Below are 54,713 nucleotides of genomic sequence, written 5' to 3'. Positions count from 1 at the left end.
GCACCGTGCCTGTTCTGCAAGGTCAGCACGTACATGTGCGATCCCTGGCGCTGAGTGTTCTGCATGGCAAACCTCCAGGTCAGGCAGCGATGTGGGGAGCGTCCGCACACGGGACGCACATGCCGAGCGAGGACGGGATCCGGTATCCGGCGTCCCGCCCACACTCCGGGCAGACCCGCCGCGCCGCGTTCGCCCGCTCCAGCGCCGCCCACCGCGCGGGCGTCATCGGCCGGACCGGAAGCGCCAGGTCGACCCGGTACAGGAACGCGACCAGAGGGTCGCGCCGACGGCGGGGGCGTTCGAGCTGGGCCACGACCGGCTGACCGGCCGGCCGCAGCCCGAGCGCACGGAGCTGCCGGAACGTCGCCAGCCCCTCCGGCGCCAGACGCCAGCGGTAGACGGGCAGGCCCGCCATCAGGAAAGCCGGTGGTAGGACGCCCGGCAGGCCACGGCGTGCTCGTTCGCCGCGCTGCGGGTGTACTTCACGTAGTCGCCGCCGGACTTCTCGCCGCAGCCGTGGCAGTACCACCGGCAGGAGTAGGAGCTGTGGTTGCCGGTGACGTCGACGGCGGCCCCGGTCTGGTTGTGGAACCGGATCAGCAGGTTGGCGGGCTCGGGCGGGGCGGTGTTCGGGGAGAGCTTCACTGCGCGGCTCCTTCCAGGGACCGGGCGGGGGCGTTGTCGCGGAGTTCCTGGTAGCGGGTGGAGACCCAGCCGACGGACCAGCCGCACAGCTCGGCGGCCTGCCGCACCGGCACCCCTGCGTGGAAGGCGGCGACCACGGTCTTGCGGGCCAGCTCCTCCGACTGCTTCCCGCTCGCGGCGCCGGCGGCGAGGAGTTCAGCGCGTTCACGCTCGGCGCGCTCGGCCTGCTCGCGCTGTTCACGCAGCCGGGCCGCCTCCCGCTCCCGGCGCTCCCGCTCGGCGCGTGCGGCGGCCTCGCGTTCAAGGCGTTCACGCTCGATCTGCTGCTGTTCACGCTCGCGCTCACGGCGTTCACGCTCGGCCTGCTCCGCCCTCTCGACGGCCTCGACCCGCTCGCGCTCCTCACGCCGTGCGCGCTCTTCCCGATCGGACTGTTCACGGGCAAGGGCGGCTTCGTGCTCACGCTGTTCACGCGCCATCCGAGCCTCGAACTCCCGCGCCTCACGGGCCCGCTTCTCGACGGCCTCGGCCCGCTCGACAGCCGCCCTCTCGCGCGCCTCACGCTCGGCCCGTTCACGCTCCTGTACGGCTGTGAGCGCGTTCGTGATGGCCCGGCGGTAGGCGAGGCCGGTCTCAGCCGTAACGATCAGCAGCAGTGGCGCCACCGCGTGCACTGCCACCCCGACCAGGTCTTTCTTCAGGGCGGAGTCTGCGACGTTCAGCGCCAGGGTCATGCAGCCGGTCATCCAGCGAAGCGCGATGGGCCACCTGCCGCCGTGCCCGTCGAGGCGGGCGAGGACGGAGTCGAGGCGGACCACGATCACGACCGCCGCGTCCACCACGAGCGGCAGAATCGGCGATGTCCAGTCCCACTCGTCAGCGGTGTGGGCGGCCATCAGCGGCGTGACCGTGAGGACCGAGTAGAGCATCGCTCCGGACACGATCAGCCACGTGCCCACCGACAGGGCCCGCTCCGCTGAACGGATCTGAACACCGTTCACGACACGGCCCCCGCCCCCGAAAGCACCGGCTCCAGGGCCGGGACCTTCGCGTAGCCGGTCAGCTCCAGCTCGGCCCCGGCGAACGTCGCGCGAACGCGCAGCACGCCGGTCTGACCGCCGACCTGAACACGATGAACGACGCTCTCGGGAGCGATGTTCAAGGCCTCGCGCCACGCCTCGAAACCGGCGAAGTCATCGTGGAACGACAGCTCCAACCGCTCCGGGTAGACCGTCGAGACGGTCACGCACGGCGCCGGCAGGTGCGGGAACTCCGCTCCCAGCATCCGCAGGGTCATCAGCGGGGCGGACAGATCCGCCAGCGTCAGCGGGCTCACGCGGCACCGCCCGTCCGCACCATGCCCGCGCGGTTGGTGAGGTCCCGCCGGGCCGCCACGACCCGGTGACGGGCCCGGCGGATCCGCCGCTCGTCCAGCTTGGTGGCCGGACGGTCCAGCGTCTTGATCACCGCGTCGAGCAGCTCGACGTCCGCCAGGATCAGCGGCATCTCGGTCTCGATCGCGTCCAGCTCCGCGTCTGACGGCTCACCGTCGAACGGAGTGGCCGTAACAGCGGCCTGAAGTGCAGCGATGGACAGCATTGGGTGTGTTCCTCTCAGACAGGAACGGCCCGAAACGACCCCCCGGTGCTCGAACACCGGGGGGTCTCGCCGTTAGAGCCAGGAATCTCCGGCTCCCCTCGACCCCGTCCGTACGGCGCCCCGCGTTCGGGGTCCGGACGGGCGGAGGAGGCAACCGGCCGCAGCAACCGCTGCGCGGGTGGCATGACGTCCGCGAATCACCGGATAGCCCGGTGCGCCGAAGCGGCGGCGGATCAGGAGGACGCGGTGTGGGCGTGGCCGTCGTGCCGGTCCAGCACGGTCGGCGCCCAGAGCGTTCGTCGGTACATCGAGGCCCCCTCGGGTTGGGTCGGACGGGATGAAGCACTGCAAGGGGGACCTGTGTCCCCACTCTCCGGCCGTTGCTCGCGGTCGCCGGGCCACCTCGCCAGTCGGGCCGAAGCCCATTGCGTCCTACCTGGCCTTTAGCGGGATTGCAGCGTCCCCGCCCTGAACTCGTGGGCAGCACACCTCACCGGACCGAAGCCCCATGAGGTACATGTACTACCTGTTCCTCATCATGCTGAGAAGGATTCGCATCGTCAAGTCCCTTGGTTCTTCGGGGTTTGCGAGTCCGTCCCGTTCGATGTGTCCAGCTTGGCTTGATCAGGGCAGACGCTGGACTCCGCGCATGTACGGCTCCGAGACGACTCGCTACGGTGAAAGTCGTCCCAAGTCGTCCCGTCGGGGGGAGAGCACGACATGGCCAATGAGCGACTACGCGGCGCGATCATCGAGAGCGGTATGACGCTCGATCAAGTCGCAGAGCGACTGGGGGTCTCGGCGAAGACTGTCGAGCGCTGGATCAATGAGCCCAAGCGTCAGCCGTACCGTCGCTTCAAGTACGCCGCGGCCTCGCTCCTGCAGTGCGAGATGTCCTACCTGTGGCCGGAGGAGCGGACGTCTGCTGAGGTCACCGAAGCGGGCAACGCGGAGTTGGTGCAGCTGTACCCGCACCGCTCCGTCGTGCCGAACCGGCTCTGGCCGCAGCTCTACGCCAGGGCCACGCGGCACTTCGACGTGCTGGTCTACTCGGGCTTCTGGCTCACGGAGGACGCTGCCTTTCACCAGGTCGTCAAGGAGAAGTCGGCGGCCGGCGTCCCGGTGCGGTTCATGCTCGGAGACCCCGACTCGGCCGCGGTCGCGGTACGAGGCGGCGACGAGGGGATCGGGGGCGCGATGGCGAGCAAGATTCGCAACGCGCTGGTCAACTACGCGCCGTTGTTCGGGCTCCCCGGCGTGGAGTTCCGGCTCCACTCCACGACGCTCTACAACTCCATCTACCGGGCCGACGACGAGATGCTGGCCAACGGGCACCTGTACGGCGTGGGCGCGTACATGGCTCCGGTCCTGCACATTCAGCGCATCCCCGGGGGCGAACTGTTCGATGCCTACGCTGAGAGCATCGAGCGGGTCTGGGAGACCGCGCGGCCCATCTCCTCGCCCACCGACCTGGGAGGTTCAAGCGCATGAGCCGGATCGACTACTTCCGTGACCCCAAGGCCCCGAAGGCCAACTCGGTGGTGCCTTCGGTGACGGTGGTCGTCCGTGACGGCGCTGGGCGACTCCTGGTCATCCACAAGACCGACAACGACCTGTGGGCGCTTCCTGGCGGCGGCCACGACATCGGCGAACGGATCTCCGACACAGCCGTGCGCGAGGTGGAGGAAGAGACCGGGGTCAAGGTGGTGGTGGACGGCATCGTCGGGCTCTACACCGACCCTGAGCACGTGCTCGCGTACGACGACGGCGAGGTGCGGCAGCAGTTCTCGATCTGTTTCCGGGCCCACCCGGTTGGTGGCTCTCTCCGTACGAGCAGCGAGTCGAAAGAGGTCCGCTGGGTGGACCCGGCGGACCTCGATGACCTGGACATCCACCCGTCCATGCGGCTGCGCATGCGGCACGGCCTGGACCGGGCACACCGGGAGCCCTACATCGGCTGAGCGTTCGCCGCGGCTGCGGCCATCCGCCCTTCCACCCGCTCGTTGGCGGCGTGGATCTCCGGAGCCGCCCGCTGAATGAACCGGCCGACGATCGTGTCCGGGCCGTACCGCTGCACGATCTCGTCCAGCCGGGCTGCCGGCGTCGTGTGCTCGCCGTCTGGCGTCGTCGTCATGTCGGACACGATGAGCGCGTCCACCAGCTCGGGCCGCTCCAGCGCGAACTCTGTCTCCAGCTCCTGCCGGAGCCCTCGCTCTTCGGCTTCCAGGAGCGCGCAGGAGTGATGGGCGACAAGCCGGACGACCCGTTCGTCGGCGCCCTCCTGGTCCCGGAGGAACCGGGCCCCGTCGAGCGGGTGAAAGCCGGTGGCGGCGATGGAGGGGGAGTAGCCGATGTCATGCAGTACGGCAGCGGCCTCCAGCAGCTCAGCGTCCCGCCCCAGGATCGGACTCAGGGACCGGGCCCGCTTGGCGACGCCGAGGGAATGCGCCCAGCGGCGCGGCAACGGCTCGGACAGCAGCGATTCGGAGAGTGAGTACGCCCACGCAGTAGACCCCATGGTCGCCAAGGCTACGGCTGCTCAGGCGAGGTTGGGAGACCGCGTACCTTGCGTCCCTTTCCATGAGTGGTCTCAAGCAGACCGCTCCCCTCCAACTGGCCTAGGGCACGGCGAACGGCAGTCCGGGACACCTGGAATCGTTCGCACAGCTTTGACTCCGATGGGTAGGCGTCACCGATCGCCAGAGAGTCTTCGGTGATGAGATCGATCAGGCGTTCAGCAAGCGGCCGCTGCTCGTTGCCTCCCCCCACCTGCCAGCCGACGCCGGGCGTGGACCTGATCACGCGATCGTCTGCCAGGACCTTGAGAGCGCGGCGGATCGTGTTCCTGGACACGGAGTGCTCTGCCATAAGTTGAGTCTCGGATGGCAGGGCAGAGCGCACCTCACCGTCTTCGATCCTCTTACGCAGCGCTGCCGCGATGAGCAGGTAGGTTCCGCGCGGGCTGGAATTTGCCACGTGGGTCTCCTCTTGAGTTCCGCACCCGCAGGCGCTGGACGGCAGCGTTCAAGGTGGCCGGCAACCGCTGTATGCGTGCCTAATAGATTTTAGGGTCAGGTAGCCTGCCGACTCCTACCCGGGGTCTGCGCGTAGCGGGTGGCGGCTAGCACCCTGCCGGGGCAGGGGTGGGCGGGGGCGTTGAAAACGCACCATGAGTTTCGCGCCAAGTGCGACAGAACGATCGCCGAGCAATTACCCATGGATCCCTTTCGAGCTCTTCGGGTAGCTTGGTTGCTTCATCTATTACTGCGCCTGAGAGCTGTGCCGCTGTTAGCCCCGAAACATCTCTCAGGTCGGCCAAGCAGAAATCAGCTCCGAGAATGTCGGCGCCACCTAGTCTCGCACCACATAGTCTGGCTGAAGAAAATTGCACGCCCGCAAGTTGGGCGCGATCTAGCCACGCAGCGCTCAAGTCGGATGTGTTGAGGATTGAACCCCTCAGGTCGACCCCCCGCATGTCGGCGCGGCGCAGGTCGCACCAGGTCAAGAACATTCGGGTGAGCCGGGGCCGCGACTCGAACTCGAACTCTCGCATCATCAGTCCGGAAAGGTTCGTGTGCCGTAGATCAATGCGGCGAGGTTCGGTTCTTTCCGGTCGGCGGGCGAGTACTTCCATGGCTGCCTGAATGTCTGATGGGAGCTCGGTGCCCCATTCTGGAAGCAGGCTTTCCCAGTCCTCAGTGGTATCGGGGGGTGACGGATATGAGCGACCGCTGCGGCGTGTGTGCTCCCGAACGTAAGTTGCAAGTGTGGTGATGACTGTGAGGTGCTCTTGTGGCGACTCTGCTGCGATGTGCTCCAGAGCGAAAACCCCTCCCAGTCGTTCTTCGAGCTTTTCGGAAGAAAGTTGAGTGACCCCTGTGCTGAATCTCTGGGTCACTTGTCCCCTTTGGGAGAGGTGATAAGTCTGGGCAGTGTATGCCAAGCCAAGTGCAAGAACTATTCCTCCTGTGGCTGCTAGCACCGTTTGGCGTGTGGCGTTCAACGCGTCGACTTGCTCTTTACCGTCAAGATTCCTGACGGAATCGCCAGCTATTACCCAAGTGAGAGGGCCCAGTAGTAGAAGGACTAGGCCGAGTGCTGCTGGAACTCCTAGAACTACGGCCATGGTCACTGGCGAGCGGTGGGACTGGCGAGGCCGTCTCTGCAAGCGCCCCCGGAGGCGTGTGCGTAGTCTCATGACGCGCCATCTCAGCGCATTGCGCCGTCGAAAGGTAGTGGGCGCGTAGGGACGCCTCGACCAGAGTCTGGGGGCTGCCTGGACGGTGCATGGACGACAGCTTCTCGGCAGGAGTGCCTGAGTCGTTCAAGTGCAGGTCAGCCACTATGCACTTGACGCAACGTCAGTAGTCTGTAAATCCGTCGGCTTAGCCTACCCAGGTTCGAATCCTGGCGTCGCCACGCGAAGAAGGTCCCCGGTGCTTGCACCGGGGACCTTCACTCGTTTCCGGATCAGTTTCCGGCCACGTCCTTCACCGCGACCGAGAGCGGCGTCGAGCCGCTGATCAGCTCCAGGGTCAGACCGGCCGTCGCCGGGGTGTCGAGGAGTTCAGCGAGGACCGCCGCCACGTCGTCGCGCGGCACCGGGCCCCGGCCCGTGTGGGCCTCCAGGCGGATCAGGCCCGTCCCCGCGTCGTTCGTCAGGGAGCCCGGGCGCAGGATCGTCCAGTCCAGGGCCGTGCGGGCGCGGACCGAGTCGTCGGCGGCGCCCTTGGCGCGGAGGTAGGCGTCGAAGACCTCGTCGCCCGGGTGGGACGCGTCCGCGCCCATCGAGGAGACGACGACATGGCGCCGTACGCCCGCCCGTTCCGCCGCGTCCGCGAAGAGCACGGCCGCCGCGCGGTCCACCGTGTCCTTGCGGTCCACCGAGCTGCCCGGGCCCGCGCCCGCCGCGAAGACCGCCGCGTCGGCGCCCTGGAGCACCGCGGCGACCATCTCCACCGACGCCGACTCCAGGTCCAGGACGACCGGCTCGGCGCCCGCCGCGCGTAGGTCGTCGCCCTGCTCGGGCCGGCGGATGATCCCCGCCACCTCGTGTCCGCCCGCCGAGAGCAGCCTCTCCAGGCGCAGGGCGATCTGTCCGTGTCCTCCAGCGATGACGATGCGCATACTCACGACCGTACGACGGGACCGGCCGGAGGGCTCCCCGGCTCGGGCGGCCGCTCCGGCCGCACCTGCCTGGGCAGATCGAGGGCCGCCGCCGAGTCGCAGTACTCCCGCACCGCGCTCGTCCTTGCAACCACCCGCCCCCGGTGCACCACGATCCGGCTGTACGCGAGGGACAGCACGCCCGCGAGCCGCTCGCCGCGCACCGCGAGCAGCTCCGCAGGGAAGCCCGCCTCCACCCGCACCTCAGGCAGCCCCATCGCGGCCCGCGCCCCCGCGCTCACCGCCGCGTACGCCTCCTGGGGCGGCAGCCCGCCGAGCGAGGCGAGCAGATACGCCGCCTCCAGCGGGTCCCCGCGCCCCACCGGGTTCGACAGGTCCCGCAGCGCCCCGCTGCCCGCCGCGACCCGCACCCCGGCCGCCCGCAGCAGCCGGACCGGCGCCGCGCCGCGCAGCTCCGTGCCCCCGCAGCCGCCCTGCGGCAGGCACATCACCGTCACCCCGGCCGCCGCCAGCTGGTCCGCCGCCCGCCGTGCCGCGTCGGCGGGGAGCCGGCCGAGCCCGGCGCACGGCCCGATCGTCACCCCGGGCCGCAGCCCGCCGGCCATCGCCGCGAGCCGGGCGAGCCGGGCCGGGTCGTCCCCGTCGGTGTGCAGGTCGACCGGGCAGCCGTGCTCGGCCGCGACCTCCAGGACCGCCTCCACGTAGCCGGCCGGGTCCGGGTCGAGGTCCGGGCAGCCGCCGACGACGCCGGCGCCCATCTTCACGGCGTCCCGCAGCATGGCGAGCCCGTCCGCGCCCGCCACCCCGGTGAGGAGCCGGGGGACGGCGACGGCCGTCAGGTCGGCGAGGCCGCGCAGCGAGCGCCGCGCCTGGAGGACCGCCTCCAGGGGGCCGATCCCCTGGACGTCGCCGATCCGCACGTGCGCGCGCAGCGCGGTCGCGCCGTGGCCCAGCTGGAGGAGGGCGGCCTCGGTGGCCCGCCGCTGCACCTCGTCCGGGGCGTACGAGACGGGGCCCGGCGTGTCGGCGGAGAGCGCGGTGTCGGCGTGGGCGTGGGGTTCGGCGGCGGCGGGCAGCAGCAGATAGCCGGCGAGGTCGACACGGGAACCGGCGCCTGCGCTGAGGCTGCCAGCCGTGCCCACGGCCTCGATCCGCCCGCCGACGAGCCGGACGTCCACGGTCCGGCCGTCGGTGAGGCGCGCGTGGGAGAGCAGGAGCGAGGTCGAGTCGGCCGTGGTGGCGGCCCCGTCCTCGGGTGGCTGGGGCTGCTTGCTGTCGGCTGACATCGGGCTCCTCAAAGCTCCTCAAGATCAAGATCGCGCAAGGTGGGGCAGAGCCTAGGGCGGCTCGGACCGACCTTCGAGGAGGAGCGCAATAGTCGTACCGATGAGTCCACGAGTGGCGTACGTGACGCCTGGTGACGGGCCTGGTCAGGGCCGTCGCAAGGGCACGAGGAAACGGATTTGGGTGATGGCCCGGAGACCGTGTAATGTCTTCCTCGCTCGCCCCAATAGCTCAGTCGGTAGAGCGTCTCCATGGTAAGGAGAAGGTCTACGGTTCGATTCCGTATTGGGGCTCTGGTGAGAAGGAACCCGCCTTCGGGCGGGATCCGGATCATCAAAGCGGTGTAGCTCAGTCGGTAGAGCAAGCGGCTCATAATCGCTGTGTCACCGGTTCAAGTCCGGTCACCGCTACACACGGTAGCCGATTGTGGGGTCGGTCCTGCGATCGGCTACTCTTTTATGCGTTCATCCATCCCATCCGTCCGTCAAGGAGCACTCACGTGGCTGCCACCGACGTCCGCCCGAAGATCACGCTGGCCTGCGTGGAGTGCAAGGAGCGGAACTACATCACCAAGAAGAACCGGCGTAACAACCCGGACCGTCTTGAGATGAAGAAGCACTGCCCTCGCTGCAACTCGCACACTGCGCACCGCGAGACGCGTTAATCAGGCTCGTACACGAGGCCGTCCCCACCAGGGGGCGGCCTCGTGTCGTTTGTCCGCACGGCAATGAATCCAGGAGGTATCGAGTCCATGGCGCTCGACCAGTCCTTCGTGGGCCGGACCTATCCGCCCACCGCGGCCTACGAGGTCGGCCGCGAGAAGATCCGCGAGTTCGCCGAGGCGATCGGTGACGCCAATCCCGCGTACACCGACACCGAGGCGGCCAAGGCGCTCGGCCACTCCGACGTGATCGCCCCGCCCACCTTTGTGTTCGCCATCACGTTCAAGGCCGCGGGCGCCGTCATCGAGGACCCGCAGCTCGGCCTCGACTACAGCCGCGTGGTCCACGGCGACCAGAAGTTCGCCTACACCCGGCCCGTACGCGCCGGGGACCGGCTCTCGGTCACCTCCACCATCGAGGCGATCAAGTCCCTCGCGGGCAACGACATCCTGGACATCCGCGGCGAGGTCCACGACGCCTCCGGCGAGCACGTCGTGACCGCCTGGACGAAACTCGTCTCCCGCGCACCCGAGGGGGCCTGACCATGACCGCCAAGATCGCCTACGACGAGGTCGAGGTCGGCACCGAGCTGCCCGCGCAGAGCTTCCCGGTGACGCGCGCCACACTCGTGCGGTACGCCGGCGCCTCCGGGGACTTCAACCCCATCCACTGGAACGAGAAGTTCGCGGTGGAGGTCGGCCTCCCGGACGTCATCGCCCACGGCATGTTCACCATGGCCGAGGCGATCCGCGTCGTCACCGACTGGGCCGGCGACCCCGCCGCCGTCGTCGAGTACGGCGTCCGCTTCACCAAGCCCGTCGTCGTCCCCAACGACGACCAGGGCGCCCTCATCGAGGTCAGCGCCAAGGTCGCCGCGAAGCTGGACGACCGGAAGGTGCGGGTCGACATCACCGCCATGAGCGCGGGCCAGAAGGTCCTGGGCATGTCGCGGGCCGTGGTCGAGCTCGCCTGACGCCCGTGAGCCATGACCCCTTGCGCGCGCGATGGGTCATGGCTCTTTCTCGTACGCTTGAGCCCGTGCAGCCACTCCACGACGCCACCCTCGCCCCCCTGACCACCTTCCGGCTCGGCGGACCCGCCACCCGGCTCGTCACCGCCACCACCGACGACGAGGTGGTCGCGGCCGTCCGCGAGGCCGACGCCACGGGCACCCCGCTGCTCGTCATCGGCGGCGGCTCCAACCTGGTCATCGGGGACAAGGGCTTCGACGGCACGGCGCTGCGCATCGCCACCGCCGGCTTCGCCCTGGAGGGCACGCGCCTGGAGCTCGCCGCGGGCGAGGTCTGGACGGACGCCGTCGCGCGGACCGTCGAGGCAGGGCTCGCCGGGATCGAGTGCCTCGCCGGCATCCCCGGCTCGGCCGGAGCGACCCCGATCCAGAACGTCGGCGCGTACGGGCAGGACGTCTCCGCCACCGTCACCGAGGTCGTCGCCTACGACCGGCTCACCGAGGAGACCGTCACCCTCACCAACGCCGAGTGTGCCTTCTCGTACCGCCACAGCCTCTTCAAGGACCAGCCCGAGCGGTACGTGGTGCTGCGGGTCCGCTTCGAGCTCGAGGACGCGGACGGGATGTCGGCGCCGATCAAGTACCCGGAGACCGCCCGCGCCCTCGGCGTCGAGGCCGGCGACCGCGTCCCGCTCGCGACCGCCCGTGAGACCGTCCTGAAGCTCCGCGCCGGCAAGGGCATGGTCCTGGACCCGGCGGACCACGACACCTGGTCCGCCGGCTCGTTCTTCACGAACCCGATCCTCACGGCGGGGGAGTACGAGACCTTCCTCGCGCGCGTGGCCGGACGGCTCGGCCCCGACGTCACCCCGCCGGCCTTCCCCACGGGCGAGGACGGCGCCGTGAAGACCTCCGCGGCCTGGCTGATCGACCGGGCCGGGTTCACCAAGGGGTACGGAACAGGGCCCGCCCGGATCTCCACCAAGCACACGCTCGCCCTCACCAACCGCGGCGAGGCGACCACCGAGGACCTCCTGGCCCTCGCCCGCGAGGTCGTCGCCGGGGTGCGGGACGCCTTCGGGATCACCCTCGTCAACGAGCCCGTCACGGTGGGCGTGGAGCTGTAGCCGCTCCCAGGGCCGGTCCGGCCCCGATCCGCCGGACGGACACCCCCTAGTACGCGACTCCGACGCCCTGACCGACCGTCGCCGGGGCGTCGATCATCGCCAGCATCGCGTGGGCCACGTCCGCGCGGGCCAGCGTGCGGCCCCGGGGCGGGTTGCCGCCGACGACCGTGCGGTACCGGCCGGTGAAGGGCTTGTCCGTCAGCTTCGGAGGGCGGACCGAGGTCCAGTCCGTGGCGCTCGCCGCCAGCGCGGACTCCATCACCCGCAGATCGGCGTAGATGTCCTTCAGGACACGGTTGATCACCGCGAGGGCGGCTTTGTCGAGCATTCCGTCGCCCTCCGCGGCCGGGCCCAGCGGCGCCGCGCTGACCACCACGAGCCGCCGCACCCGCTCCGCCTCCATGGCCGCGAGCACCGAGCCGGTCAGCCGCGCCGCCACGCCCGCGTTCGCCCGACCGCGCGCGCCGAGACCCGAGAGCACGGCGTCCCTGCCGGCGACGGCCGGGCGCAGGGCCTCCGGGTCGGTGAGGTCCGCCCGGTGGACCACGAGCCGCTCGCCGGTGACCGCCAGCCGCGCGGGGTCCCGTACCACCGCCGTCACCTCGTGGCCCGAGGCCAGTGCCTGGCGGACGATCTCCCGGCCGATACCGCCGGTCGCGCCGAAGACTGTGAGCTTCATGTCGCACCCTCCCGGGGTGGGTAAGTGTTCACTCACCCCCAGGGTGGGTGGATACTCACTCACGCGTCAAGCGCGAGTGGAGGATGCATGGAACAGAAGCCGACCCGCGTACGGATCATCGACGCCGCGCGCGACCTCATGCGGACGGCGGGGCTCGCCCGCACCACGACCAAGGAGATCGCCAAGGCCGCCGGATGCTCGGAGGCGGCGCTCTACAAGTACTTCGCGAGCAAGGAAGAGCTCTTCCTGACCGTCCTCGACGAACGGCTGCCCCGCCTCGGCGGACTGCTCGGCGCCCTCGCCGCCGACCCCGGCAGCCGCACCGTCGAGGAGAACCTCACGGACATCGCCCGGCAGGCCGCCCTCTTCTACGAGGAGAGCTTCCCGATGGCCGCCTCGCTCTACGCGGAGCCACAGCTCAAGGCCCGCCACGACGAGGGCATGCGCAGACTGGGCGCCGGCCCGCACAAGCCCGTCGAGGGGCTCACCGCCTACCTCCGCACCGAGCAGCGCCTCGGCCGCGTCGCCGCCGGAGCCGACCCCAGGGCGGCCGCCGCGCTCCTCCTCGGCGCCTGCGTCCAGCGGGCCTTCGCGTACGAGATGACCGAGGCCGGCGGCCCGCCCGAGCCGCTCGACGAGTTCGCCCGCTCGATCGCACGCACGCTGATGCACGGGCTCGGCCGGTGACCCCGACGACGGATCAGTCGGCGATCCAGTCGTCGATCCCCGCCAGCAGCTTCGCCCGGACGCCCTCCGGGGCCGCCGAGCCGCGCACCGACTGACGGGCCAGCTCCGCCAGCTCCGCGTCCGTGAACCCGTGGTGCCGACGGGCGATCTCGTACTGCGCGGCGAGCCGCGAGCCGAAGAGCAGCGGGTCGTCCGCGCCCAGCGCCATCGGCACCCCGGCCTCGAAGAGCGTCCGCAGCGGTACGTCCTCGTGCCGCTCGTACACGCCGAGTGCCACGTTCGACGCGGGGCAGACCTCGCAGGTCACCCCCCGCTCCGCGAGCTTCCGCAGCAGCCGGGGGTCCTCGGCCGCCCGCACCCCGTGGCCGACGCGCGAGGCCCGCAGATCGTCCAGGCAGTCCCGTACCGAAGCCGGGCCCGTCAGCTCGCCGCCGTGCGGGGCCGCGAGCAGACCGCCGTCACGGGCGATCGAGAACGCGCGGTCGAAGTCGCGCGCCATGCCCCGCCGCTCGTCGTTGGAGAGCCCGAAGCCGACCACGCCCCGGTCCGCGTACCGCACCGCGAGCCGGGCGAGCGTCCGCGCCTCCAGGGGATGCTTCATCCGGTTCGCGGCGACGAGCACCCGCATCCCGAGCCCGGTCTCCCGGGACGCCGAGTCGACCGCGTCCAGGATGATCTCCATGGCCGCGATGAGTCCGCCGAGCAGCGGCGCGTACGAGGTGGGGTCGACCTGGATCTCCAGCCAGCCCGAGCCGTCCCTGACGTCTTCCTCGGCCGCCTCGCGGACGAGCCGCCGGATGTCCTCGGGCTCGCGCAGGCAGGAGCGGGCGATGTCGTACAGACGCTGGAAGCGGAACCAGCCGCGCTCGTCGGTCGCCCGCAGTTTCGGGGGCGTACCGCTGCTCAGAGCATCGGGGAGATGGACGCCGTACTTGTCGGCCAGCTCGATGAGCGTCGTGGGCCGCATCGAACCGGTGAAGTGCAGGTGCAGATGGGCCTTGGGCAGCAGGGTGATGTCGCGTGAAACGTGCTCCATCGACTGATACTGCCGCACCCGAATGGACGAAGGCACCCCGTTTCCCCGATCGGGACCTTGCTAGAACGCAAAAACGGGCCCCCGGTTCCGAAGAACCGGGGGCCCGGTCAGTGATGTCACCGGGCGGTACCGACTACGCGGTCGCCTCGGCCAGCAGCTTCTGCATCCGGGACACACCCTCGACCAGGTCCTCGTCGCCGAGCGCGTACGACAGGCGCAGGTAGCCGGGCGTGCCGAAGGCCTCGCCGGGGACGACCGCGACCTCGGCCTCGTCGAGGATCAGGGCCGCGAGCTCGACCGAGGTCTCGGGGCGCTTGCCGCGGATCTCCTTGCCGAGCAGACCCTTCACCGAGGGGTACACGTAGAACGCGCCCTCGGGGGTCGGGCAGTAGACGCCCTCGATCTCGTTGAGCATCCGCACGATCGTCTGGCGGCGCCGGTCGAAGGCGCGCCCCATCTCCTCGACGGCGTCCAGGTCGCCGGACACGGCGGCCAGCGCGGCCACCTGCGCCACGTTGCTCACGTTCGACGTGGCGTGCGACTGGAGGTTGGTCGCGGCCTTCACGACGTCCTTCGGGCCGATGATCCAGCCCACGCGCCAGCCCGTCATCGCGTACGTCTTGGCGACACCGTTGACGACGATGCACTTGTCGCGCAGCTCCGGCATGACGGCCGGCAGGGAGACCGCCGAGGCGCCGCCGTAGACCAGGTGCTCGTAGATCTCGTCCGTCAGGACCCACAGACCGTGCTCGACGGCCCAGCGGCCGATCGCCTCGGTCTCGGCCTCGGAGTACACCGCGCCGGTCGGGTTGGACGGCGAGACGAAGAGGACGACCTTCGTCTTCTCCGTGCGCGCGGCCTCCAGCTGCTCGACGGAGACCCGGTAGCCGGTGGTCTCGTCGGCCACGACCTCCACCGGGACACCGCCCGCGAGGCGGATCGACTCGGGGTACGTCGTCCAGTAGGGCGCCGGGACGATGACCTCGTCGCCCGGGTCGAGGATCGCGGCGAAGGCCTCGTAGATCGCCTGCTTGCCGCCGTTGGTCACGAGGACCTGGGAGGCGTCGACCTCGTAGCCCGAGTCGCGCAGCGTCTTGGCGGCGATCGCGGCCTTCAGCTCGGGCAGGCCGCCGGCCGGCGTGTAGCGGTGGAACTTCGGGTTCCTGCAGGCCTCGACGGCCGCCTCGACGATGTAGTCGGGGGTCGGGAAGTCGGGCTCACCGGCACCGAAGCCGATCACCGGGCGCCCGGCGGCCTTGAGGGCCTTGGCCTTGGCGTCGACGGCGAGGGTGGCGGACTCGGAGATCGCACCGATGCGGGCGGAGACCCGACGCTCGGTGGGAGGGGTAGCAGCGCTCATACGGCCCATGGTCCCAGACCGGATCAGGGCCCGGCACACAGGTTTCAAGGACCGGACAGGAACGGTCATTACCGGTCGTACGCCCGTCCGAGAGCAGGTCGGCGTGGTTTCTGTTCGACGCGGACCCCCATGACCACGTATGCTCACTCCTCGTTGGCCCGCACCGACCACATCTCACGATGCGGTACGTTGAGGGGCACCAACAAAGGGTCGTAGCTCAATTGGTAGAGCACCGGTCTCCAAAACCGGCGGTTGGGGGTTCAAGTCCCTCCGGCCCTGCTACACACACCGCCAGGTGTTGTGCGCATGTACGTACTTCATTGCACCGCCGTGCGGCTCCATCCCGGGCGCGGCACGGCCGACCCGGAATCAGGTGAGAGATCGTGACGGACGCCGTAGGCTCCATCGACATGCCTGATGCCGATGACGAGGCCTCCGAGTCGAAGAAGAAGACTCGCAAGGGCGGCAAGCGCGGCAAGAAGGGCCCTCTGGGCCGTCTCGCGCTCTTCTACCGCCAGATCGTCGCGGAGCTCCGCAAGGTCGTCTGGCCCACTCGCAGCCAGCTGACGTCGTACACCACTGTGGTGATTATCTTCGTCGTCATCATGATCGGCCTTGTCACCGTGATTGACTATGGCTTCCAGGAAGCAGTCAAGTACGTCTTCGGCTGACTTTTTGTTCCACCCCATCTGTATCGCAGGAAGAAGCAGCCACCGTGTCTGACGCGAACCTGAACGACGCCTTCGAGTCCGAGTCCGTCGAGGACGAGCTGGACATCGTCGAGGCCGCCGACGAGGACCAGGCCGACGCTGCTGACGACGCTGCGGGCGACGCCGCCGAGGAAGCCGCTCTCCACGCCGAGGCCGACGAGGACGAGGCTGACGCCGAGGAGTCCGACGAGGACGCCGAGGAAGAGGAGTCGGACGAGTCCGACGCCGAGGAGTCCGACGAGGCCGAGGACGCCGAGGACGAGACCGAGGAGGAGGCCGAGCCGGCCGCCCCGGTCGACCCGGTCGCCGCGCTTCGCGAGGAGCTCCGCACCCTCCCCGGCGAGTGGTACGTCATCCACACCTACGCGGGCTACGAGAAGCGCGTGAAGGCCAACCTCGAGCAGCGTGCCGTCTCGCTCAACGTCGAGGACTTCATCTACCAGGCCGAGGTCCCCGAGGAAGAGATCGTCCAGATCAAGGGCGGCGAGCGGAAGAACGTCAAGCAGAACAAGCTTCCCGGTTACGTTCTCGTCCGCATGGACCTGACGAACGAGTCCTGGGGCGTCGTCCGCAACACCCCCGGCGTCACCGGCTTCGTGGGCAACGCCTACGACCCGTACCCGCTGACCCTGGACGAGATCGTCAAGATGCTCGCCCCGGAGGCCGAGGAGAAGGCCGCCCGCGAGGCCGCCGAGGCCGAGGGCAAGCCCGCCCCCGCCCGCAAGCTGGAGGTCCAGGTTCTGGACTTCGAGGTCGGCGACTCGGTCACGGTCACGGACGGTCCCTTCGCGACCCTCCAGGCCACGATCAACGAGATCAACCCGGACTCGAAGAAGGTCAAGGGCCTCGTCGAGATCTTCGGTCGCGAGACCCCGGTCGAGCTGAGCTTCGACCAGATCCAGAAGAACTGATCTCACCGTCTTCCGACCAGGTCAGAGTGGCTCTCACAGCCGCTCTGACCTGCTCGGTTTTTAGCCGCGCGTCTATACCCGTTATCGTTGTGCGGTATGCCTGCATCCGGATGACCGGAAGGCGGGCTGAACACTCTCACTAGGACCCGGAGAGAGCAATGCCTCCCAAGAAGAAGAAGGTCACGGGGCTTATCAAGCTCCAGATCAACGCCGGCGCGGCCAACCCGGCCCCGCCGGTCGGCCCCGCGCTGGGTCAGCACGGCGTCAACATCATGGAGTTCTGCAAGGCCTACAACGCCGCGACCGAGTCGCAGCGTGGCATGGTCGTGCCGGTGGAGATCACGGTCTACGAGGACCGCACCTTCACCTTCATCACGAAGACTCCGCCGGCCGCGAAGCTGATCCTCAAGGCCGCTGGTGTGGACAAGGGCTCCGGCGAGCCGCACAAGACCAAGGTCGCCAAGCTCACGGCCGCCCAGGTCCGCGAGATCGCCACGGTCAAGCTCCCCGACCTGAACGCCAACGACCTGGACGCCGCGTCCAAGATCATCGCTGGCACCGCCCGCTCCATGGGCATCACGGTCGAGGGCTGATCACCCCCCCTCGTGACCTCAGTGGTAGGGCCGGCGCGGCCCGCACCACGACTCCATACCTGAACCAACAGGAGAAGCAGTGAAGCGCAGCAAGGCTCTCCGCACCGCGGACGCCAAGGTCGACCGCGAGCGGAACTACGCGCCCCTCGAGGCCGTCCGTCTCGCCAAGGACACCGCCACCACGAAGTTCGACGGCACCGTCGAGGTCGCCTTCCGCCTGGGTGTCGACCCGCGCAAGGCCGACCAGATGGTCCGTGGCACCGTGAACCTTCCGCACGGCACCGGCAAGACCGCCCGGGTCCTGGTCTTCGCGACCGGTGACCGTGCCGAGGCCGCGATCGCCGCGGGCGCCGACATCGTCGGCTCCGACGAGCTCATCGACGAGATCTCCAAGGGCAACCGCCTGAACGAGTTCGACGCCGTTGTGGCCACCCCGGACCTCATGGGCAAGGTCGGCCGCCTCGGCCGCGTCCTCGGCCCGCGTGGTCTCATGCCGAACCCCAAGGTCGGCACCGTCACCCCCGATGTCGCGAAGGCTGTCAACGACATCAAGGGCGGCAAGATCGAGTTCCGCGTCGACAAGCACTCGAACCTGCACTTCATCATCGGCAAGGTCTCCTTCGACGAGACGAAGCTGGTCGAGAACTACGCCGCGGCCCTGGACGAGATCCTTCGTCTGAAGCCGTCCGCCGCCAAGGGCCGCTACATCAAGAAGGCGACCCTGACGACGACGATGGGCCCCGGCATCCCGCTGGACTCCAACCGCACCCGTAACCTCCTCGTCGAGGAGGACCCGGCCGCGGTCTGAACCTCACCGGTTCACTGAGTGGTCAACAGGCCCTCGCCTCTCCCTCGGAGAGGCGAGGGCCTGTTTTTTGTTACGGTTCAAGGGACCGTAAAGAAAATCAAGGGGTGGGGAACGCTCATGAACATGTCCGCATGGAAGCGCGCGGGCGTCGCCCTGACGGCCACGGCCGTCGTGGCGGGTGTCGCGGGATGTCAGGACGGCGGGGACGCCAAGTCGGGTGCCGGGGTGAAGAGCCACGGGGACGTCACGAAGGTCATCCAGGCCGCGTACGAGAAGACCTCCGCGGCCAAGGCGGCCAAGGTCAAGATGACGATGACCATGTCCGGTGTCGGCGCGGACTCGGGCACCGCCGAGCTGACCGGTGTCCAGGGCTGGGACCCCGCGGTCATGGACATCACGGTGAAGGGCTCCATGCTCGCCGCGGGCGACCCCGACGCCCCCGAGCAGGTCCGCATGATCATGGCCGACAACGTCATGTACCTGGACATGGGCGCGAAGCAGGCCGCCGAGATGGACGGCAAGCGCTGGATGAAGCTGGACATGAAGGCGGCCGCCGAGGCCTCCGGCGACAAGGCGCTCCAGAAGCAGATGACCGGTGGCCTGGAGAGCATGAACCAGGACCCGGCCCAGCAGCTCGCGCTGCTCCTCGACTCCCCGAACCTGAAGCACGTCGGCGCCGCGAAGATCAACGGCATGGAGACCCAGCACTACAAGGGCACGCTCACCGTCGAGCAGATGCTCGCCGCCAACGAGTCGTCCAAGCTCCTCTCCAAGAAGGACCACGACGCCCTCATCGCCAACGTCAAGAAGATGGGCATGAAGGGGTACGACACCCAGGTCTGGGTCAACGAGGACGGCCTCCCGGCGCGCATGGACGTCGGCATGACCATGGCCGAGGGCTCGATGAAGATGCGGGCCGACTACAGCGACTACGGCACCCAGGCCACCGTCCAGGCGCCGCCGGCCAAGGACACCGTGGACCTGTTCAAGATGCTCAAGGAGCTCGGCGCCGGCCTCGGCGAAGGCGCCGCGCAGGGCTGATTTGCCCGAACCGGAACGTGTCACGTAAGCTTCCACAGAAGCCAAAGACCGCTGGTCGTTGCTGTGCCCTTACCGGGTGCGGTGGCCGAAGGATCCGCTGACAACGGACGACCCGCGCAGGTGACTGTGGAAGGTTCCCGGACTCGTCCGGTCGAGCTAAGCCCCGTGCGCCTGCGCCGGGGCGTTTTGTTTTGTTCAGCCACCTTCTGAGCGGTCCTCATCACCCGGAAGGAGGCCGAAGCACTATGCCGACGCCCAACAAGGCTGCATCGGTGGCCGAGCTCAAGGACGCGTTCCAGAGCTCCAACGCCGCCGTGCTGACCGAGTACCGGGGTCTCACCGTTGCGCAGCTCAAGACGCTGCGTCGTTCGCTCGGTGAGAACGCCCAGTACGCCGTGGTGAAGAACACGCTGACCAAGATTGCGGCCAACGAGGCCGGGATCACCGCACTGGACGAGCACTTCGCTGGTCCGACCGCGGTCGCCTTCGTCACCGGTGACCCGGTGGAGTCGGCGAAGGCCCTGCGTGACTTCGCCAAGGAGAACCCGAACCTCATCATCAAGGCCGGTGTCCTTGACGGTAAGGCTCTCTCCGCCGACGACATCAAGAAGCTTGCGGACCTCGAGTCCCGCGAGGTTCTGCTCAGCAAGCTGGCCGGCGCGTTCAAGGGCAAGCAGTCTCAGGCTGCCTCGCTCTTCCAGGCGCTGCCGTCGAAGTTCGTCCGCACTGCGGAAGCGCTTCGCGTCAAGCTCGCCGAGCAGGGCGGTGCCGAGTAATTCGGCTCGCGCATTGATCCGCGTCGCCTAGTACGCGGGTCGTAGCGGGCCGTTACGCCCGCCTCTATAGACACATCGGCACCTGCCGAATTAGTGGAAGGATCGCCCATCATGGCGAAGCTCTCTCAGGACGACCTCCTCGCCCAGTTCGAGGAGATGACCCTCATCGAGCTCTCCGAGTTCGTGAAGGCCTTCGAGGAGAAGTTCGACGTCACCGCCGCCGCGGCCGTCGCCGTTGCCGGTCCGGCCGGCCCGGGCGCCGTTGCCGAGGCCGCCGAGGAGCAGGACGAGTTCGACGTCATCCTCGATGGCGCGGGCGACAAGAAGATCCAGGTCATCAAGGTCGTGCGTGAGCTCACCTCCCTGGGCCTCAAGGAGGCCAAGGACCTCGTCGACGGCACCCCGAAGGCCGTCCTCGAGAAGGTCGCGAAGGACGTTGCCGAGAAGGCCGCCGAGTCCCTCAAGGCCGCCGGCGCCTCCGTCACGGTCAAGTAAGACCGTTTCGGCTCGCTGAGCTGACTCCTGCCCCCGTGTAACGCGGGAGCACCGAAAGGCGATCACCCTTGTGGGTGGTCGCCTTTCGGCGTTCCCCGGGAAGGGCGTGGCGGGGGACCCGAGGGCCGCCGGGAGCGGAGTATGGTGATCTTCGCCGTGCGCCCCGCACACCGGGGGGCCTTGACGAACCGCACGCAGCGCGCAATTCTCAGGACGCGTCGTCACAACGATCCGTATCCGAGGCATGGATCGACGGCTGAACGGGCAGTATCGAGGTGCGTCACACGGCGCGAGGTACCGCGGAGTTGAGAGCAACGAGGGTCGCGAATTATTCGCCCTGGACATCAGTGAGCCAAGTGGCTACACTGACCCTTTGCGCTGCCTGTTAGCTGCCCCCTGCCCGTCACCAGGGGCATACCTTCGCATCCGCTACTCGGACCGACCCCGTCTGACCTGGCCTTTTGGTCATCTCAGGAAACGTCTGCCGTGAAGCGTTGCTGGGGACCGGTACGCGCGTAGTGAGTCCGAGCCCTCGGAAGGACCCCCTCTTGGCCGCCTCGCGCAACGCCTCGACCAATACGAACAACGGCGCAAGCACCGCCCCGCTGCGCATCTCCTTTGCAAAGATCAAGGAGCCCCTCGAGGTTCCGAACCTCCTCGCGCTGCAGACCGAGAGCTTTGACTGGCTGCTCGGCAACGCCGCCTGGAAGGCTCGCGTCGAGGCTGCCCTTGAGTCGGGACAGGACGTCCCCACGAAGTCCGGTCTGGAAGAGATCTTCGAGGAGATCTCGCCGATCGAGGACTTCTCCGGGTCGATGTCGCTGACCTTCCGCGACCACCGCTTCGAGCCGCCGAAGAACTCGATCGACGAGTGCAAGGACCGTGACTTCACGTACGGCGCCCCGCTCTTCGTCACCGCCGAGTTCACCAACAACGAGACCGGCGAGATCAAGTCTCAGACGGTCTTCATGGGCGACTTCCCGCTCATGACCAACAAGGGCACCTTCGTCATCAACGGCACCGAGCGTGTCGTCGTGTCGCAGCTTGTCCGCTCGCCGGGCGTCTACTTCGACTCCTCGATCGACAAGACGTCCGACAAGGACATCTTCTCCGCCAAGATCATCCCGTCCCGGGGTGCCTGGCTGGAGATGGAGATCGACAAGCGCGACCTGGTCGGTGTCCGCATCGACCGCAAGCGCAAGCAGTCCGTCACCGTCCTCCTCAAGGCTCTCGGCTGGACCACCGAGCAGATCCTGCAGGAGTTCGGCGAGTACGAGTCCATGCGCGCCACCCTGGAGAAGGACCACACCCAGGGCCAGGACGACGCGCTGCTCGACATCTACCGCAAGCTGCGTCCGGGCGAGCCGCCGACCCGTGAGGCCGCTCAGACGCTGCTCGAGAACCTCTACTTCAACCCGAAGCGCTACGACCTCGCGAAGGTCGGCCGCTACAAGGTGAACAAGAAGCTCGGCGCCGACGAGCCGCTGGACGCCGGCGTGCTCACCACCGACGACGTCATCGCCACGATCAAGTACCTGGTCAAGCTCCACGCGGGCGAGACCGAGACGATCGGCGAGAACGGCAACGAGATCGTCGTCGAGACCGACGACATCGACCACTTCGGCAACCGTCGTCTGCGCAACGTCGGCGAGCTCATCCAGAACCAGGTCCGCACGGGTCTGGCTCGTATGGAGCGCGTCGTGCGTGAGCGCATGACCACCCAGGACGTCGAGGCGATCACGCCGCAGACCCTGATCAACATCCGGCCGGTCGTCGCCTCCATCAAGGAGTTCTTCGGCACCAGCCAGCTGTCCCAGTTCATGGACCAGAACAACCCGCTGTCGGGTCTGACGCACAAGCGTCGTCTCTCGGCGCTGGGCCCTGGTGGTCTGTCCCGTGAGCGGGCCGGCTTCGAGGTCCGAGACGTGCACCCGTCCCACTACGGACGCATGTGCCCGATCGAGACCCCCGAGGGCCCGAACATCGGTCTGATCGGTTCGCTCGCCTCGTACGGCCGCGTCAACGCGTTCGGCTTCATCGAGACGCCGTACCGCAAGGTCGTCGACGGCCGGGTCACCGACGAGGTCGACTACGTCACCGCCGACGAGGAGGACCGCTTCGTCATCGCGCAGGCCAACGCCGCGCTCAACGACGACATGCAGTTCACCGAGCCCCGTGTCCTGGTGCGTAAGCGTGGCGGCGAGGTCGACTACGTCGAGCCGTCGGACGTGGACTACATGGACGTCTCGCCGCGCCAGATGGTGTCGGTCGCGACCGCCATGATCCCGTTCCTCGAGCACGACGACGCCAACCGTGCCCTCATGGGCGCGAACATGATGCGTCAGGCGGTGCCGCTGATTAAGTCGGAGGCCCCGCTCGTCGGCACCGGCATGGAGTACCGCTGCGCCACCGACGCCGGCGACGTGCTCAAGGCCGAGAAGGACGGTGTCGTCCAGGAGCTGTCGGCCGACTACATCACGGTCGCCAACGACGACGGCACGTACATCACGTACCGCCTGCACAAGTTCTCGCGCTCCAACCAGGGCACCTCTGTGAACCAGAAGGTCGTCGTGGACGAGGGCGACCGCGTCATCGAGGGCCAGGTCCTCGCCGACGGTCCCGCCACCGAAGACGGCGAGATGGCGCTCGGCAAGAACCTGCTCGTGGCGTTCATGCCGTGGGAGGGTCACAACTACGAGGACGCGATCATCCTGTCGCAGCGCCTCGTGCAGGACGACGTCCTCTCCTCGATCCACATCGAGGAGCACGAGGTCGACGCCCGTGACACCAAGCTCGGCCCGGAGGAGATCACCCGGGACATCCCGAACGTCTCCGAGGAGGTCCTCGCCGACCTCGACGAGCGCGGCATCATCCGTATCGGTGCCGAGGTCGTCGCCGGCGACATCCTCGTCGGCAAGGTCACGCCCAAGGGTGAGACCGAGCTGACCCCGGAGGAGCGCCTGCTCCGCGCGATCTTCGGTGAGAAGGCCCGTGAGGTCCGTGACACCTCGCTGAAGGTGCCGCACGGCGAGATCGGCAAGATCATCGGCGTCCGCGTCTTCGACCGTGAGGAGGGCGACGAGCTTCCCCCGGGCGTGAACCAGCTGGTCCGCGTCTACGTCGCCCAGAAGCGCAAGATCACCGACGGCGACAAGCTCGCCGGCCGTCACGGCAACAAGGGTGTCATCTCCAAGATCCTTCCGATCGAGGACATGCCCTTCCTCGAGGACGGCACGCCGGTCGACATCATCCTCAACCCGCTGGGTGTCCCGTCCCGAATGAACCCGGGACAGGTCCTGGAGATCCACCTCGGCTGGCTCGCCAGCCGCGGCTGGGACGTCTCCGGCCTCGCGGACGAGTGGGCGCAGCGCCTCCAGGCCATCGGTGCCGACCAGGTCGCCCCGGGCACCAACGTCGCCACCCCGGTCTTCGACGGTGCGCGTGAGGACGAGCTCGCGGGTCTGCTGAACCACACGATCCCGAACCGCGACGGTGAGCGCATGGTGCTCCCGACCGGTAAGGCGAGGCTGTTCGACGGCCGCTCCGGCGAGCCGTTCCCGGACCCGATCTCGGTCGGGTACATGTACATCCTCAAGCTGCACCACCTGGTCGACGACAAGCTGCACGCGCGTTCGACCGGCCCGTACTCGATGATCACCCAGCAGCCGCTGGGTGGTAAGGCCCAGTTCGGTGGCCAGCGCTTCGGCGAGATGGAGGTGTGGGCGCTGGAGGCATACGGCGCCGCGTACGCCCTCCAGGAGCTGCTGACGATCAAGTCCGACGACGTGACCGGCCGCGTGAAGGTCTACGAGGCCATCGTCAAGGGCGAGAACATCCCTGAGCCCGGCATCCCCGAGTCCTTCAAGGTGCTCATCAAGGAGATGCAGTCCCTGTGCCTCAACGTGGAGGTGCTCTCTTCGGACGGCATGTCCATCGAGATGCGCGACACCGACGAGGACGTCTTCCGCGCAGCGGAGGAGCTCGGCATCGACCTGTCCCGGCGCGAGCCGAGCAGCGTCGAAGAGGTCTGACGGGAGTTCCGGCAGGGGGACCAGTGATGGTCCCCCCGCCGGCCCCAGGACCCCCGTTCCAGACCCCAAGACTTACAACCCTGAGAGGGATTGACGCATAGTGCTCGACGTCAACTTCTTCGACGAGCTCCGGATCGGTCTGGCTACCGCTGACGACATCCGTCAGTGGAGCCACGGCGAGGTCAAGAAGCCGGAGACCATCAACTACCGCACGCTCAAGCCCGAGAAGGACGGACTCTTCTGCGAGAAGATCTTCGGTCCGACCCGGGACTGGGAGTGCTACTGCGGCAAGTACAAGCGTGTCCGCTTCAAGGGCATCATCTGTGAGCGGTGTGGCGTCGAGGTCACCCGCGCCAAGGTGCGCCGTGAGCGGATGGGCCACATCGAGCTCGCCGCTCCCGTCACCCACATCTGGTACTTCAAGGGCGTCCCGTCGCGCCTCGGATACCTGCTCGACCTCGCCCCGAAGGACCTCGAGAAGGTCATCTACTTCGCGGCGTACATGATCACGTTCGTCGACGACGAGCGTCGTACGCGTGACCTGCCCTCCCTCGAGGCGCACGTCTCCGTCGAGCGTCAGCAGATCGAGAACCGTCGCGACTCCGACCTGGAGGCCCGCGCCAAGAAGCTCGAGAACGACCTGGCCGAGCTCGAGGCCGAGGGTGCGAAGGCCGACGTGCGCCGCAAGGTGCGCGAGGGTGCCGAGCGCGAGATGAAGCAGCTGCGCGACCGCGCGCAGCGCGAGATCGACCGTCTGGACGAGGTCTGGTCGCGCTTCAAGAACCTCAAGGTCCAGGACCTCGAGGGCGACGAGCTCCTCTACCGCGAGCTGCGTGACCGCTTCGGCACGTACTTCGACGGCTCGATGGGTGCCGCGGCGCTGCAGAAGCGCCTGGAGTCCTTCGACCTGGAGGAGGAGGCCGAGCGCCTCCGCGAGATCATCCGTACCGGCAAGGGCCAGAAGAAGACCCGTGCGCTCAAGCGCCTCAAGGTCGTCTCCGCGTTCCTGCAGACCGCGAACAGCCCCAAGGGCATGGTTCTCGACTGCGTGCCGGTCATCCCGCCGGACCTGCGTCCGATGGTGCAGCTGGACGGTGGCCGCTTCGCGACCTCCGACCTGAACGACCTGTACCGCCGCGTGATCAACCGCAACAACCGTCTGAAGCGACTCCTTGACCTCGGTGCGCCCGAGATCATCGTGAACAACGAGAAGCGCATGCTTCAGGAGGCCGTGGACGCCCTCTTCGACAACGGTCGTCGTGGTCGTCCGGTGACCGGTCCCGGTAACCGTCCCCTGAAGTCCCTCAGCGACATGCTGAAGGGCAAGCAGGGTCGATTCCGTCAGAACCTGCTCGGCAAGCGTGTGGACTACTCCGCGCGTTCCGTCATCGTCGTCGGTCCGCAGCTGAAGCTGCACCAGTGCGGTCTGCCGAAGGCCATGGCGCTGGAGCTCTTCAAGCCGTTCGTGATGAAGCGCCTGGTCGACCTGAACCACGCGCAGAACATCAAGAGCGCCAAGCGGATGGTCGAGCGCGGCCGCACGGTCGTGTACGACGTCCTCGAAGAGGTCATCGCCGAGCACCCGGTTCTGCTGAACCGTGCGCCCACGCTGCACCGCCTCGGCATCCAGGCCTTCGAGCCCCAGCTGGTCGAGGGCAAGGCCATCCAGATCCACCCGCTCGTCTGCACCGCCTTCAACGCGGACTTCGACGGTGACCAGATGGCCGTGCACCTGCCGCTCTCCGCGGAGGCGCAGGCCGAGGCCCGCATCCTGATGCTGTCCTCGAACAACATCCTGAAGCCCGCCGACGGCCGTCCGGTCACGATGCCGACCCAGGACATGGTCCTCGGTCTGTTCTTCCTGACCACCGACGGTGAGCTCCGTGACACCAAGGGCGAGGGCCGCGCGTTCGGCTCCACGGCCGAGGCGATCATGGCGTTCGACGCCGGCGAGCTGGCTCTGCAGTCCGAGATCGACATCCGCTTCCCCGTCGGCACCGTCGCTCCCCGCGGCTGGGTTCCCCCGGTCACGGAGGAGGGTGACGACAGCGTCGCCGCCGGTGAGTGGCAGCAGGGCGACTCGTTCCGTCTGCGGACGACCCTGGGCCGCGCGCTCTTCAACGAGCTGCTGCCCGAGGACTACCCGTTCGTCGACTACTCCGTCGGCAAGAAGCAGCTCTCCGAGATCGTCAACGACCTCGCCGAGCGCTACCCCAAGGTCATCGTGGCGGCGACGCTCGACAACCTGAAGGCGGCGGGCTTCTACTGGGCGACCCGTTCCGGCGTCACCGTGGCCATCTCCGACGTCGTCGTTCCCGAGGCGAAGAAGGAGATCGTCAAGGGCTACGAGGCGCAGGACGAGAAGGTCCAGAAGCAGTACGAGCGCGGTCTGATCACCAAGGAAGAGCGCACGCAGGAGCTCATCGCGATCTGGACCAAGGCGACCAACGAGGTTGCCGAGGCGATGAACGCGAACTTCCCCAAGACGAACCCCATCTTCATGATGGTTGACTCGGGTGCCCGAGGAAACATGATGCAGATGCGTCAGATCGCCGGTATGCGTGGTCTGGTGTCGAACGCCAAGAACGAGACGATCCCGCGTCCCATCAAGGCGTCGTTCCGCGAGGGCCTCACCGTCCTCGAGTACTTCATCTCCACGCACGGTGCCCGTAAGGGTCTCGCCGACACCGCCCTGCGTACCGCCGACTCGGGTTACCTGACCCGTCGTCTGGTGGACGTCTCGCAGGACGTCATCATCCGCGAGGAGGACTGTGGCACCGAGCGCGGTCTGAAGCTGCGGATCGCGGCCAAGGACGAGGCCGGTGTCCTGCGGAAGACGGACGACGTCGAGACCTCCGTGTACGCGCGGATGCTCGCCGAGGACGTCGTCGTCGACGGCAAGGTCATCGCGCCGGCCAACGTCGACCTGGGTGACGTGCTCATCGACGCCCTCGTCAACGCGGGCGTCGAGGAGGTCAAGACCCGCTCGGTCCTGACCTGTGAGTCCGCGGTCGGTACGTGTGCGTTCTGCTACGGCCGTTCGCTCGCCACCGGCAAGCTGGTCGACATCGGTGAGGCGGTCGGCATCATCGCCGCCCAGTCCATCGGTGAGCCCGGTACCCAGCTGACGATGCGTACCTTCCACACCGGTGGTGTGGCCGGTGACGACATCACCCAGGGTCTGCCCCGTGTCGTCGAGCTCTTCGAGGCTCGTCAGCCCAAGGGTGTCGCCCCGATCTCGGAGGCGGCCGGCCGCATCCGTATCGAGGAGACCGAGAAGACCAAGAAGATCGTCGTCACCCCCGACGACGGCACCGACGAGACGGCGTTCCCGATCTCGAAGCGTGCCCGTCTGCTCGTGGGCGAGGGCGACCACGTCGAGGTGGGCCAGAAGCTCACCGTGGGTGCCACCAACCCGCACGACGTGCTGCGCATCCTCGGTCAGCGTGCGGTCCAGGTCCACCTGGTCGCCGAGGTCCAGAAGGTCTACAACTCGCAGGGCGTGTCGATCCACGACAAGCACATCGAGATCATCATCCGGCAGATGCTGCGCCGCGTGACGATCATCGAGTCCGGCGACGCGGAGCTGCTGCCGGGCGAGCTCGTCGAGCGCTCGAAGTTCGAGACCGAGAACCGTCGTGTGGTCACCGAGGGCGGTCACCCCGCCTCCGGCCGTCCGCAGCTGATGGGTATCACCAAGGCCTCGCTCGCCACCGAGTCGTGGCTGTCGGCGGCGTCCTTCCAGGAGACGACCCGGGTTCTGACCGACGCGGCGATCAACGCCAAGTCGGACTCCCTGGTCGGCCTCAAGGAGAACGTCATCATCGGTAAGCTCATCCCGGCCGGTACGGGCCTCGCCCGCTACCGCAACATCCGGGTCGAGCCGACCGAAGAGGCCAAGGCCGCGATGTACTCGGCCGTCGGCTACGACGACATCGACTACTCGCCGTTCGGCTCGGGCTCCGGCCAGGCCGTTCCGCTGGAGGACTACGACTACGGTCCGTACAACCAGTAAGCGAGTCGCTTGACCGAAGGGCGGTCACCCCGTGTGGGTGGCCGCCCTTCGGCGTACCCGGCTGCCCTAGCGGGCGGCCAGTTCCCAGACCGCGACGAGCACGCCGGCGCTCGCGGTGAGCGCGGCGATGCTGGCGAGCGGCCAGCGGTTGCGCTCCAGGGCGTCGAGCCTGGCCTCGTGGTCGGCCAGTTGCTTGTCGGTCTGGTCGCTGCGCTGCACGAGCAGCGCGAGCGAGCCGTCGACGCGGGCGAAGCCGGCCTCCAGGGTGCCGCGGAGGCGTTCCAGTTCGAGGGCGACGGCGACCGGGTCGTTCGGATCAGACTCGGTCATCGGCACCGCCCGGGGAGCTGCGCAGCCAGGACGGCAGCAGGATCTGCACCACGTCGAGGGCCATCACCCGGGCCAGTCCGCCGGCGACGGCCAGCGCCCCGGCGACCCAGGGGAGGGTCGCGGGGACGCCGGACGCGTCGACGATCGCGGGGAGCACGACGGCGATGCCGACGGCGGACTGGAGGACGGTGCGGGCCGTGCGCTTGGCGGCATCGGACATCGGGGGTCTCCTCTCGTACGAGCTTTTTCGTGTACGCGTACGGCTGTTCGTGTAAGCGTCGTACGGGCTACTTGCTGTACGGGACCTTCAGCGCGTTCCAGGAGGCGGCGCCCGGGATGCCGTCGGCGTCGGAGCCGCGGAACCCGAGCTTGTGCTGCCACTTGGCGTAGCTGCGCCGGTCGGCCTCGCTCCAGCGGGGGCCGGGGCCGACTCCGTACGCGGAGCAGCCCTCGGCGACGAGCCGGCGGCCCATCGCGGTGATGATCGGGGAGCTCGTCTCCTTGCGGAAGAACGAGGTGCCCGGGAAGGGCTGGAGGCGGGGCGGGGTGGGCTTGCCGCTCGCCGGGTTGCCCGGGGCGGGCGTCTTGGCGGGGGCCTTGCCGAGGCGGGCCTGGACGCGGTCGCGCATCGTCGGCATGCCGAAGCCCTTGGGGTCGCTCTTCCAGTCGGACCACTCCAGGTGGCCGATGACGGACCGGGCGCCCCAGCCGTGGGCGCGGCAGAGGGCGGCGGAGACGCGCTCGATCGCGTCGAGCTGGGCGGCCGGCCAGGGGTCGGTGCCGTTGCCGAGGTTGATGCACTCGAAGCCGTAGAAGCGGGAGTTGCCGTCGACGGCGTTGGAGCTGCCCTGGTGCTCGCGCGGGGCGGGCGGCCGGTCGCCGTACGTCTCGGTGACGACGGCCTGGAGGACGGACGGGTCGCCGCCGCCAGCGTGGTTGGCGCGGCCGTTGGCGACGAGGTGGACACTGCCGTCCTTGGCGATGACGCCGTGGCAGAGCGGTCCGGGCAGGCCTTCGTAGCCGTTGAAGCAGAGCTCGACGGAGGAGGCGGTGCCGCTGGAGACGGTGTGGTGGATCATCACGCCGGTGACGGGGCCCCAGGCACCGGTGTGGTTGCGGTTGTGGGTGCGCCAGCCGGGGTGTTCGACGACGGTGACGCCTTCGGCGCGGAGCGCGGCGAGGAGCCGGTCCGCGGAGAGGGGAGTGGCCATCTGGTGTTCCTCCGGACATGAAGAAGGCCCGCACTCGGGCGGGCGTACGTACGGGTGGGGCTGTGGTGACCGGGGTGGCCGCTACGGGGCGGGCTGCGGCTGGGGGTCCGGATCCGGAGTCGGCTCGGGCTGCGGTTCCGGATCCGGAGTCGGCTCGGGCTGGGTGGCCGGGTCCCAGAGGGCGCAGAGGGCGGCGTAGGACGCACGGCGCGTTTCGAAGTCGGCGAGCGCCGCGGCGACGGCGTTCTGTACGGCGGTCGGGTCGGGCACGACCGGGTTGCGGTTGGTCGGGTTGACCACGACCATGCCGTAGCCGCGCAGGGAGGCGCCGCTCTGGCCGTTCTCGTTGACCTGGGCGCTGACGTACACGGCCGGGTACTCGCCCGTGATCGGGTCGAGTTCCAGCGGGCCGCCGAACGTGTTGTCGTAGAGGCGGACGGCGATCGTGTGGCCGTCCTCGGTGACGGCGCCGCGGCCCGCGTAGTCGATGGCCAGGCCCCAGGGATGGGTCGGGTCGGGGGTCATGGGTGACTCCTGTCCAGGGTGGTGGGGTGGGTCAGGTCTGCTTGCCGTGCATCAGGACGGGTTGCGCGTAGATGGTGCCGGCGGTGGTGACGATGGCCTGGATGTCGACCGTCAGGTCCCTGCCGAAGTTCATCTGCATGTCGTTGGTGACCGGGCCGCTGTGGTCGAAGGTGGAGCCGGCGGTGATGGTCGAACCGAACTGGACGCCGTTGACCATCACCCGCACCTGGCCGGCCGCACCGCTGGAGACCCTGGTGAGGGCCTTGAGCCGCATGTGGGGCTGCCAGATCGGGTTGACGGACGTGGCGATCGTGGTCCAGGCGGTCGAGGTGGTGGACGCCCAGTTCCCGAGGTTGGCGATGTCCTGCGGAGGCAGCATCGGCAGCCAGGGCCGGGCGAGACCGCCGGTCAGGATGTCGTCCGACAGGATCTCGTGGCCGTAGGCGTCGTTGACCCGCAGCACCGGCTTGGTGCCTCCCGGGCCGCTGGTGTTGATCTGGGCGACGGTGACGGCCGTGTTCGGGTCTTCCGGGTCGGTCTGCCGCTTCATCGTCAGCGAGCCGTTGACGATCTCGGTGAGCGGCGGGCGGGTGTTCACGGCCGTGGACAGGGCCTGGATCCGGCGTTCCATCTGGATCAGCCGGTCGATGATGTCCTCGGGCAGCAGTGCCATCAGGCCTCCTCAAGGGCGAGTTCGGCGGTGTCGGGGCGACCTCGCTCGGCCGGCCGCACCTTGACGCCGACGATGCGGTAGCGGGCGTCGAGACCCGCCGGGTGCCATTCGTCGGTGATGCGGATGCGGGCGGTGCGGCCCAGGAGCGCCGGGGGCACGATCCCGCCGAGCCGGATGGTGATCTCGGGGATCTGGGCCGATCCCGACGCCTCCTCGACAGCGGCCTTGGCCAGCGAGTTCAGCGTGGTCCTGTCGCTGATGTCGTTGTGGTCCGACGAGAGGTCGAGCGGGGGCCAATCGCTGTCGAGCTTGTCCGGCGTCATGAGGTCGGACAGAGTGGGCCGGGACTCGGCGGCGGCGTTGCTGTTGGTCGAGGCGCCGCGGGCCAGGGACACCGTGCCGCCGCGGGTCGCGTCGTCCGAGAAGGCGTACGACAGGATCGTGCCGGGCCGGTCGAAGATCATGTCGGTGGCGCCGGTACGGATCCTGGGCGATCCGAGCCGGAGCTGGCGGACCCGCTTGCCGTCGCTCGGGTCGCGGTAGACCAGGATCTGGTACTCGAAGCCGTTCACCTGGGCGCCGAGCTGGTCGAGCGCCTCCTGGTAGACGGTCTCGTCGCCGTGCCGCCATGAGGCCGTCCGCATGACCCCGGACTTCTCCTCCGAGTCGCCGGGGTCGATGCTGCTGGCGCCCAGGCCGTCCGAGAGCCTCGTCCAGAGGCTGCGGGCGATGTCGAACTGGTCGGTCGGCTGGGTGAAGAGGGTCTTGAACTCGTCCGTACGGATGCGGCGCCGGGTCGCGTACGAGTCGAAGGTGGCGGCCTGGACGCTCAGGGTCAGGACGCCCCGGTCGCTGCCCTGGAGGTTGGTGGTCCAGACGATGCCGCCCCACCACAGGTCCCCGCCGCGCTCCAGGTAGACCGTCGTACGGCCCGGCCGGATCTTGTGGACCCGGTCGGCGATGGCGCGGTTGGGGATCGGGACGGTGCCGGACAGGGAGCCCGCCCGGCCGATGTAGTCGTCGAAAGAGACGTCCCGCAGCGGCAGGATGTCCAGGGTCTGATCGGTGATCAGGTCGCAGAAGATGGCCCGGTAGGGCGTGTCGAGTGCCATGGGAGCGCCCCCTTACAGGACGTAGGTGCCGGCGATGCGCACGGTCCGGCCGGCGACGAGGGAGCCGTTCGCGGACCAGGTGCGCAGGTTGATCTGCCCGTTGGTCCCGATGTAGGCGCCGCCGTTGCCGAACCCGTCGCAGGCGGAGGACTCGAAGTCGATGGCGGGGCGCCATCCGGCGGGCAGCGTGCACAGCGGTTCGTCGACGATGCTGCCGGCGCTGCTGGCGGTGATGTCGGGGCCGTTGCGGGTGACGGTGACGAGGACGGTCGCGATGCCCCGGCTGCGCCGGCCGGAGAAGGCCACGACCGTCCAGCCGGCCAGTGCCGTCGCGCCGCTCGTGGTGGTCTCCACCTCGACCGGCGGCTGGTAGTTGGCCCACGAGGTGCCGTTCCAGCGCTGGAGCGTGCCGTTGTTCTCCCGGAACTGGCCCGGGTAGCTGCCGACCGAGAGCGCCCCTGCGGGGGCGACGCCGCCGATCTCCTTCGGGTAGGCGACCCAGCCGTTGCCGTCCCAGCGCTGGAGGTAGTGCGTGTTGTCGTTGTCCTGGTACTGGCCCGGGTAGGAGCCGGGGACACCGGCGTTGTTGTAGACGGGCAGGATGCCGCCCACACCGACGACTGTGGTGCGCAGGTCGGTCATGGCCCCGCCCGCCCAGTCGATGCCGCCGGTGCCGGCCGAGGCCCCGGCCTTCACCTTGACCGAGAAGAGGACGAGGGAGGCCGCGGGCGCGGCCGGGGGTTCCGGCTGCGCCTTCGGCTGGCCCTTGATGACTTCCAGGGCGGCTTCGCTCCGGGTGAGGCTGTCGAACTCGTCGTCGTACACGCGCAGGACGACGAGGTCGATGCGCGGGTGGAGCGGGTCGCCGTCCCCGAAGGTGAGGACGGTGTCCGCGTCGAGGGTGACGGGGTACGCGCCCTGGGCGTTGGTGCCCTGGACGACGGCCCGCCCGGCGTAGACGGTCGCGGTCATCGGACCGCTGGAGCTCATCCAGAGGCCGCCGACCCGGTACTTGCCGTCGACCGTGCCGGGCAGGATCCCGGAGCGCGAGGCGAGCGGGTTGACCGGGGTGGTGGCGCCGTGGGCGGTGAGGCGGGTGGTGACACGGGTCTGTCCGGTCGGCGCGAGCCAGCCGCTGCGCAGTGCCATGGTGTTCTCCTGTCGGGTGGGTGGATCCGGGACTACGGCAGCGCGTCGACCTTGATGAACGTGTTGTCGAAGCCGGCCTTGAGGTTGGTGGTGTTGGCGATGATCCGGAAGAAGGCCGTGAACGTGTACGTCGCGCCCGCGATCAGGCCCGTGAAGCGGCGCGTGGTCGACGCCGAGATGAGGTGCGGGCTGGCCGCGATCGTCGCGTACTCGTCGTCGAGGTCGCCGACGACCGTGGAGTCCCTGGTCAGCTTGAGCGCCATGAACGCGTAGTGATCGGGGCTGTTCGACTTCATGCGGCAGCCGAAGCTGACGGCGATGGTCCGCGACGGCGGTGCGACGAAGTTGAGCGTGAGCGGGTTCGTGGCGCGCCCCAGGAGCGTCGAGGTCCACGTGGTCGACGTGGTGTCGCCGTAGTCCGTGTTGTCGACGACGTACGGGCCCTGCACGACCGGGACCCACGTGGAACCGTCCCAGCGCTGGAGCTTGCCGGTCGTCGAGTCGCGGTACTGGCCGATGTAGCTCGCCGGAGTGGCGGAGGCGGCGGACGGGAGGATGCCGCCGAGCGCCTGCGGGTACGACACCCAGGCGCCGCCGTCCCAGCGCTGGAGCGCGCCGCCCGCGTCCTGGTACTGGCCCGGGTAGGCACCCGGCAGGACCGGTCCCTCGACCGGGAGGATGCCGCCGAGGGAGACGACCGGGGTGCGCAGGTCCTTGAGCGCGGTGTTCCACGGGATGCCGCCGTTGCCCGCGCTGGCGCCGGCCGGGACGAGCACCTCGTACAGCGGCAGGCAGCGCGCCGGGACGAGCGGGACCTTCGGGTTCTGCTCCGCGGCGCCCTGGATGATCTCGACCTTCGCGGAGTTGGTGGTCGAGGAGTCGTAGAGGCCGTCGTAGATCCTCAGGACGATCAGGTCGATGCGGTTGTACTGGGCGTTGCCCGGCGCGAAGGTGACGACCGTGGAGGCCGGCAGCGTCACCGGGTAGACGCCCTGGGAGATCTCGCCCTGGATGACGGCCCGGCCCTCGGAGACGGTGGCCGACATGGCGGCGGAGCCGAAGGTCCAGAAGCCGGCCATCCGGTACAGGCCGTCGTACGAGCCGGGCAGGACGCCGGAGCGGACCTGGACGGGGTTGGTCATGGTGGTGACGCCGACCTGGGTGAGCCGGGTGTCCTCGCGGGTCTGGCCGATCTCGGTGACCCAGCTGCTGCGCAGGTTCATGGGGTTTCTCCGTTCGAAGAGTCGAGGAGGGGGCGGGGGAGGGGCGGGACGGGGAGACGACCCGGTGCGGTCAGGACCTGATCCACTCGGCCGAGAGGTTGCAGGAGTAGCCGCCGCCGCCGAGGGTCCGGATGGGGGCGCCGGTCGTCTGGTACGCGGAGAGCTGGACCGTGTTGCCGACGGTGAGCTTGATGAGCCCCTGGCCGCCGACGACGACGGGGCCGCCGCCCGCGGGCGTGAGCCAGGTCATCCGGGGGACGCCGACACCTCCGACGACGACCCGGGCACCGCGCATGCCGGTGAAGGAGTCGCTGGTCCAGGCGGCGTGGGCGGAGACGCGCCACCAGCCGGTGCGCGGCACGGTGAAGGTGTTGGTCCCGTTCCAGCCGTTGAAGTCGTCGATGTCGACGGTCTGGAGGGTGACCGGGGTCCATTCGTTCTGCGGGACGGTCTGGTGTGCCGTCTGCGAGGCGCTGAACAGGATCGTCGCCTTGCCCTCGGCGTACTGCCAGGCCGTACCGTCCCAGCGCTGGAGGACTCCGGCGTTGTCGCGGAACTGGCCGGTGTAGGTACCGGTCGTCACCGTGCCGTGCGGGGCGATGCCGCCGATGGGCTTCGGGTACGAGACCCAGGTCGCGCCGTCCCAGCGCTGGAGCAGTCCGGCGACGTCCCGGTACTGGCCGACGTAGGCGCCCTTGAAGCCGCTCGCGGGCATGATGCCGCCGAGGGCGACGACCGGCCAGTGCTGGGTGGTGACCGCGGTGGCCCACGGCACGCCGCCGGTGCCGGCCGAGGTGCCCTTCGGCACGCGCACCGTGTAGAGCGGGATCGTGCTGCCGTTGCCGCTCGCGGGGGCGACGGGGGTGGCCGCGGGCTCGCCCTTGACCAGGCGGACCACGGCCTCGGTTGTGCCGCCCTGGTCGTAGCCGGCGTCCACGACGGCCAGCTCGATCAGGTCGATCCGGTCGTGCTGCGGGTCGCCGTCCCCGTGCGTGAAGCTCTCCGGGGCGGTGACGGCGACGAGGTAGGCGCCCTGGGCGGTGTCCTTGCCCTGGATGATCGCGCGGCCGGTGCCGATGGTGCACTGCATGGGGTTGTTGCCGGTCAGGACGAAGCCGCCGGGCACGATGCCCGACCGCGAGCGCAGCGGGGTCTCCTCGGCGCTCTGGCCGCTGGGGGTGAGCAGGGCCGCGAGGGTCAGACGGGTGTCCTCGCGGGTCTGGCCGGTGGTGTGGAGCCAAGCGGCACGTACGGTCATGGGGTCACCTCTCCGAAAGGGTCGGGACGGTCGGGGTGGAGGAACGGCTCGGGGCCGTGCGGTGCCCACGCGGTGGCGTGGGCACCGCACGGCGGTCGCCTTCGGGGTTCACGCGGAGGGGGCGGTCACCATTCGGCGCTGCGCCAGCGCACCGTCATCAGCGACTGCTCGGTGCCCTCTTCGGGCCGGAACGACAGGTCGGTGCGGCCGGGCTCCAGCACGAACAGCTCCTCCGGGGTGGAGTCGGCCATCGCGGTGTGCAGGCGGGAGGCCGAGTTGTTGAGCATGACCGTGCCCGCGCGCGTGTCGACGGTGAGCTCGTCGCCGGCGGCCAGGTCGATCGCGTACCGCAGGCGGCGCCTGGTGACCCGCTCGGTGACGGTCGGCATGGAGCACGGGCCGCGGAAGACGATCACCGGGTGGGCCGGGGCCGAACCGGTGTTCTCGGCGACGGCGTCACCGGTGCTCTTCGCCTTGCCCCAGTCGAGCGGCCACTTCAGCCCGTCCGGCAGCCAGCTCAGACCGGACTCGGGCTGCGGGGGAGTGGTCGTGGCGATCTGCTCGTTGACGGCGTACCGGCGCGGGTCGGAGGCCAGCCACTGGATCGACATGCGTGAGCTGCCCTGCGTGGCGAAGCCCTGGTCGGCGGGGACGACGCGCTGCGCGATCCGGGCGCGGACGGTGAGCAGTTCGCCGTGCAGCCGCACGGTGAGCCACCGCTCCTCGTCGAGGAGGGCCAGGGCCTGCCGCAGCGCGCGGAGGGCACTGGCCGTGCCGCCGTACTCCGGCATCAGCACGATCGTGCCGCCGACCTTGCGCGGCTTGGCGAAGCGGGAGCCGGGCCAGGCGCCGTGGGAGGTCGGCCGGTCGGCGTCGGAGGAGTCGTACTCGGGCAGGTCCTCCCAGCCCGACAGGCCGGACTTGTCGACGTTGAACGGCGTGCCGGGCCCGATGAGGAGCCCGGCCCACTGCATCTGCCCGTCCTGGGTGATGAGCGAGCCGGGCGCGAGGTCGGCGGTGTAGGAGTTTTCGGCGTACGGGGTCGTGGTCTCGGCCATGGGGCCGTCACCTCACTTGGGATGGGGTCGGCGGTGGGCGTCAGCGGTGGGCGTCAGCGGGTGGCGGTCGCGAGGAAGAGCAGGTCCTCGGCGGTCGACCGGGGGCCGGCGCCGGGCTCCTCGTGGAAGTCCCGGATGCGGCGGGGCTGCGGGAGCGGCTCCGTGAGGGCCGGGACTCGACGGTTCTCCAGCTGGGAGAGCGAGTCGATGCGGTAGTCCTCGGCGCTGCCGGGGGAGACGATGCCGCCCTCGGCGAGCATCGGGAGCTTGTCGAGCTCGACGCCGAACTTCTTGTCGGTGAGGGGGATTTCGAAGCTCAGCTTGTTGAGCCCGTCGATGATCCAGTTGACGAAGGCGATGAGGCCGTTGATCGGCCCCTTGACGACGCCGATGACGGCGCTCAGAGCGCCCTTGATCAGGTCGCCGATGCCACCCAGGGCCTTGCTCACCGCGTCCTTGGCGGTCCGGAAGAAGCCGGGGATCTTGTCGGTGATCCAGTCGACGACCGGCCGTACGGCGCTCTTGATGCCGCCGATGGTGCGGGAGGCGATGCCGCTCAGCGCGTTCCAGGCGGAACGGACGGCGGAACCGAGCCTGGAGATCCCGCCGATGGCCGATCCGACGACCTTGAGGCCCGTCTTGAAGACGGTCAGGTACGCCTTGAAGTAGGTGCCCACGGCCTGGCCGAGGAGCTTCATGAACGGCTGGATGAACTTCCAGACCGCCTGGAAGCCCTTCAGCGCCTGCTGGAAGACCTGCTTCATGATCCGCTGGCCGGTCTCGGAGTTGAGGGCCAGTTCGATGAGGTACGCCGCGATGGGCACGATCAGGCCGATGACGAAGCCGATGGGGTTGGCCCGCATGGCGACGTTGATGCCTGTCATGGCGATGGAGGCGATGGTCATGACGGTGCCGTAGGTGCCCATGAGGCCGGAGATGACGTCCGTGATGGGCAGCAGCGGCAGGAGGATGCCGAGGACCACGCCGGCGCCGGTGCCGATCTTCCCGGCGGCGGTACGGGCCTTTCCGGCGGCGGTGCCGATCCGCTTCACGCCGGCGGGGGCGGTGGACCGGCGGATCCTGGTCAGCGCGGTGGCGGCGCCGGAGGCGTTCTGGCCGAGGGCGCGCAGGGTGGTTCCGGCGTTACGGGTGGCGGTGGCGAAGCCGCCGATGCCGCCCGCCGCCTGCCGGACGTTGCCCGAGAACCGCCGCAGCGAGCCGCCCGCGTCGCCGAGTCCCCGCCTCAGAGCGGTGATCCTCGGTGCGACGCCCCGGAAGGGGTTCGGCATGGGGCCGCCGATGGCCACGGCACTCATGCGCGGGCTCCACGCGCCTTCACGAGGTACATGAGCGCGTCGGCGGTCGCGTGCGGGTCACTGTTCCGGGCGGCGTGGTAGTGCTCGATGTGCAGCCCGGGGCCGGCGGACCCGCCCTGGTTGCCCGGGGACATGCGGGCGCGCCGTGCGGTCTGGGCGAGCAGCCGGTCCAGCTTGGAGAGCGGGAGGACGGCCTCGGCCTCGCCGGCCTCGGCGAGGATCGCCGGGACACCGCCGGTGCGGGGCATGACGACACCACCGGTGGCGAGCATCGGGATGTTCGGGATGTTGACGCCGAAGGTCTTGCCGCCGACGACCGGAACCCAGCCGGGGACACTGACCTTCACGCGGTTGAGGCTGCTGATCATCGAGTTGATCAGGCCGATGACGGCGTTGATCGGGCCCTTCACACCGCTCTTGATGCCGTCGAACGCCCGGGACGCGATGTCCTTGAGGCCGTTCCACACGGACGACATCTTGTCCTTGACGGCGGTGAACGCCTTCGGGATCGCCGACTTGATCCAGTCGACGACCGGCACGATGACGGCCTTGATGCCCTTCCAGACCGCGCTGACGACCGACTTGATCGCGTTCATCACCGTGGTGATGACCGTCTTCCAGATCTTCACGTAGGTCTTGATGACGGTCGCGACGGCCTTGACGACGGTGGAGACGGCCTTCTTGATGCCGGTCCAGACCGTCTTGATCAGGGCGCCGGCCTTCTTCATGATCGGCCCGATGGCCTTCATGACGGAGCTGATGACGCTCTTGACGGCGCTGAACGCCTTCTTCATGACGGTCTGCATCGTCTTCGAGCGCAGCGCCATCTCGACGATCGTCTCGATGAGCGGCATGAAGAGTTCGAGCAGACGGACCAGGAAGTTGCCCTTCATGGACCGGTTGAGCTTGTCCTGGCCCTTGGCGGCCTTGCCGGCGCCCTGTTCGTACCGGCCGAGCTTTCCGCCGGCCGACTGGGCGGTGTCGCCGGCCTTCTTCATGGCGCGCTCGGCCTGCTCCGAGGCGGTCTTCAGGTTCTTGAGCTGGGTGGTGGAGCCCTGGGCGTTGGTACGGAGCGTCTTGAGCTGACCGGACGCCGACTTTCCGGCGTCACCGATCTTCTTGACCGAGGTGCCCGCGCCCGAGGCCTGCGTCTTGATGGCGCGCAGGGAGTCGGACGCCTTCTTGAGGGAACTGACGAGAGACATGGAAGAACCTCCTTTCGAGGTGTGGTGGGGTCAGCTGCGGGCGATGACCGCTTCGGCCTGCGAGGCCGCGGCCTTGAGTTCGTCGAACGCCTGCTTCACGGCGTCCCCTGCCTTGGCGAGCCGCTCGGCCTCCGTCGCGGCGCTCGCGAGGCCACGGGCCTTGGGCAGCTTCTTCGGGTCGAACGTGTCCTGGGCCGCGCCGAGCTTGCCGATGGCCGTGGCGAGCGTCTCGATGTCCGTCGGCTTCGCGTCGTCGGTCGCCTTGGTGACCGCCTGGACGCCCTTGGCCAGCTTTTCGAGCTGAGCCTTGCTCTTCATCTTGCCGATGGCTTTGTTGAAGTTGATGATGCGCCGGTTGAGCTGGCCGAGCGCTTCCTTCAGGGGTTCCAGTTCCGCCGGGTTCCGGGGTTCGACCTGGGTGACCCCGAGGGCGGCGTCCTCCCGAGTCCTGATCTGCTGTCTGGTCAGGCGCTGGAAGCCGTCCTGGCGCTCATTGAGGGTGACGACCCTGCGGCCAGGCAGCACCCAGGACTGGACCATCCGGAAGAGTTCGAGCATCCACTTCGAGAAGACGATGACCAGGCCGCCGATGGCCAGCGGGGCGAGGATGCCCGCGATGGCGAGCCCGAGGTAACTCCACTTCTCCTCGTTGTTCTCGTGGAACTTCTCGACCGCGGCGCCGAGCCCGTCGAGACCGGCCGCCTCGATCAGCTCGGACGACAGCTCCTTCTTGAGCTCCTGGTGCATCTCGTCGAACTTCGTGATGAAGTTCGACGGCAGGTGGCGCTCGGTGAGGACCCTCGGTTCCGCCTCGATGAGGGAGGCCTTGAACTTGGAGATCGCCACGATGGGGTCTTCGGGGACGGGCTTCCCCTCCTTCCGCAGCTTCTCCTCTTCCTCCCTCTTCTTCTTGTCGGCCTCCTTCCTCTCCTCCTCGGTCATCTTCTGCATGTCGACGTTCTTGACGTTGACCGTGGCGTTCTCGAGGTCGCCCTTCAGTGCGACGACCTTGTCGAGAATCTCTTTGATCATCGGGTCTGTCATGGGTTGCTCCGCTTCCGGCCTCTGAAGGCCAAGCGCCGAAAAGCCCCCGCCGAAAGGAAGTCGGCAGGGGCTCGTTCGTCTGGGGCAGCGGGCAGCGGGCGGCGGCTAGGCGTCCTCGTCCCGGCGGGAGTTGCGGCGCGTCGTCGCGAGGGCGTCGTTCCAGCCCGCCGCGTACGCGACGGTCTCGCGGCGGGAGACCTCGGCGTACAGCGTGCCGAGCAACGCTCTCCTGTCGAGAGCCGTGGGTCCGTCGAGGAGCTGGCGGAGGCGGTCCTGGAGCGGGATGTGCGGTCGCGATGCCTCGGCCTGCTGAGTCATGGACGCCTGCCTTCCGGTTGCTTGCCCGTGCGTGTGTGGCGGCGCCGCGGAGTCGAGGAGCGGGGGCACCACGTGTTCGAACTTCTGTGCGAACAGAGTGTGGAACATCTGTTCGATGTTTGTCGAGCGGGAAAGCTCGACGGCGTGTCGTCCGGCCGGCCCCCCGAACAGGCCGGTGGTCGAATCAGAGCTTCTGTTCGACCGGGTAACCTGGAGGATGCGTTCCTCGGGCCTGACCACTTCGGGGGGCGAGGGGCGCGAGGGGCGCGCGGGGACCCCAGGGGGCTGGAAGGCAGTACTGACGCATGGACACGGAGCCGGGTGCGAGCCGGCGGGAGCAAGTCGTCGACTGGCTTGCGAACCACCCCGATCTGCCCCACCTCTTCGCACATCTTTCCGAGCTCGTGCACGTCCATGGGTACGCCCCCGAGGATCTCGTCGTGATTCCCCGGAGCGAGATGGACCGTCGCGAGACGACCGCCTTCACCTCCGGCTGGGCCGAGGCCGTGTCGGACGAACTCCCGCGCATACGCCGGGAGTACGAGAGGCGTGTGGCGGACGCCTACGCCCAGGGGCAGGGTGACGCGCGGGGAATCCGCCGCCCCCAGCGCCGTACGGACGTGAGCCAGGAGGGCGCCCGGGTCATCGCGCTGCCCTTCGCCCGTCTCCTGGAACCGCCGGCCGCCGTCGTCGAGGCCGAGGGCCGGGTCCGCCGGGAGCGCGAACTGTTCGAACAGCGAGCCGAGTCGAAGCCCGAGCCCGCCACTCCCTCGCTCGTCCCGGATCCCGAACCCGAGCCCGAGCACCAGAAGGAGTCGGGGCCGGAGTCCGAGCCGGACGTCCTCGTCACCGCCCAGGAGAGCCGTTCCCGCAGGAACGCCCAGCCTGTTCGGAAGGTCGTCCGTGGCAAGGGCGGACGCCCGATCGTCCCGCCGCTGGCAGGCGTGCCCGTACAGGCGACGACCGGCGGCGAGCGCCGGGCCGCCGAGTCCACCGGAGCGGAGACGCGTGGGGGCAAGCGTCGACTCTCCGAACGGGCCCGCGCACTGGAGGAGGAAATGACCTCCGAACGAGCACAGGAAGCGCCCCCGGAGTCCGCTCCCTGACGGGAACGGACTCCGGGGGCAGCGGGCGCGTGACGTTTCGGCTTCAGCCGAAGAACCGGGCGAGCCCTTCGGGGGAGATCGCGGGGGTCTCCGCCTCGGGGGACCGCTCGTCCTGTCCTGCGGTCTCCTCGTCCTCGTCCTTGGTGCCCGGGCGGGGTACGGGCTTCGGCGGATCCGGCTGGTCGCTGTCCTCGGATCCGTTGACGCACTGGAACATCCAGTTCGACACGGCCAGATGGTCCACCGTCGCCGCGAGGAGGTGGTCGGTGACCGACCACTCGGCGGCCTCGCCGTTGAGCTCGCGCTGGAGGGCGCAGTCCCGCGGCAGGTGCTTGATCAGCGCGAGCACCCGCCTGCTGGAGAGCTCCTCGCGATGCCAGTCGAGGATGTCGACCCCGTAGTAGCGGAGGAAGTCCGCCTCAAGGGCCTCGGCGTGTTCGTCAATGAACTCGACGAGGCTCAGTCTTCCCCCAGGCCGAGCCCGGTCTCCTTGCCGTAGGCCTCCAGGATGGCGGCGATGTCCTGCATGGTGATGTCGTGCTGCTCGAAGCGGTTGAACTGCTCCTCACCCATCAGGAGTGCGAGCAGGCCGTCCACGTCGTTGTCGTCGAGCTTGCGCAGCCCCTTGGCGGTGGCGCGGCTCAGCTCCGTCGGAAGGGTGTAGGTCTCGCCGTCCAGCTCGAAGGACCACTTGCGGCCGTGGGCCTCCTGGCGCTGGGCGCGGGCGGCGTTGACGTCGAAACGGGCCATGGGATGCGTACTCCTTGGTCAGGTGAAGAGAAGAGGAGAGGGGTGGGGCGGGACGGCGGTCGGCCGTCCCGCCCCGGGGGGAGAAGGATCAGGCGGTCGCGGAGTACTGGCTGTCCTTCATGAGGAAGGTCGCCAGCGGCTTGCCGTCGCCCTTCGACATGGCGGAGAAGGTGATACCGAGCTGGGAGGCCGCCTTGCGGGCCAGCTTGATGTCGTCGGAGGCGGTGACCTGGCCACGCGGGATGATGAAGCGGTACGTGACCGCGGTCGTGCCACCGGCCTTCACGTCGGTGAACTCCAGGCCGAGGGCGCGCACGTCGGCGAACGGGCGCTCGGCGATCTCGTAGCGGTAGGTGTCCACCGCCGGGGTCGGCTCGGCCTTGACCTCGCCGCCGCCCATGAAGAAGGGCAGCGTCAGCTCGTTGAACTGGAGCATCGAGAACTTCAGCGAGAGGTCACGGGCCGAGTAGATGTAGTGGACCGGGGAGACCGACTGCCACGAGTCGATGGCCTCCAGCTTGTCCTTCTTCGAGAAGGTGACGCCGTCGCCGGTCGTGAAGCCCAGGTCCTTCCAGCCCGCGCCGGTCCAGTCGGCGGCGGCGTCGGTGCCGAAGGTGGCCGGGGCGGCGGTGCCGGCGTCGGCCACGTAGAGCTTGCCGGTACCTGCGACGCGGATCTCGGCAGAGTTGTTTCCAGCCATGGTGGTGTTTCTCCTTGTGTGGTGAGGGCTGACCGCCCCGGACATGGGATTCCGGGTACGGCAAAGGCCCCGCCGGACGGCGAGGCCTGGTCTGTGGGGTGAGCGTCCGTCAGGGAGCCGGACCGGCTCGGGGGACGCTCAAGGGGGCCGAGCGGCGGGAAGACGCTCGACCGGGAGAGCGACTAGAAGACGCTCAGGGAGAGGCGGATCACGCAGAGGTAGCGGTTCGCGCCCCGGTAGAGGTAGTCGGGCAACCAGCGCGGCCCGTCCTGCTCCTCGACGTCGTGCACGACGTTGTTGGCGCCGATCTGCTTGCCGATCGTGGCGAGCAGGCACCGCCGGGCCGCGTTGGCGAGGACGTGGGCGGCGGTCTTGCTCGGCCCGTACACCTCGAACTCGATCAGCGGCATGTCGACGTGCTGGTCGCCGATCCAGGCGCCGCCGCGGCGGTTCACCAGGACGGCGCTCGTCGTGCCGTCGAAGCCGGCCGGCGCGTTGACCGCGATCGTGGCGCCGGCGAGGGCGGGGTCGGCCTTGAGGACGTCGACGACCAGCTTCTCGACGTCCGGGAAAGCACTCGGGGGAGTGGTCATGACGGTTCTCCTCGGTGGAGGGGAGGGATGGCGGGACGGGGTGCCGCCCGGGGCGCTCCGGCGGGAGGGGGGCGGGGCGCGGCAGCGCGCCCGGACGGCGGACGGCGGAGCCGCGTCCCGTCCTGCGGGCGCAGCTCCGCCGCTGCACCAACTGTGACAGTGATCGTGCGCGCACGCAACTAGAACGGGGGGTGGATGTGCCGGGGCCGTGCTGGGCCCGTGGGAAAGCCCCTCGATAGGTTGTCTCGACCCGACCGAGGGAGCCGCCCGTGCCCGCCACCCGCCCCCGCCTGCTCTACGTCACCGACCTGGCCTACCCGGCCAAGGGCCGGCGCTACGGCGACGAGGACATCCACCTCACCGCCCGGCTGCGCGCCGACTTCGACCTCGCCCTCTGCCACCCGCTCGACGCCGCCGCCCTCATGGAGGGCTTCGACGCCGTCGTCGTCCGCAACAGCGGCCCGGTCCTCGCGTACGAGAAGGAGTACGAGGCCTTCCGCGAGCGCGCCCTGACCCTCGGCACCCGCGTCTACAACCCGCTCCACGGGCGCGGCGACATGGCCGGCAAGCAGTACCTGCTCGACCTCACCGCCGCCGGGTACCCCGTCATCCCCACCGCCGACCGCCCCGAGGACCTCCACCGGCTGCCCGACGCCACGGAGTACGCGGTCAAGCCCAGGGCCGGCGCGGACTCCATAGGACTGCGCTTCGTGGCCCGCGAGGAGCTCGCCGCCCTCCCGTACGGCGACCTCCTCGTCCAGCCGCGCGTCCACTTCCGGTACGAGGTCTCCTTCTACTTCGTCGACGACCTCTTCCAGTACGCCCTGTACGCCCCCGACCCCGAGCGCCGCTGGGTTCTGGAGCCGTACGAACCGACCGCCGAGGACCTCGCCTTCGCCCGCCGCTTCATCGAGTGGAACACCCTCGACCACGGCATCCAGCGGGTCGACGCCTGCCGCACCCCTGAGGGCGGACTCCTCCTCGTCGAGCTGGAGGACCTCAACCCGTACCTCTCCCTCGACCGCGTCGCCGAGCCGGTGCGCGAGCGCTTCGCCGACACCCTGGTCCGCTCGCTCGGCGACTTCCTGAGGGCATGACGAAGCGCCCCGATTCCGGAAGGATCCGGAATCGGGGCGCTTCGGTGACGGACGATCAGGCGGTACGCGTACGGCGGCGGGCCAGCCGCTCCGCCGCGAAGACGTCCTCCAGGCGGAAGAGCTGGGCGCGGCCCGCCTTGCCCGCGGCCCGCAGGTGTCCCAGCTGGACCCACTTGCGGATCGTCGCGGGGGCGACCCCGGCCTCCTCGGCGGCGAGCGGCCCCGGGATCAGCGCGGGCAGGGCCGGCAGCGCCGGCAGTGCGGGCATCGCGGGCGAGCTCAGCATGAGGTCTCCTTCGTGTCGTCCATCGCCACTTCGATCTCCTCGGTGGGCGTCCCCGAGGCCTCCGTCAGTTCCGCCCACGCGCCCTCCGGCCACAGGTGCCGGTAGGCGGGGTCGTCCTGGCAGCCGCAGGCCGCGTCCGTGCACACGCACGCCGGGTTCACGCAGAGCACCGCCCGCCGGTCGGGGAAGGCCCGCAGTGACACCGAGTCGCACCAGGGGCAGCGCCCCGAGACGCGGACGATCGTCTCCGCGTCGCCCAGCGTCCGCGCGCACCGGCGGGCCATCCGCCGGATCTCGTCCCGGACGTGCCGGGCGAGGACCGGGTGGCCGGCGACGGCGTCGAGCAGTCCGACGATCCGCCGCAGCCGCTCGATCACCCCGGCGCGGCGCGGCCTCGGCAGGGCGAGCCGGGCGCAGACCGCCTCCTCCAGCTCCACCACACCGTCGGTGATGTCCCGGATGGCGTCGGAGATGTGGAGCCGGATGGGGGCGGCGCCGTGCCCGGGGACGGAGAGGCCGTGCCGCTGTTCGAGGAGCAGCGCCTCGCGCCGCTCCTCGCGGATCAGCTCGTCGCGGCCGGGATGCGGGGCGGTGGGGGCGGTCCCGGCGGGGGAGCGGCGGCCGGGCGCCAGCTCCTCGGAGAGCTCGGGGAACTGCCGTACGAGGGAGGCGGTCCAGAGGGTGATGTCCCGCAGTACGAGCTCGACGGTGCGGTCCGAGCGGTCGGCGTGCTCGGCGGCGGTGCGGTACGTACTGTCTGCGGGGTCCGTGCGGTCCGCGCGGTCGGTGAGGTCAGCCACGGCGGCGGCCCCCCGCCTTCGCGACGGCCTTCTCGACGGCCTTCGCGACGCGCTCCACGTCCGCGGCGCGGCCGTTGCGCCACAGGCGGCCCGCGCAGACGCCGTCGAAGTAGCTCTCGGCCGGGGCCACGGCCGCCTCGCACTCGCGGCGGACGGGACAGTCGGCGCAGGCGCGCAGTGCCGGGGCGGCGTCCTTGGGCCGACGGGCGAAGACGACGGACGGGGAGAGGCCGGCGCACGCGGCGGAGGCCTGCCAGGGGGACGGGTCGGTCGGGAACAAGAGGGTTCTCCACGGTCCGGGGCCACCGGGGCGTCCATGGGGCCGGTGGGGCTTCTGGGGCTCAGGGGGCCGGCGAGTGCGGCGGAGAGCAGCCTGACACGTTGCGTGCGAGCGCGCAACAAACTTGTGGTGACGCCCTGACCGGGTCTTCATCGATTCGACACTATTGCGTGCCCGAAAGCACGTAATTCCGTGCGCGCAAGCACGCTAAAGTGTGGGATCCGGAGGGTGGGGAGTAAGGGAGCGGTACACATGACCAGTCAAGGGCTCGACGAATTCGCGGGCTGGGTCGAAGGCCTGATGAGAGCGCGCGGATACGACATCGACAGTCCCCGCGGCGGCGGGAAGTCCCGGATCGCCGACGAGGCCGGGGTGCACCGCGCCGCCGTGACCCGCCTGCTCCAGCGGCAGAGCATGCCCGACCTGGAGACCATGCGCCGGATCGCCCCGCTCCTCGGGGTCTCCGTGCGGGACATGCTGATCCGGTCCGGCCGGGTCACCCCCGAGGAGCTGCCGCTGGCGGACGACCTCCTGCCGCCCGACGACTGGCAGCCGACCATGGAGGACTTCGCCCGCTGGCTCGGCGTGCCCGACGAGCGCCTGGGTGTCTTCGTCAAGGTCGTGAACCAGTTCCTGGAGCCCGACGAGGAGGGCCTGGAGGACGTCGCCGCCGTCGAGGCGCGGCGCACCGCGCGCGACTGACCGCCGCCGGCGCGGCGGTACGGGGCGGCCCACCGCGCCCCCGCCGCGCCCCGGTCGGTCCCCCGCGGCGCCCGGGCCGTGCCGCGGTCGGGCCCGGCCGCGCCCCGGTCGGGCTCCCGCTGCGGCTCCGCCGCGCCCGGCTCCGCGCGCGTGGCCATTTGTTTTGACCGGAGTCCGTGCGATAGGTACGCTCAAGCCTTGTGCCTGGGGTGTGCCTGGGCTCGCGTGCGTGTCTTCCGCCGCACAGCGAGTCCGTGAAACGGCCACCGTGATCCGCGCCGCCTTTTCCGCCTACGGCGGAGGTCCGCGAGATTCGACACACCCGACCGCGTGGGTCGGCGCGTGTTCCAGGTTAGTTTCACCGACGGCACACAGAAACCGGAGAAGTAGTGCCTACGATCCAGCAGCTGGTCCGTAAGGGCCGGCAGGACAAGGTCGAGAAGAACAAGACGCCCGCACTCGAGGGTTCCCCTCAGCGTCGCGGCGTCTGCACGCGTGTGTTCACGACCACCCCGAAGAAGCCGAACTCGGCCCTCCGTAAGGTCGCGCGTGTGCGTCTGACCTCGGGCATCGAGGTCACGGCCTACATCCCGGGTGAGGGTCACAACCTGCAGGAGCACTCCATCGTGCTCGTGCGTGGTGGCCGTGTGAAGGACCTGCCGGGTGTTCGTTACAAGATCATCCGCGGTTCCCTCGACACGCAGGGCGTCAAGAACCGTAAGCAGGCTCGCAGCCGCTACGGCGCCAAGAAGGAGAAGTAAGAATGCCTCGTAAGGGCCCCGCCCCGAAGCGCCCGGTCATCATCGACCCGGTCTACAGCTCTCCTCTTGTCACCTCGCTGATCAACAAGATCCTGCTGGACGGCAAGCGTTCCACCGCCGAGCGCATCGTGTACGGCGCCATGGAGGGTCTTCGTGAGAAGACCGGCCAGGACCCGGTCATCACGCTGAAGCGCGCTCTCGAGAACGTCAAGCCGTCCCTCGAGGTCAAGTCCCGTCGTGTCGGTGGCGCCACCTACCAGGTGCCGATCGAGGTCAAGCCGGGCCGCGCGTCCACGCTGGCCCTCCGCTGGCTCGTCGGTTACTCCCGCGCCCGTCGCGAGAAGACCATGACCGAGCGCCTCCTGAACGAGCTCCTCGACGCCTCCAACGGCCTCGGTGCTTCGGTCAAGAAGCGTGAGGACACGCACAAGATGGCCGAGTCCAACAAGGCCTTCGCGCACTACCGCTGGTAGTCGCAACCCACATCGAGACCGAGAGAAGACTGAGCCGATATGGCTACCACTTCGCTTGACCTTGCCAAGGTGCGCAACATCGGCATCATGGCTCACATCGACGCGGGCAAGACGACCACCACCGAGCGGATCCTGTTCTACACCGGCGTCTCGTACAAGATCGGTGAAGTCCACGACGGCGCTGCCACGATGGACTGGATGGAGCAGGAGCAGGAGCGCGGCATCACGATCACGTCCGCCGCGACGACCTGCCACTGGCCGCTCGAGAATGTCGATCACACGATCAACATCATCGACACGCCGGGTCACGTCGACTTCACCGTCGAGGTGGAGCGTTCGCTGCGCGTGCTCGACGGTGCTGTCACCGTGTTCGACGGCGTGGCCGGCGTCGAGCCCCAGTCCGAGACCGTTTGGCGTCAGGCGGACCGCTACGGCGTTCCGCGTATCTGCTTCGTCAACAAGCTCGACCGTACCGGTGCCGACTTCCTGCGCTGCGTCGACATGATCGTGGAGCGCCTCGGCGCGACCCCGATCGTCATGCAGCTGCCGATCGGCGCCGAGATGGACTTCCAGGGCGTCATCGACCTGGTCCGCATGAAGGCGCTTGTCTGGTCCGCCGAGGCCAGCAAGGGTGAGATGTACGACGTCGTCGACATCCCGGCGGACAAGCTCGAGCTTGCCGACGAGTACCGCGCCAAGATGGTCGAGACCATCGCGGAGAACGACGAGGAGCTCATGGAGCTCTTCCTCGAGGGCACCGAGCCCACCGAGGAGCAGCTCTACGCCGCCGTCCGTCGCATCACCATTGCCTCCGGCAAGGGTGGCGACACCACGGTGACCCCCGTCTTCTGTGGCACCGCGTTCAAGAACAAGGGCGTCCAGCCCCTGCTCGACGCGGTCGTGCGCTACCTCCCCTCGCCCCTGGACGTCGAGGCCATCGAGGGCCACGACGTCAAGGACGCCGAGGTCGTCGTGAAGCGCAAGCCGTCCGACGACGAGCCGCTGTCGGCCCTCGCGTTCAAGATCGCGAGCGACCCGCACCTCGGCAAGCTCACCTTCGTCCGGATCTACTCCGGTCGCCTGGAGGCCGGCACCGCGGTGCTGAACTCCGTCAAGGGCAAGAAGGAGCGCATCGGCAAGATCTACCGCATGCACGCGAACAAGCGTGAGGAGATCGACTCGGTGGGCGCCGGCGACATCGTCGCCGTCATGGGCCTGAAGCAGACCACCACCGGTGAGACGCTGTGCGACGAGAAGAACCCGGTCATCCTGGAGTCCATGGACTTCCCGGCCCCGGTTATTCAGGTCGCCATCGAGCCCAAGTCCAAGGGTGACCAGGAGAAGCTGGGTGTCGCCATCCAGCGTCTCGCGGAGGAGGACCCCTCCTTCCAGGTGCACTCGGACGAGGAGACCGGCCAGACCATCATCGGTGGTATGGGCGAGCTTCACCTCGACATCCTCGTCGACCGTATGCGTCGCGAGTTCAAGGTCGAGGCGAACGTCGGCAAGCCGCAGGTCGCGTACCGCGAGACGATCCGCAAGGCCGTCGAGCGCGTGGACTACACCCACAAGAAGCAGACCGGTGGTACCGGTCAGTTCGCCAAGGTGCAGATCGCGATCGAGCCCATCGAGGGCGGCGACGCCTCGTACGAGTTCGTGAACAAGGTCACCGGTGGCCGCATCCCGAAGGAGTACATCCCTTCGGTCGACGCGGGTGCGCAGGAGGCCATGCAGTTCGGCATCCTGGCCGGCTACGAGATGACTGGCGTCCGCGTCATCCTTCTCGACGGTGGCTACCACGAGGTCGACTCCTCCGAGCTCGCGTTCAAGATCGCCGGTTCGCAGGCCTTCAAGGAGGCCGCGCGTAAGGCTTCTCCCGTCATCCTTGAGCCGATGATGGCCGTTGAGGTCACCACGCCCGAGGACTACATGGGTGAGGTCATCGGCGACATCAACTCCCGCCGTGGCCAGATCCAGGCCATGGAGGAGCGTCACGGTGCTCGCATCGTGAAGGGCCTCGTGCCCCTCTCGGAGATGTTCGGCTACGTCGGAGACCTCCGCAGCAAGACCTCGGGTCGCGCAAGCTACTCGATGCAGTTCGACTCCTACGCCGAGGTTCCGCGGAACGTCGCCGAGGAGATCATCGCGAAGGCCAAGGGCGAGTAACTCTCCCGAGTTCACGCTTTAGGCTTGACACCAGTCACCGGGGTTCGACCCCGAGACCCGAGGAATCGGGCCCCGGTGGATGGCATCCCAGCAAAGATCACCTGGCGCCGATGAAGCAAGGCGTACAGAACCACTCCGCAGGAGGATTCAGTGGCGAAGGCAAAGTTCGAGCGGACTAAGCCGCACGTCAACATCGGCACCATCGGTCACATTGACCACGGTAAGACGACCCTCACGGCCGCCATTACCAAGGTGCTGCACGACGCGTACCCGGACCTGAACGAGGCCTCGGCCTTCGACCAGATCGACAAGGCTCCTGAGGAGCGCCAGCGCGGTATCACCATCTCGATCGCGCACGTCGAGTACCAGACGGAGTCGCGTCACTACGCGCACGTCGACTGCCCCGGTCACGCTGACTACATCAAGAACATGATCACGGGTGCCGCGCAGATGGACGGCGCCATCCTCGTGGTCGCCGCCACCGACGGCCCGATGCCGCAGACCAAGGAGCACGTGCTCCTGGCCCGCCAGGTCGGCGTTCCGTACATCGTCGTCGCCCTGAACAAGGCCGACATGGTGGACGACGAGGAGATCCTGGAGCTCGTCGAGCTCGAGGTCCGTGAGCTCCTCTCCGAGTACGAGTTCCCGGGCGACGACCTTCCGGTCGTCCGTGTCTCGGCGCTCAAGGCCCTCGAGGGCGACAAGGAGTGGGGCGAGAAGCTCCTCGGCCTCATGCACGCGGTGGACGAGTCCATCCCGCAGCCCGAGCGTGACGTCGACAAGCCGTTCCTGATGCCGATCGAGGACGTCTTCACGATCACCGGTCGTGGCACCGTCGTCACCGGTCGTATCGAGCGCGGTATCCTCAAGGTCAACGAGACCGTCGACATCATCGGTATCAAGACCGAGAAGACCACCACCACGGTCACCGGTATCGAGATGTTCCGCAAGCTCCTCGACGAGGGCCAGGCCGGTGAGAACGTCGGTCTGCTCCTCCGTGGTATCAAGCGCGAGGACGTCGAGCGCGGCCAGGTCATCATCAAGCCGGGCTCGGTTACGCCGCACACCAACTTCGAGGCGCAGGCGTACATCCTGTCGAAGGACGAGGGTGGCCGTCACACCCCGTTCTTCAACAACTACCGCCCGCAGTTCTACTTCCGCACCACGGACGTGACCGGCGTCGTGACCCTCCCCGAGGGCACCGAGATGGTCATGCCGGGCGACAACACCGCCATGAGCGTTGAGCTGATCCAGCCCATCGCCATGGAGGAGGGCCTCAAGTTCGCCATCCGTGAGGGTGGCCGGACCGTCGGCGCCGGCCAGGTCGTCAAGATCACTGCCTGATCTCTGATCTGACCTGGTAGCTCGAGTAGCTGCAGCAGAAGGCCCCGCACCTTTCGGTGCGGGGCCTTCTCGCGTATCCGCTCCAGGAAATACATAGGGTCGGAGATGTCGAGGCCGCGCGGGCGGCTCCGACCCCTGGGTGACAGCACGCCACAGGGGCGCGCGGGGACGGGGAGGACACCCGAGATGAAGTACGTCGCGATGATCTACGGCAACCAGGCCAAGTGGGAGTCCTTCCCGGCCGAGGCCTGGCCCGAGGCGATCGCCAGGCAGGAGGCCTTCAACCGGAAGTACCGGGAGACCGGCGAGCTGCTCGGCGCGTACGGACTCGCCGACGCGGCCGCCGCCCGGCTCGTCCGCCGCGAGGACGGCGCCCCCGCCGTCACCGACGGGCCGTACCTGGAGACCAAGGAGTACCTGGCCAGCTTCTACCTGCTCGACTGCGACAGCCCGGAGCGCGCCCAGCAGATCGCCGCCGACATGCCCTTCGCGGACGTCGACCCCGTCGAGCTCTGGCCGGTCCTGCACGAGTCCGCGGCGGACCTGTGACCGCAGCCCAGGAGATCGAGGACCTGCTGCGTGAGTGCACGCCGCAGGTCCTCGGCCTGCTCGTCCGACGGCACGGCAACTTCGACGCCTGCGAGGACGCCCTCCAGGAGGCGCTGATCGCCGCCGCGCGGCAGTGGCCGCAGGACGGCGTCCCCGACAACGCCCGTGCGTGGCTGCTCACCGTCGCGACCCGCAAGTACATCGACCAGCTGCGCGCCGATGTCGCACGCCGGCGCCGCGAGGACGCCCTGGCGTTCGCCACGCCCGACTCCGAGCTCGTCGCCCAGGCCGCCGACGCCCCCGGCACGGGCGGGGACGACTCCCTGTCCCTGCTCTTCCTCTGCTGCCATCCGGACCTGTCGCCGCCCAGCCGGATCGCGCTCACCCTGCGGGCCGTCGGCGGCCTCACCACCGCGCAGATCGCCGCCGCCTTCCTCGTGCCCGAGCCGACCATGGCGCAGCGCATCAGCCGGGCCAAGCAGACGATCAAGGCCGCCGGGGGAGGGCTCGCACAGCCCGAGGGGGAGGCCCGGGCGGCCCGGCTCGCCGAGGTGCGGCACGTCCTCTACCTGACCTTCAACGAGGGCTACACGGCCAGCGGCGGCGACGAGCTCACCGCGCCGGCGCTCTCCACGGAGGCGATCCGGCTCACCCGGCTCCTGCACCGGCTCGTCCCCGAGGACACCGAGACGGCGGGCCTGCTCGCGCTCATGCTGCTCACCGACGCCCGCCGCCCGGCCCGCACGGGCCCGCACGGCGAGCTGGTGCCGCTCGCCGAGCAGGACAGGGGCCGCTGGGACGGCCGGCTGATCGGGGAGGGCATCGAGCTGATCAGCCGCACGCTGCCGAAGGGGCAGGTCGGCCCGTACCAGCTCCAGGCGGCGATCGCGGCCGTCCACGACGAGGCGGAGTCCGCCGCGGCCACGGACTGGCCGCAGATCCTCGCCCTGTACGAGCTCCTGGAGCGGACCGGGGACAACCCGGTGATCACGCTCAACCGTGCCGTCGCGGTCGCGATGGTCCACGGCCCGGAGGCGGGCCTGGAGCTGCTCGCCGGCCTGGCGGAGGACAAGCGCCTCGCCCACCACCACCGGCTCCTCGCGACCCGCGCGCACCTGCTCGAACTCCTCGGCGACGAGGAGAGCGCGGCGGCGGCCTATCGCGAGGCGGCCCGGCACACGACGAGCGCTCCCGAGCGCCGCCATCTGACGGAGCGGGCACGCCGGTTGGGGTGAAGGGCGCCGAGAGCAGGCGCGCGGGAAGACGCGTGCGCCCCGGCGCTTGTCCGTACGTGACGTGGGGTACAGTCTTCGACCCCGATTGGCGGCCGGAAGGTCCCGTATGGCAGACTGTCGGGGTTGCTCGGTTGAGTGCCGATGCTGCGCGCCTCCCGTCGGGAGGACCGGAAGCGAGTCCCACAGTACTCGTCGCTTCACACCTCTCTGCTGAGAGGCGTCGGGCGGACGTACGGGAATCTTCTGGGAAGCGTCAGCGGGGTGCCGACCAGGCTCCCGGTGGGTGTTCCACCCCCGACTCGCGGTCATGGTGACCGCACCCCCTTGGTTGGGAAATCCTCAGGGATTTCTGCGTAGAGGGAGTGCGACACGCCCGACCGCGTGGGTCGGAGGTAGGACGGAGCTTCTCAGGAAGCACAGTCGACCGGGATGCCAGAGCGTTACGAGACAAAGGACTACTAGTAGCCATGGCGGGACAGAAGATCCGCATCCGGCTCAAGGCCTACGACCACGAGGTCATCGACTCCTCGGCGAAGAAGATCGTCGAGACGGTGACCCGCACTGGTGCGTCGGTCGCAGGCCCGGTGCCGCTGCCCACTGAGAAGAACGTGTACTGCGTCATCAAGTCGCCGCACAAGTACAAGGACTCGCGCGAGCACTTCGAGATGCGCACGCACAAGCGCCTCATCGACATCCTCGACCCCACGCCGAAGACGGTTGACTCGCTGATGCGTCTCGACCTGCCGGCGGGCGTCGACATCGAGATCAAGCTCTGAGGTGACGCGCGAGATGGCTAAGAACATCAAGGGCATCCTGGGCGAGAAGCTCGGCATGACGCAGGTCTGGGACGAGAACAACCGGGTCGTCCCGGTGACCGTCGTCAAGGCCGGCCC

62 protein-coding genes and 3 tRNA genes (2 of these 65 cut by a window edge) are annotated in these 54,713 nt (G+C 68.9%); 30 read left to right on the top strand and 35 right to left on the bottom strand.

Features of this window, described 5'->3' with window-relative positions; genetic code table 11:
* The 6 genes in view from DEJ46_RS16030 to DEJ46_RS16005 are tightly spaced (at most 14 nt apart) and all read right to left on the bottom strand, a layout consistent with a single transcriptional unit that may run on beyond the window.
* On the bottom strand, positions 1-65 hold the start of the coding sequence (locus DEJ46_RS16030; protein ID WP_150267105.1) for a hypothetical protein. 151 nt of this gene lie to the left of the window's left edge; the window shows 65 of its 216 coding nt (coding positions 1-65); the start codon lies at positions 63-65; its stop codon lies off the left edge, out of view.
* A gap of 14 nt (positions 66-79) precedes the next feature.
* Entirely contained in the window at positions 80-415 is a 336-nt protein-coding gene (locus tag DEJ46_RS16025; protein WP_150267103.1) for an RRQRL motif-containing zinc-binding protein, read from the bottom strand.
* Positions 415-645 (bottom strand): hypothetical protein, encoded by a 231-nt coding sequence (locus tag DEJ46_RS16020; RefSeq protein ID WP_150267102.1) that lies wholly within the window; start codon positions 643-645, stop codon positions 415-417. The genes DEJ46_RS16025 and DEJ46_RS16020 overlap by 1 nt, the downstream gene beginning before the upstream one ends.
* Positions 642-1,646, bottom strand: coding sequence for a DUF2637 domain-containing protein (locus DEJ46_RS16015; RefSeq protein ID WP_150267100.1), 1,005 nt, complete (start codon positions 1,644-1,646; stop codon positions 642-644). The genes DEJ46_RS16020 and DEJ46_RS16015 overlap by 4 nt, the downstream gene beginning before the upstream one ends.
* The gene (locus DEJ46_RS16010; protein WP_150267098.1) at positions 1,643-1,981 is read right to left on the bottom strand and encodes a hypothetical protein; all 339 of its coding nucleotides are present in this window, start codon (positions 1,979-1,981) and stop codon (positions 1,643-1,645) included. Before DEJ46_RS16010 ends, DEJ46_RS16015 begins: the two co-directional genes overlap by 4 nt.
* Positions 1,978-2,244, bottom strand: a complete 267-nt coding sequence (locus tag DEJ46_RS16005) for a DUF6284 family protein (RefSeq protein ID WP_150267096.1) — start codon at positions 2,242-2,244, stop codon at positions 1,978-1,980. The genes DEJ46_RS16010 and DEJ46_RS16005 overlap by 4 nt, the downstream gene beginning before the upstream one ends.
* A gap of 720 nt (positions 2,245-2,964) precedes the next feature.
* Here DEJ46_RS16005 and DEJ46_RS16000 point away from each other — a divergent pair.
* A complete protein-coding gene (locus tag DEJ46_RS16000; RefSeq protein WP_150267094.1) occupies positions 2,965-3,735 on the top strand; it encodes a helix-turn-helix domain-containing protein in 771 nt (256 codons plus the stop codon).
* Complete coding sequence (locus DEJ46_RS15995) at positions 3,732-4,205, top strand: NUDIX hydrolase (RefSeq protein ID WP_150267092.1); 474 nt, start codon at positions 3,732-3,734, stop codon at positions 4,203-4,205. The genes DEJ46_RS16000 and DEJ46_RS15995 overlap by 4 nt, the downstream gene beginning before the upstream one ends.
* Here DEJ46_RS15995 and DEJ46_RS15990 read toward each other — a convergent pair.
* The 5 genes from DEJ46_RS15990 to DEJ46_RS15970 all read right to left on the bottom strand — a co-directional run bounded on the left by DEJ46_RS15990 (position 4,193) and on the right by DEJ46_RS15970 (position 8,657).
* Positions 4,193-4,762, bottom strand: coding sequence for an HD domain-containing protein (locus DEJ46_RS15990; RefSeq protein ID WP_190622676.1), 570 nt, complete (start codon positions 4,760-4,762; stop codon positions 4,193-4,195). The genes DEJ46_RS15995 and DEJ46_RS15990 overlap by 13 nt on opposite strands.
* An 11-nt stretch (positions 4,763-4,773) precedes the next feature.
* Positions 4,774-5,220, bottom strand: a complete 447-nt coding sequence (locus DEJ46_RS15985; RefSeq protein WP_150267089.1) for a winged helix-turn-helix domain-containing protein — start codon at positions 5,218-5,220, stop codon at positions 4,774-4,776.
* A 145-nt stretch (positions 5,221-5,365) separates the two neighbouring features.
* Positions 5,366-5,755: a pentapeptide repeat-containing protein gene (locus DEJ46_RS40905; RefSeq protein WP_223835469.1), complete on the bottom strand. Its 390-nt coding sequence runs from the start codon at positions 5,753-5,755 to the stop codon at positions 5,366-5,368.
* A 959-nt stretch (positions 5,756-6,714) separates the two neighbouring features.
* On the bottom strand, positions 6,715-7,371 hold the full coding sequence (locus DEJ46_RS15975; RefSeq protein ID WP_190622672.1) for an NAD(P)H-binding protein: 657 nt from the start codon (positions 7,369-7,371) through the stop codon (positions 6,715-6,717).
* Between the two features lie 2 nt (positions 7,372-7,373).
* The gene (locus tag DEJ46_RS15970) at positions 7,374-8,657 is read right to left on the bottom strand and encodes an amidohydrolase family protein (protein WP_150267084.1); all 1,284 of its coding nucleotides are present in this window, start codon (positions 8,655-8,657) and stop codon (positions 7,374-7,376) included.
* A gap of 218 nt (positions 8,658-8,875) precedes the next feature.
* Here DEJ46_RS15970 and DEJ46_RS15965 point away from each other — a divergent pair.
* From DEJ46_RS15965 to DEJ46_RS15940, 6 genes are all read left to right on the top strand, one after another.
* A tRNA-Thr gene (locus DEJ46_RS15965) sits at positions 8,876-8,948 on the top strand.
* A gap of 44 nt (positions 8,949-8,992) precedes the next feature.
* Positions 8,993-9,065 (top strand) — tRNA-Met (locus DEJ46_RS15960).
* Between the two features lie 89 nt (positions 9,066-9,154).
* On the top strand, positions 9,155-9,319 hold the full coding sequence (rpmG, locus tag DEJ46_RS15955; protein ID WP_003956487.1) for a 50S ribosomal protein L33: 165 nt from the start codon (positions 9,155-9,157) through the stop codon (positions 9,317-9,319).
* Between the two features lie 87 nt (positions 9,320-9,406).
* Positions 9,407-9,859 carry a MaoC family dehydratase N-terminal domain-containing protein gene (locus DEJ46_RS15950; protein ID WP_150267080.1) on the top strand — a complete coding sequence of 151 codons (453 nt, stop codon included), beginning with the start codon at positions 9,407-9,409 and terminating at the stop codon, positions 9,857-9,859.
* A gap of 2 nt (positions 9,860-9,861) precedes the next feature.
* Positions 9,862-10,290 (top strand): MaoC family dehydratase, encoded by a 429-nt coding sequence (locus DEJ46_RS15945; RefSeq protein ID WP_150267078.1) that lies wholly within the window; start codon positions 9,862-9,864, stop codon positions 10,288-10,290.
* A gap of 65 nt (positions 10,291-10,355) precedes the next feature.
* Positions 10,356-11,414, top strand: coding sequence for a UDP-N-acetylmuramate dehydrogenase (locus DEJ46_RS15940; protein WP_150267076.1), 1,059 nt, complete (start codon positions 10,356-10,358; stop codon positions 11,412-11,414).
* A 46-nt stretch (positions 11,415-11,460) separates the two neighbouring features.
* Here the strand turns inward: DEJ46_RS15940 and DEJ46_RS15935 are convergent, their stop codons facing one another.
* The gene (locus DEJ46_RS15935; protein ID WP_150267074.1) at positions 11,461-12,093 is read right to left on the bottom strand and encodes an NAD(P)-dependent oxidoreductase; all 633 of its coding nucleotides are present in this window, start codon (positions 12,091-12,093) and stop codon (positions 11,461-11,463) included.
* A gap of 87 nt (positions 12,094-12,180) precedes the next feature.
* Between DEJ46_RS15935 and DEJ46_RS15930 the strand changes: the two genes are divergently transcribed.
* Positions 12,181-12,780 (top strand): TetR/AcrR family transcriptional regulator, encoded by a 600-nt coding sequence (locus DEJ46_RS15930; protein WP_150267072.1) that lies wholly within the window; start codon positions 12,181-12,183, stop codon positions 12,778-12,780.
* Positions 12,781-12,793: 13 nt separating this feature from the next.
* Here the strand turns inward: DEJ46_RS15930 and DEJ46_RS15925 are convergent, their stop codons facing one another.
* The gene (locus tag DEJ46_RS15925; protein WP_150267070.1) at positions 12,794-13,816 is read right to left on the bottom strand and encodes an adenosine deaminase; all 1,023 of its coding nucleotides are present in this window, start codon (positions 13,814-13,816) and stop codon (positions 12,794-12,796) included.
* 133 nt (positions 13,817-13,949) lie between these two features.
* The gene (locus DEJ46_RS15920; RefSeq protein WP_150267068.1) at positions 13,950-15,176 is read right to left on the bottom strand and encodes a pyridoxal phosphate-dependent aminotransferase; all 1,227 of its coding nucleotides are present in this window, start codon (positions 15,174-15,176) and stop codon (positions 13,950-13,952) included.
* 206 nt (positions 15,177-15,382) lie between these two features.
* On the opposite strand from DEJ46_RS15920, the gene DEJ46_RS15915 reads away from it, so the two are divergent.
* The 10 genes from DEJ46_RS15915 to DEJ46_RS15865 all read left to right on the top strand — a co-directional run bounded on the left by DEJ46_RS15915 (position 15,383) and on the right by DEJ46_RS15865 (position 28,556).
* Positions 15,383-15,455 (top strand) — tRNA-Trp (locus DEJ46_RS15915).
* A 104-nt stretch (positions 15,456-15,559) separates the two neighbouring features.
* The gene (gene secE / locus DEJ46_RS15910; RefSeq protein WP_141295768.1) at positions 15,560-15,847 is read left to right on the top strand and encodes a preprotein translocase subunit SecE; all 288 of its coding nucleotides are present in this window, start codon (positions 15,560-15,562) and stop codon (positions 15,845-15,847) included.
* A gap of 44 nt (positions 15,848-15,891) precedes the next feature.
* Positions 15,892-16,797: a transcription termination/antitermination protein NusG gene (nusG, locus tag DEJ46_RS15905; RefSeq protein WP_150267066.1), complete on the top strand. Its 906-nt coding sequence runs from the start codon at positions 15,892-15,894 to the stop codon at positions 16,795-16,797.
* 158 nt (positions 16,798-16,955) lie between these two features.
* Entirely contained in the window at positions 16,956-17,390 is a 435-nt protein-coding gene (gene rplK / locus DEJ46_RS15900) for a 50S ribosomal protein L11 (RefSeq protein ID WP_015035536.1), read from the top strand.
* Between the two features lie 79 nt (positions 17,391-17,469).
* Positions 17,470-18,198, top strand: a complete 729-nt coding sequence (gene rplA, locus DEJ46_RS15895) for a 50S ribosomal protein L1 (protein ID WP_150267065.1) — start codon at positions 17,470-17,472, stop codon at positions 18,196-18,198.
* Between the two features lie 117 nt (positions 18,199-18,315).
* The gene (locus tag DEJ46_RS15890; protein ID WP_150267063.1) at positions 18,316-19,239 is read left to right on the top strand and encodes a hypothetical protein; all 924 of its coding nucleotides are present in this window, start codon (positions 18,316-18,318) and stop codon (positions 19,237-19,239) included.
* Positions 19,240-19,484: 245 nt separating this feature from the next.
* Entirely contained in the window at positions 19,485-20,015 is a 531-nt protein-coding gene (gene rplJ / locus DEJ46_RS15885) for a 50S ribosomal protein L10 (protein ID WP_030687887.1), read from the top strand.
* Positions 20,016-20,126: 111 nt separating this feature from the next.
* Positions 20,127-20,510, top strand: coding sequence for a 50S ribosomal protein L7/L12 (gene rplL / locus DEJ46_RS15880; RefSeq protein ID WP_141295759.1), 384 nt, complete (start codon positions 20,127-20,129; stop codon positions 20,508-20,510).
* A gap of 548 nt (positions 20,511-21,058) precedes the next feature.
* A complete protein-coding gene (gene rpoB, locus DEJ46_RS15870; RefSeq protein ID WP_150267061.1) occupies positions 21,059-24,541 on the top strand; it encodes a DNA-directed RNA polymerase subunit beta in 3,483 nt (1,160 codons plus the stop codon).
* Between the two features lie 100 nt (positions 24,542-24,641).
* Positions 24,642-28,556, top strand: a complete 3,915-nt coding sequence (locus DEJ46_RS15865) for a DNA-directed RNA polymerase subunit beta' (RefSeq protein WP_024755375.1) — start codon at positions 24,642-24,644, stop codon at positions 28,554-28,556.
* 66 nt (positions 28,557-28,622) lie between these two features.
* Here DEJ46_RS15865 and DEJ46_RS15860 read toward each other — a convergent pair whose 3' ends face one another.
* From DEJ46_RS15860 to DEJ46_RS15795, 14 genes are all read right to left on the bottom strand, one after another.
* Positions 28,623-28,886, bottom strand: a complete 264-nt coding sequence (locus DEJ46_RS15860) for a hypothetical protein (protein ID WP_150267060.1) — start codon at positions 28,884-28,886, stop codon at positions 28,623-28,625.
* Positions 28,873-29,106: a hypothetical protein gene (locus DEJ46_RS15855; RefSeq protein WP_150267058.1), complete on the bottom strand. Its 234-nt coding sequence runs from the start codon at positions 29,104-29,106 to the stop codon at positions 28,873-28,875. Before DEJ46_RS15855 ends, DEJ46_RS15860 begins: the two co-directional genes overlap by 14 nt.
* Positions 29,107-29,173: 67 nt before the next feature.
* Positions 29,174-30,097, bottom strand: coding sequence for a peptidoglycan-binding protein (locus tag DEJ46_RS15850; protein WP_150267056.1), 924 nt, complete (start codon positions 30,095-30,097; stop codon positions 29,174-29,176).
* Between the two features lie 81 nt (positions 30,098-30,178).
* Complete coding sequence (locus tag DEJ46_RS15845) at positions 30,179-30,622, bottom strand: ATP-binding protein (RefSeq protein ID WP_150267054.1); 444 nt, start codon at positions 30,620-30,622, stop codon at positions 30,179-30,181.
* A gap of 31 nt (positions 30,623-30,653) precedes the next feature.
* Positions 30,654-31,295 carry a hypothetical protein gene (locus DEJ46_RS15840; protein WP_150267052.1) on the bottom strand — a complete coding sequence of 214 codons (642 nt, stop codon included), beginning with the start codon at positions 31,293-31,295 and terminating at the stop codon, positions 30,654-30,656.
* Entirely contained in the window at positions 31,295-32,407 is a 1,113-nt protein-coding gene (locus DEJ46_RS15835; RefSeq protein WP_150267050.1) for a hypothetical protein, read from the bottom strand. The genes DEJ46_RS15840 and DEJ46_RS15835 overlap by 1 nt, the downstream gene beginning before the upstream one ends.
* A gap of 12 nt (positions 32,408-32,419) precedes the next feature.
* The gene (locus DEJ46_RS15830) at positions 32,420-33,556 is read right to left on the bottom strand and encodes a hypothetical protein (protein ID WP_150267048.1); all 1,137 of its coding nucleotides are present in this window, start codon (positions 33,554-33,556) and stop codon (positions 32,420-32,422) included.
* Positions 33,557-33,588: 32 nt separating this feature from the next.
* The gene (locus tag DEJ46_RS15825; protein ID WP_150267047.1) at positions 33,589-34,779 is read right to left on the bottom strand and encodes a hypothetical protein; all 1,191 of its coding nucleotides are present in this window, start codon (positions 34,777-34,779) and stop codon (positions 33,589-33,591) included.
* 70 nt (positions 34,780-34,849) lie between these two features.
* Positions 34,850-36,037 carry a hypothetical protein gene (locus tag DEJ46_RS15820; RefSeq protein ID WP_150267045.1) on the bottom strand — a complete coding sequence of 396 codons (1,188 nt, stop codon included), beginning with the start codon at positions 36,035-36,037 and terminating at the stop codon, positions 34,850-34,852.
* 125 nt (positions 36,038-36,162) lie between these two features.
* Positions 36,163-37,095: a phage distal tail protein gene (locus DEJ46_RS15815; RefSeq protein ID WP_150267043.1), complete on the bottom strand. Its 933-nt coding sequence runs from the start codon at positions 37,093-37,095 to the stop codon at positions 36,163-36,165.
* Between the two features lie 53 nt (positions 37,096-37,148).
* Positions 37,149-38,411 (bottom strand): tape-measure protein, encoded by a 1,263-nt coding sequence (locus DEJ46_RS15810; protein ID WP_150267041.1) that lies wholly within the window; start codon positions 38,409-38,411, stop codon positions 37,149-37,151.
* Positions 38,408-39,616 (bottom strand): phage tail protein, encoded by a 1,209-nt coding sequence (locus DEJ46_RS15805; protein ID WP_150267039.1) that lies wholly within the window; start codon positions 39,614-39,616, stop codon positions 38,408-38,410. The genes DEJ46_RS15810 and DEJ46_RS15805 overlap by 4 nt, the downstream gene beginning before the upstream one ends.
* Positions 39,617-39,646: 30 nt before the next feature.
* The gene (locus DEJ46_RS15800; protein ID WP_150267037.1) at positions 39,647-40,660 is read right to left on the bottom strand and encodes a hypothetical protein; all 1,014 of its coding nucleotides are present in this window, start codon (positions 40,658-40,660) and stop codon (positions 39,647-39,649) included.
* A 105-nt stretch (positions 40,661-40,765) separates the two neighbouring features.
* On the bottom strand, positions 40,766-40,978 hold the full coding sequence (locus tag DEJ46_RS15795; protein ID WP_150267035.1) for a hypothetical protein: 213 nt from the start codon (positions 40,976-40,978) through the stop codon (positions 40,766-40,768).
* Between the two features lie 305 nt (positions 40,979-41,283).
* On the opposite strand from DEJ46_RS15795, the gene DEJ46_RS15790 reads away from it, so the two are divergent.
* Positions 41,284-42,084, top strand: coding sequence for a hypothetical protein (locus DEJ46_RS15790; protein WP_150267034.1), 801 nt, complete (start codon positions 41,284-41,286; stop codon positions 42,082-42,084).
* A 43-nt stretch (positions 42,085-42,127) separates the two neighbouring features.
* On the opposite strand, the gene DEJ46_RS15785 is transcribed toward DEJ46_RS15790, so the two are convergent.
* The 4 genes from DEJ46_RS15785 to DEJ46_RS15770 form a co-directional block, all read right to left on the bottom strand.
* Entirely contained in the window at positions 42,128-42,433 is a 306-nt protein-coding gene (locus DEJ46_RS15785; RefSeq protein WP_150267033.1) for a hypothetical protein, read from the bottom strand.
* A 110-nt stretch (positions 42,434-42,543) separates the two neighbouring features.
* Complete coding sequence (locus tag DEJ46_RS15780; RefSeq protein ID WP_017239563.1) at positions 42,544-42,834, bottom strand: hypothetical protein; 291 nt, start codon at positions 42,832-42,834, stop codon at positions 42,544-42,546.
* Between the two features lie 88 nt (positions 42,835-42,922).
* A complete protein-coding gene (locus DEJ46_RS15775) occupies positions 42,923-43,534 on the bottom strand; it encodes a phage tail protein (RefSeq protein WP_150267032.1) in 612 nt (203 codons plus the stop codon).
* A 182-nt stretch (positions 43,535-43,716) separates the two neighbouring features.
* Positions 43,717-44,127: a hypothetical protein gene (locus DEJ46_RS15770; RefSeq protein WP_150267031.1), complete on the bottom strand. Its 411-nt coding sequence runs from the start codon at positions 44,125-44,127 to the stop codon at positions 43,717-43,719.
* A gap of 269 nt (positions 44,128-44,396) precedes the next feature.
* On the opposite strand from DEJ46_RS15770, the gene DEJ46_RS15765 reads away from it, so the two are divergent.
* Positions 44,397-45,224 (top strand): hypothetical protein, encoded by an 828-nt coding sequence (locus DEJ46_RS15765; protein WP_150267030.1) that lies wholly within the window; start codon positions 44,397-44,399, stop codon positions 45,222-45,224.
* 55 nt (positions 45,225-45,279) lie between these two features.
* On the opposite strand, the gene DEJ46_RS15760 is transcribed toward DEJ46_RS15765, so the two are convergent.
* From DEJ46_RS15760 to DEJ46_RS15750, 3 genes are read right to left on the bottom strand one after another with little or no spacing between them, the layout of a single operon-like run.
* Positions 45,280-45,510: a hypothetical protein gene (locus tag DEJ46_RS15760; RefSeq protein ID WP_223834645.1), complete on the bottom strand. Its 231-nt coding sequence runs from the start codon at positions 45,508-45,510 to the stop codon at positions 45,280-45,282.
* Positions 45,504-46,310: a hypothetical protein gene (locus DEJ46_RS15755; protein ID WP_411757755.1), complete on the bottom strand. Its 807-nt coding sequence runs from the start codon at positions 46,308-46,310 to the stop codon at positions 45,504-45,506. Before DEJ46_RS15755 ends, DEJ46_RS15760 begins: the two co-directional genes overlap by 7 nt.
* Positions 46,303-46,590 (bottom strand): WhiB family transcriptional regulator, encoded by a 288-nt coding sequence (locus DEJ46_RS15750; protein ID WP_150267029.1) that lies wholly within the window; start codon positions 46,588-46,590, stop codon positions 46,303-46,305. Before DEJ46_RS15750 ends, DEJ46_RS15755 begins: the two co-directional genes overlap by 8 nt.
* Positions 46,591-46,842: 252 nt before the next feature.
* Between DEJ46_RS15750 and DEJ46_RS15745 the strand changes: the two genes are divergently transcribed.
* The 9 genes from DEJ46_RS15745 to rplC form a co-directional block, all read left to right on the top strand.
* Complete coding sequence (locus DEJ46_RS15745; RefSeq protein WP_150267027.1) at positions 46,843-47,292, top strand: helix-turn-helix domain-containing protein; 450 nt, start codon at positions 46,843-46,845, stop codon at positions 47,290-47,292.
* 389 nt (positions 47,293-47,681) lie between these two features.
* Positions 47,682-48,053: a 30S ribosomal protein S12 gene (gene rpsL / locus DEJ46_RS15740; RefSeq protein ID WP_003948652.1), complete on the top strand. Its 372-nt coding sequence runs from the start codon at positions 47,682-47,684 to the stop codon at positions 48,051-48,053.
* A 2-nt stretch (positions 48,054-48,055) separates the two neighbouring features.
* A complete protein-coding gene (gene rpsG / locus DEJ46_RS15735; RefSeq protein ID WP_055641845.1) occupies positions 48,056-48,526 on the top strand; it encodes a 30S ribosomal protein S7 in 471 nt (156 codons plus the stop codon).
* 39 nt (positions 48,527-48,565) lie between these two features.
* Positions 48,566-50,692, top strand: coding sequence for an elongation factor G (gene fusA, locus DEJ46_RS15730; protein ID WP_150267025.1), 2,127 nt, complete (start codon positions 48,566-48,568; stop codon positions 50,690-50,692).
* 150 nt (positions 50,693-50,842) lie between these two features.
* The gene (tuf, locus tag DEJ46_RS15725) at positions 50,843-52,036 is read left to right on the top strand and encodes an elongation factor Tu (RefSeq protein WP_026058274.1); all 1,194 of its coding nucleotides are present in this window, start codon (positions 50,843-50,845) and stop codon (positions 52,034-52,036) included.
* A 186-nt stretch (positions 52,037-52,222) separates the two neighbouring features.
* Positions 52,223-52,585 (top strand): YciI family protein, encoded by a 363-nt coding sequence (locus DEJ46_RS15720; protein ID WP_150267023.1) that lies wholly within the window; start codon positions 52,223-52,225, stop codon positions 52,583-52,585.
* Positions 52,582-53,820: an RNA polymerase sigma factor gene (locus DEJ46_RS15715; protein WP_150267021.1), complete on the top strand. Its 1,239-nt coding sequence runs from the start codon at positions 52,582-52,584 to the stop codon at positions 53,818-53,820. Before DEJ46_RS15720 ends, DEJ46_RS15715 begins: the two co-directional genes overlap by 4 nt.
* A 467-nt stretch (positions 53,821-54,287) precedes the next feature.
* On the top strand, positions 54,288-54,596 hold the full coding sequence (gene rpsJ, locus DEJ46_RS15710; RefSeq protein ID WP_003948644.1) for a 30S ribosomal protein S10: 309 nt from the start codon (positions 54,288-54,290) through the stop codon (positions 54,594-54,596).
* A gap of 13 nt (positions 54,597-54,609) precedes the next feature.
* A protein-coding gene (gene rplC, locus DEJ46_RS15705) for a 50S ribosomal protein L3 (protein ID WP_024755405.1) crosses the window boundary here: on the top strand, positions 54,610-54,713 show its beginning. The gene runs 541 nt beyond the window's last position; the window shows 104 of its 645 coding nt (coding positions 1-104); its start codon is at positions 54,610-54,612; its stop codon lies off the right edge, out of view.

The organism is Streptomyces venezuelae, from assembly GCF_008642375.1.
GTDB classification, from domain to species: domain Bacteria; phylum Actinomycetota; class Actinomycetes; order Streptomycetales; family Streptomycetaceae; genus Streptomyces; species Streptomyces venezuelae_G.
This window is presented reverse-complemented; position numbering and strand designations above follow the sequence as displayed.

Coding starts and splice junctions, on each gene's coding strand:
- DEJ46_RS16025 (WP_150267103.1), bottom strand. CDS start 415: ATGGCGGGCCTGCCCGTCTACCGCTGGCGTCTGGCGCCGGAGGGGCTG.
- DEJ46_RS16005 (WP_150267096.1), bottom strand. CDS start 2,244: ATGCTGTCCATCGCTGCACTTCAGGCCGCTGTTACGGCCACTCCGTTC.
- DEJ46_RS16000 (WP_150267094.1), top strand. CDS start 2,965: ATGGCCAATGAGCGACTACGCGGCGCGATCATCGAGAGCGGTATGACG.
- DEJ46_RS15995 (WP_150267092.1), top strand. CDS start 3,732: ATGAGCCGGATCGACTACTTCCGTGACCCCAAGGCCCCGAAGGCCAAC.
- DEJ46_RS15990 (WP_190622676.1), bottom strand. CDS start 4,762: ATGGGGTCTACTGCGTGGGCGTACTCACTCTCCGAATCGCTGCTGTCC.
- DEJ46_RS40905 (WP_223835469.1), bottom strand. CDS start 5,755: ATGTTCTTGACCTGGTGCGACCTGCGCCGCGCCGACATGCGGGGGGTC.
- DEJ46_RS15975 (WP_190622672.1), bottom strand. CDS start 7,371: ATGCGCATCGTCATCGCTGGAGGACACGGACAGATCGCCCTGCGCCTG.
- DEJ46_RS15970 (WP_150267084.1), bottom strand. CDS start 8,657: ATGTCAGCCGACAGCAAGCAGCCCCAGCCACCCGAGGACGGGGCCGCC.
- DEJ46_RS15950 (WP_150267080.1), top strand. CDS start 9,407: ATGGCGCTCGACCAGTCCTTCGTGGGCCGGACCTATCCGCCCACCGCG.
- DEJ46_RS15945 (WP_150267078.1), top strand. CDS start 9,862: ATGACCGCCAAGATCGCCTACGACGAGGTCGAGGTCGGCACCGAGCTG.
- DEJ46_RS15935 (WP_150267074.1), bottom strand. CDS start 12,093: ATGAAGCTCACAGTCTTCGGCGCGACCGGCGGTATCGGCCGGGAGATC.
- DEJ46_RS15930 (WP_150267072.1), top strand. CDS start 12,181: ATGGAACAGAAGCCGACCCGCGTACGGATCATCGACGCCGCGCGCGAC.
- DEJ46_RS15925 (WP_150267070.1), bottom strand. CDS start 13,816: ATGGAGCACGTTTCACGCGACATCACCCTGCTGCCCAAGGCCCATCTG.
- DEJ46_RS15920 (WP_150267068.1), bottom strand. CDS start 15,176: ATGAGCGCTGCTACCCCTCCCACCGAGCGTCGGGTCTCCGCCCGCATC.
- rplK (WP_015035536.1), top strand. CDS start 16,956: ATGCCTCCCAAGAAGAAGAAGGTCACGGGGCTTATCAAGCTCCAGATC.
- DEJ46_RS15890 (WP_150267063.1), top strand. CDS start 18,316: ATGAACATGTCCGCATGGAAGCGCGCGGGCGTCGCCCTGACGGCCACG.
- rplJ (WP_030687887.1), top strand. CDS start 19,485: ATGCCGACGCCCAACAAGGCTGCATCGGTGGCCGAGCTCAAGGACGCG.
- rplL (WP_141295759.1), top strand. CDS start 20,127: ATGGCGAAGCTCTCTCAGGACGACCTCCTCGCCCAGTTCGAGGAGATG.
- DEJ46_RS15860 (WP_150267060.1), bottom strand. CDS start 28,886: ATGACCGAGTCTGATCCGAACGACCCGGTCGCCGTCGCCCTCGAACTG.
- DEJ46_RS15855 (WP_150267058.1), bottom strand. CDS start 29,106: ATGTCCGATGCCGCCAAGCGCACGGCCCGCACCGTCCTCCAGTCCGCC.
- DEJ46_RS15850 (WP_150267056.1), bottom strand. CDS start 30,097: ATGGCCACTCCCCTCTCCGCGGACCGGCTCCTCGCCGCGCTCCGCGCC.
- DEJ46_RS15845 (WP_150267054.1), bottom strand. CDS start 30,622: ATGACCCCCGACCCGACCCATCCCTGGGGCCTGGCCATCGACTACGCG.
- DEJ46_RS15840 (WP_150267052.1), bottom strand. CDS start 31,295: ATGGCACTGCTGCCCGAGGACATCATCGACCGGCTGATCCAGATGGAA.
- DEJ46_RS15835 (WP_150267050.1), bottom strand. CDS start 32,407: ATGGCACTCGACACGCCCTACCGGGCCATCTTCTGCGACCTGATCACC.
- DEJ46_RS15830 (WP_150267048.1), bottom strand. CDS start 33,556: ATGGCACTGCGCAGCGGCTGGCTCGCGCCGACCGGACAGACCCGTGTC.
- DEJ46_RS15825 (WP_150267047.1), bottom strand. CDS start 34,779: ATGAACCTGCGCAGCAGCTGGGTCACCGAGATCGGCCAGACCCGCGAG.
- DEJ46_RS15820 (WP_150267045.1), bottom strand. CDS start 36,037: ATGACCGTACGTGCCGCTTGGCTCCACACCACCGGCCAGACCCGCGAG.
- DEJ46_RS15815 (WP_150267043.1), bottom strand. CDS start 37,095: ATGGCCGAGACCACGACCCCGTACGCCGAAAACTCCTACACCGCCGAC.
- DEJ46_RS15810 (WP_150267041.1), bottom strand. CDS start 38,411: ATGAGTGCCGTGGCCATCGGCGGCCCCATGCCGAACCCCTTCCGGGGC.
- DEJ46_RS15805 (WP_150267039.1), bottom strand. CDS start 39,616: ATGTCTCTCGTCAGTTCCCTCAAGAAGGCGTCCGACTCCCTGCGCGCC.
- DEJ46_RS15800 (WP_150267037.1), bottom strand. CDS start 40,660: ATGACAGACCCGATGATCAAAGAGATTCTCGACAAGGTCGTCGCACTG.
- DEJ46_RS15795 (WP_150267035.1), bottom strand. CDS start 40,978: ATGACTCAGCAGGCCGAGGCATCGCGACCGCACATCCCGCTCCAGGAC.
- DEJ46_RS15790 (WP_150267034.1), top strand. CDS start 41,284: ATGGACACGGAGCCGGGTGCGAGCCGGCGGGAGCAAGTCGTCGACTGG.
- DEJ46_RS15780 (WP_017239563.1), bottom strand. CDS start 42,834: ATGGCCCGTTTCGACGTCAACGCCGCCCGCGCCCAGCGCCAGGAGGCC.
- DEJ46_RS15775 (WP_150267032.1), bottom strand. CDS start 43,534: ATGGCTGGAAACAACTCTGCCGAGATCCGCGTCGCAGGTACCGGCAAG.
- DEJ46_RS15770 (WP_150267031.1), bottom strand. CDS start 44,127: ATGACCACTCCCCCGAGTGCTTTCCCGGACGTCGAGAAGCTGGTCGTC.
- DEJ46_RS15760 (WP_223834645.1), bottom strand. CDS start 45,510: ATGCTGAGCTCGCCCGCGATGCCCGCACTGCCGGCGCTGCCGGCCCTG.
- DEJ46_RS15745 (WP_150267027.1), top strand. CDS start 46,843: ATGACCAGTCAAGGGCTCGACGAATTCGCGGGCTGGGTCGAAGGCCTG.
- rpsG (WP_055641845.1), top strand. CDS start 48,056: ATGCCTCGTAAGGGCCCCGCCCCGAAGCGCCCGGTCATCATCGACCCG.
- fusA (WP_150267025.1), top strand. CDS start 48,566: ATGGCTACCACTTCGCTTGACCTTGCCAAGGTGCGCAACATCGGCATC.
- DEJ46_RS15720 (WP_150267023.1), top strand. CDS start 52,223: ATGAAGTACGTCGCGATGATCTACGGCAACCAGGCCAAGTGGGAGTCC.
- rpsJ (WP_003948644.1), top strand. CDS start 54,288: ATGGCGGGACAGAAGATCCGCATCCGGCTCAAGGCCTACGACCACGAG.